General features: G+C 67.1%; 52 protein-coding genes and 2 pseudogenes (2 of these 54 running past the window's edge). 23 read left to right on the top strand and 31 right to left on the bottom strand.

Features of this window, described 5'->3' with window-relative positions:
* A protein-coding gene (locus tag R0D99_RS10215) for an FAD-dependent oxidoreductase (RefSeq protein ID WP_317748147.1) crosses the window boundary here: on the bottom strand, positions 1-847 show its 5' end (the start). 983 nt of this gene lie to the left of the window's left edge; the window shows 847 of its 1,830 coding nt (coding positions 1-847); it begins with the start codon at positions 845-847; the stop codon falls past the left edge of the window.
* A gap of 243 nt (positions 848-1,090) precedes the next feature.
* Here R0D99_RS10215 and cls point away from each other — a divergent pair, with 243 nt between their 5' ends.
* A complete protein-coding gene (gene cls, locus R0D99_RS10220) occupies positions 1,091-2,380 on the top strand; it encodes a cardiolipin synthase (RefSeq protein WP_317748148.1) in 1,290 nt (429 codons plus the stop codon).
* A gap of 35 nt (positions 2,381-2,415) precedes the next feature.
* Here cls and R0D99_RS10225 read toward each other — a convergent pair whose 3' ends face one another.
* The 12 genes from R0D99_RS10225 to scpA form a co-directional block, all read right to left on the bottom strand.
* Complete coding sequence (locus R0D99_RS10225; RefSeq protein WP_317748149.1) at positions 2,416-2,889, bottom strand: VOC family protein; 474 nt, start codon at positions 2,887-2,889, stop codon at positions 2,416-2,418.
* A 132-nt stretch (positions 2,890-3,021) separates the two neighbouring features.
* Positions 3,022-3,657 carry a bifunctional nicotinamidase/pyrazinamidase gene (pncA, locus tag R0D99_RS10230; protein WP_317748150.1) on the bottom strand — a complete coding sequence of 212 codons (636 nt, stop codon included), beginning with the start codon at positions 3,655-3,657 and terminating at the stop codon, positions 3,022-3,024.
* 102 nt (positions 3,658-3,759) lie between these two features.
* Positions 3,760-4,869: a serine hydrolase gene (locus R0D99_RS10235; protein ID WP_317748151.1), complete on the bottom strand. Its 1,110-nt coding sequence runs from the start codon at positions 4,867-4,869 to the stop codon at positions 3,760-3,762.
* Positions 4,870-4,973: 104 nt separating this feature from the next.
* Positions 4,974-5,276: a DUF167 domain-containing protein gene (locus R0D99_RS10240; RefSeq protein ID WP_317748152.1), complete on the bottom strand. Its 303-nt coding sequence runs from the start codon at positions 5,274-5,276 to the stop codon at positions 4,974-4,976.
* A 5-nt stretch (positions 5,277-5,281) separates the two neighbouring features.
* Positions 5,282-5,680 (bottom strand): type II toxin-antitoxin system death-on-curing family toxin, encoded by a 399-nt coding sequence (locus R0D99_RS10245; RefSeq protein WP_317751067.1) that lies wholly within the window; start codon positions 5,678-5,680, stop codon positions 5,282-5,284.
* The gene (locus tag R0D99_RS10250; RefSeq protein WP_317748153.1) at positions 5,680-5,913 is read right to left on the bottom strand and encodes an AbrB/MazE/SpoVT family DNA-binding domain-containing protein; all 234 of its coding nucleotides are present in this window, start codon (positions 5,911-5,913) and stop codon (positions 5,680-5,682) included. The genes R0D99_RS10245 and R0D99_RS10250 overlap by 1 nt, the downstream gene beginning before the upstream one ends.
* 88 nt (positions 5,914-6,001) lie before the next feature.
* Complete coding sequence (locus R0D99_RS10255) at positions 6,002-8,062, bottom strand: acetyl/propionyl/methylcrotonyl-CoA carboxylase subunit alpha (protein WP_317748154.1); 2,061 nt, start codon at positions 8,060-8,062, stop codon at positions 6,002-6,004.
* A gap of 66 nt (positions 8,063-8,128) precedes the next feature.
* Positions 8,129-9,661 carry an acyl-CoA carboxylase subunit beta gene (locus R0D99_RS10260; protein WP_317748155.1) on the bottom strand — a complete coding sequence of 511 codons (1,533 nt, stop codon included), beginning with the start codon at positions 9,659-9,661 and terminating at the stop codon, positions 8,129-8,131.
* 83 nt (positions 9,662-9,744) lie between these two features.
* Positions 9,745-10,752 carry a methylmalonyl Co-A mutase-associated GTPase MeaB gene (meaB, locus tag R0D99_RS10265; protein ID WP_416365866.1) on the bottom strand — a complete coding sequence of 336 codons (1,008 nt, stop codon included), beginning with the start codon at positions 10,750-10,752 and terminating at the stop codon, positions 9,745-9,747.
* A gap of 13 nt (positions 10,753-10,765) precedes the next feature.
* Positions 10,766-11,185 carry a PIN domain-containing protein gene (locus R0D99_RS10270; protein ID WP_317748157.1) on the bottom strand — a complete coding sequence of 140 codons (420 nt, stop codon included), beginning with the start codon at positions 11,183-11,185 and terminating at the stop codon, positions 10,766-10,768.
* Positions 11,166-11,459 (bottom strand): toxin-antitoxin system HicB family antitoxin, encoded by a 294-nt coding sequence (locus R0D99_RS10275; RefSeq protein ID WP_317748158.1) that lies wholly within the window; start codon positions 11,457-11,459, stop codon positions 11,166-11,168. Before R0D99_RS10275 ends, R0D99_RS10270 begins: the two co-directional genes overlap by 20 nt.
* Positions 11,460-11,500: 41 nt before the next feature.
* Positions 11,501-13,657, bottom strand: a complete 2,157-nt coding sequence (scpA, locus tag R0D99_RS10280) for a methylmalonyl-CoA mutase (RefSeq protein ID WP_317748159.1) — start codon at positions 13,655-13,657, stop codon at positions 11,501-11,503.
* A 203-nt stretch (positions 13,658-13,860) separates the two neighbouring features.
* On the opposite strand from scpA, the gene R0D99_RS10285 reads away from it, so the two are divergent.
* The 4 genes and pseudogenes from R0D99_RS10285 (at position 13,861) to rpsT (ending at position 17,200) form a co-directional block, all read left to right on the top strand.
* The gene (locus R0D99_RS10285; RefSeq protein ID WP_317748160.1) at positions 13,861-14,496 is read left to right on the top strand and encodes a GntR family transcriptional regulator; all 636 of its coding nucleotides are present in this window, start codon (positions 13,861-13,863) and stop codon (positions 14,494-14,496) included.
* A gap of 117 nt (positions 14,497-14,613) precedes the next feature.
* Entirely contained in the window at positions 14,614-15,471 is an 858-nt protein-coding gene (locus tag R0D99_RS10290; protein WP_416365867.1) for a peptidoglycan DD-metalloendopeptidase family protein, read from the top strand.
* 90 nt (positions 15,472-15,561) lie between these two features.
* A pseudogene (locus R0D99_RS10295) lies at positions 15,562-16,620 on the top strand (SUMF1/EgtB/PvdO family nonheme iron enzyme).
* 271 nt (positions 16,621-16,891) lie between these two features.
* Complete coding sequence (rpsT, locus tag R0D99_RS10300; RefSeq protein WP_317748161.1) at positions 16,892-17,200, top strand: 30S ribosomal protein S20; 309 nt, start codon at positions 16,892-16,894, stop codon at positions 17,198-17,200.
* A gap of 149 nt (positions 17,201-17,349) precedes the next feature.
* Here the strand turns inward: rpsT and R0D99_RS10305 are convergent, their stop codons facing one another.
* Positions 17,350-17,667 (bottom strand): DUF3579 domain-containing protein, encoded by a 318-nt coding sequence (locus tag R0D99_RS10305; RefSeq protein ID WP_317748162.1) that lies wholly within the window; start codon positions 17,665-17,667, stop codon positions 17,350-17,352.
* A gap of 204 nt (positions 17,668-17,871) precedes the next feature.
* Here R0D99_RS10305 and R0D99_RS10310 point away from each other — a divergent pair, with 204 nt between their 5' ends.
* From R0D99_RS10310 to R0D99_RS10320, 3 genes are read left to right on the top strand one after another with little or no spacing between them, the layout of a single operon-like run.
* Positions 17,872-19,068 (top strand): aspartate aminotransferase family protein, encoded by a 1,197-nt coding sequence (locus tag R0D99_RS10310; RefSeq protein WP_317748163.1) that lies wholly within the window; start codon positions 17,872-17,874, stop codon positions 19,066-19,068.
* Position 19,069: 1 nt separating this feature from the next.
* Positions 19,070-20,002, top strand: coding sequence for an ornithine carbamoyltransferase (argF, locus tag R0D99_RS10315; RefSeq protein ID WP_317748164.1), 933 nt, complete (start codon positions 19,070-19,072; stop codon positions 20,000-20,002).
* A gap of 37 nt (positions 20,003-20,039) precedes the next feature.
* Positions 20,040-20,357: a YkgJ family cysteine cluster protein gene (locus tag R0D99_RS10320; protein ID WP_317748165.1), complete on the top strand. Its 318-nt coding sequence runs from the start codon at positions 20,040-20,042 to the stop codon at positions 20,355-20,357.
* Between the two features lie 148 nt (positions 20,358-20,505).
* On the opposite strand, the gene R0D99_RS10325 is transcribed toward R0D99_RS10320, so the two are convergent.
* The 3 genes and pseudogenes from R0D99_RS10325 to R0D99_RS10335 form a co-directional block, all read right to left on the bottom strand.
* Complete coding sequence (locus R0D99_RS10325) at positions 20,506-20,694, bottom strand: hypothetical protein (RefSeq protein ID WP_317748166.1); 189 nt, start codon at positions 20,692-20,694, stop codon at positions 20,506-20,508.
* Positions 20,694-22,644, bottom strand: a pseudogene (feoB, locus tag R0D99_RS10330) (ferrous iron transporter B). Before feoB ends, R0D99_RS10325 begins: the two are co-directional and overlap by 1 nt.
* Positions 22,641-22,949, bottom strand: coding sequence for a FeoA family protein (locus R0D99_RS10335; RefSeq protein WP_317748167.1), 309 nt, complete (start codon positions 22,947-22,949; stop codon positions 22,641-22,643). The pseudogene feoB and the gene R0D99_RS10335 overlap by 4 nt, the downstream one beginning before the upstream one ends.
* 175 nt (positions 22,950-23,124) lie before the next feature.
* Here R0D99_RS10335 and kynB point away from each other — a divergent pair, with 175 nt between their 5' ends.
* From kynB to kynA, 3 genes are all read left to right on the top strand, one after another.
* Complete coding sequence (kynB, locus tag R0D99_RS10340; protein WP_317748168.1) at positions 23,125-23,754, top strand: arylformamidase; 630 nt, start codon at positions 23,125-23,127, stop codon at positions 23,752-23,754.
* Positions 23,755-23,874: 120 nt separating this feature from the next.
* Positions 23,875-25,158: a kynureninase gene (kynU, locus tag R0D99_RS10345; protein ID WP_317748169.1), complete on the top strand. Its 1,284-nt coding sequence runs from the start codon at positions 23,875-23,877 to the stop codon at positions 25,156-25,158.
* Positions 25,159-25,297: 139 nt separating this feature from the next.
* The gene (kynA, locus tag R0D99_RS10350; protein WP_317748170.1) at positions 25,298-26,137 is read left to right on the top strand and encodes a tryptophan 2,3-dioxygenase; all 840 of its coding nucleotides are present in this window, start codon (positions 25,298-25,300) and stop codon (positions 26,135-26,137) included.
* 140 nt (positions 26,138-26,277) lie between these two features.
* Here kynA and R0D99_RS10355 read toward each other — a convergent pair whose 3' ends face one another.
* From R0D99_RS10355 to R0D99_RS10375, 5 genes are all read right to left on the bottom strand, one after another.
* Positions 26,278-27,720: a sodium:proton antiporter gene (locus R0D99_RS10355; RefSeq protein ID WP_317748171.1), complete on the bottom strand. Its 1,443-nt coding sequence runs from the start codon at positions 27,718-27,720 to the stop codon at positions 26,278-26,280.
* A gap of 94 nt (positions 27,721-27,814) precedes the next feature.
* Complete coding sequence (pncB, locus tag R0D99_RS10360; RefSeq protein WP_317748172.1) at positions 27,815-29,038, bottom strand: nicotinate phosphoribosyltransferase; 1,224 nt, start codon at positions 29,036-29,038, stop codon at positions 27,815-27,817.
* Between the two features lie 403 nt (positions 29,039-29,441).
* Positions 29,442-30,161 carry a nitroreductase gene (locus tag R0D99_RS10365; protein ID WP_317748173.1) on the bottom strand — a complete coding sequence of 240 codons (720 nt, stop codon included), beginning with the start codon at positions 30,159-30,161 and terminating at the stop codon, positions 29,442-29,444.
* Positions 30,149-30,598 carry a thioesterase family protein gene (locus R0D99_RS10370; protein WP_317748174.1) on the bottom strand — a complete coding sequence of 150 codons (450 nt, stop codon included), beginning with the start codon at positions 30,596-30,598 and terminating at the stop codon, positions 30,149-30,151. Before R0D99_RS10370 ends, R0D99_RS10365 begins: the two co-directional genes overlap by 13 nt.
* Positions 30,595-31,530 (bottom strand): histone deacetylase, encoded by a 936-nt coding sequence (locus R0D99_RS10375; protein ID WP_317748175.1) that lies wholly within the window; start codon positions 31,528-31,530, stop codon positions 30,595-30,597. The genes R0D99_RS10370 and R0D99_RS10375 overlap by 4 nt, the downstream gene beginning before the upstream one ends.
* Before the next feature lie 194 nt (positions 31,531-31,724).
* Here R0D99_RS10375 and phaP point away from each other — a divergent pair, with 194 nt between their 5' ends.
* Positions 31,725-32,282: a TIGR01841 family phasin gene (phaP, locus tag R0D99_RS10380; protein ID WP_317748176.1), complete on the top strand. Its 558-nt coding sequence runs from the start codon at positions 31,725-31,727 to the stop codon at positions 32,280-32,282.
* 377 nt (positions 32,283-32,659) lie between these two features.
* Positions 32,660-33,712 carry an extracellular solute-binding protein gene (locus tag R0D99_RS10385; RefSeq protein ID WP_317748177.1) on the top strand — a complete coding sequence of 351 codons (1,053 nt, stop codon included), beginning with the start codon at positions 32,660-32,662 and terminating at the stop codon, positions 33,710-33,712.
* A 103-nt stretch (positions 33,713-33,815) separates the two neighbouring features.
* On the opposite strand, the gene R0D99_RS10390 is transcribed toward R0D99_RS10385, so the two are convergent.
* Positions 33,816-34,895 carry a PQQ-dependent sugar dehydrogenase gene (locus R0D99_RS10390; protein WP_317748178.1) on the bottom strand — a complete coding sequence of 360 codons (1,080 nt, stop codon included), beginning with the start codon at positions 34,893-34,895 and terminating at the stop codon, positions 33,816-33,818.
* A 410-nt stretch (positions 34,896-35,305) separates the two neighbouring features.
* On the opposite strand from R0D99_RS10390, the gene R0D99_RS10395 reads away from it, so the two are divergent.
* Positions 35,306-36,001 (top strand): C40 family peptidase, encoded by a 696-nt coding sequence (locus R0D99_RS10395; RefSeq protein WP_317748179.1) that lies wholly within the window; start codon positions 35,306-35,308, stop codon positions 35,999-36,001.
* Between the two features lie 78 nt (positions 36,002-36,079).
* On the opposite strand, the gene def is transcribed toward R0D99_RS10395, so the two are convergent.
* From def to R0D99_RS10430, 7 genes are all read right to left on the bottom strand, one after another.
* A complete protein-coding gene (gene def, locus R0D99_RS10400) occupies positions 36,080-36,616 on the bottom strand; it encodes a peptide deformylase (RefSeq protein ID WP_317748180.1) in 537 nt (178 codons plus the stop codon).
* 36 nt (positions 36,617-36,652) lie between these two features.
* The gene (locus R0D99_RS10405) at positions 36,653-36,997 is read right to left on the bottom strand and encodes a hypothetical protein (protein WP_317748181.1); all 345 of its coding nucleotides are present in this window, start codon (positions 36,995-36,997) and stop codon (positions 36,653-36,655) included.
* Between the two features lie 117 nt (positions 36,998-37,114).
* Positions 37,115-38,023, bottom strand: coding sequence for an ROK family protein (locus tag R0D99_RS10410; protein WP_317748182.1), 909 nt, complete (start codon positions 38,021-38,023; stop codon positions 37,115-37,117).
* A complete protein-coding gene (gene ligA / locus R0D99_RS10415) occupies positions 38,020-40,164 on the bottom strand; it encodes an NAD-dependent DNA ligase LigA (RefSeq protein ID WP_317748183.1) in 2,145 nt (714 codons plus the stop codon). Before ligA ends, R0D99_RS10410 begins: the two co-directional genes overlap by 4 nt.
* Positions 40,165-40,389: 225 nt before the next feature.
* Positions 40,390-41,466, bottom strand: coding sequence for a cell division protein FtsZ (locus R0D99_RS10420; protein ID WP_317748184.1), 1,077 nt, complete (start codon positions 41,464-41,466; stop codon positions 40,390-40,392).
* Between the two features lie 212 nt (positions 41,467-41,678).
* Positions 41,679-45,194 carry a chromosome segregation protein SMC gene (smc, locus tag R0D99_RS10425; RefSeq protein WP_317748185.1) on the bottom strand — a complete coding sequence of 1,172 codons (3,516 nt, stop codon included), beginning with the start codon at positions 45,192-45,194 and terminating at the stop codon, positions 41,679-41,681.
* A gap of 203 nt (positions 45,195-45,397) precedes the next feature.
* Positions 45,398-45,580, bottom strand: coding sequence for a hypothetical protein (locus R0D99_RS10430; protein WP_317748186.1), 183 nt, complete (start codon positions 45,578-45,580; stop codon positions 45,398-45,400).
* 142 nt (positions 45,581-45,722) lie between these two features.
* Between R0D99_RS10430 and dapC the strand changes: the two genes are divergently transcribed.
* The 9 genes from dapC (at position 45,723) to R0D99_RS10475 (ending at position 55,257) form a co-directional block, all read left to right on the top strand.
* Positions 45,723-46,922, top strand: a complete 1,200-nt coding sequence (dapC, locus tag R0D99_RS10435) for a succinyldiaminopimelate transaminase (RefSeq protein ID WP_317748187.1) — start codon at positions 45,723-45,725, stop codon at positions 46,920-46,922.
* Between the two features lie 74 nt (positions 46,923-46,996).
* Entirely contained in the window at positions 46,997-47,620 is a 624-nt protein-coding gene (locus tag R0D99_RS10440) for a hypothetical protein (protein WP_317748188.1), read from the top strand.
* Between the two features lie 39 nt (positions 47,621-47,659).
* Entirely contained in the window at positions 47,660-48,493 is an 834-nt protein-coding gene (dapD, locus tag R0D99_RS10445; protein ID WP_317748189.1) for a 2,3,4,5-tetrahydropyridine-2,6-dicarboxylate N-succinyltransferase, read from the top strand.
* Positions 48,494-48,568: 75 nt separating this feature from the next.
* A complete protein-coding gene (locus tag R0D99_RS10450; protein WP_317748190.1) occupies positions 48,569-49,825 on the top strand; it encodes a PilT/PilU family type 4a pilus ATPase in 1,257 nt (418 codons plus the stop codon).
* A gap of 210 nt (positions 49,826-50,035) precedes the next feature.
* A complete protein-coding gene (gene dapE / locus R0D99_RS10455; protein ID WP_317748191.1) occupies positions 50,036-51,211 on the top strand; it encodes a succinyl-diaminopimelate desuccinylase in 1,176 nt (391 codons plus the stop codon).
* Positions 51,212-51,289: 78 nt separating this feature from the next.
* On the top strand, positions 51,290-52,159 hold the full coding sequence (prmB, locus tag R0D99_RS10460) for a 50S ribosomal protein L3 N(5)-glutamine methyltransferase (protein WP_317748192.1): 870 nt from the start codon (positions 51,290-51,292) through the stop codon (positions 52,157-52,159).
* Positions 52,156-54,297, top strand: a complete 2,142-nt coding sequence (locus R0D99_RS10465) for an ABC-F family ATP-binding cassette domain-containing protein (RefSeq protein WP_317748193.1) — start codon at positions 52,156-52,158, stop codon at positions 54,295-54,297. The genes prmB and R0D99_RS10465 overlap by 4 nt, the downstream gene beginning before the upstream one ends.
* Positions 54,298-54,404: 107 nt before the next feature.
* Positions 54,405-54,644, top strand: a complete 240-nt coding sequence (locus tag R0D99_RS10470; protein ID WP_317748194.1) for a GlsB/YeaQ/YmgE family stress response membrane protein — start codon at positions 54,405-54,407, stop codon at positions 54,642-54,644.
* A gap of 28 nt (positions 54,645-54,672) precedes the next feature.
* Positions 54,673-55,257 (top strand): hypothetical protein, encoded by a 585-nt coding sequence (locus tag R0D99_RS10475; protein WP_317748195.1) that lies wholly within the window; start codon positions 54,673-54,675, stop codon positions 55,255-55,257.
* Positions 55,258-55,304: 47 nt separating this feature from the next.
* On the opposite strand, the gene R0D99_RS10480 is transcribed toward R0D99_RS10475, so the two are convergent.
* Positions 55,305-55,956: the 3' portion of a urate hydroxylase PuuD gene (locus R0D99_RS10480; protein ID WP_317748196.1), read on the bottom strand. The gene runs 557 nt beyond the window's last position; the window shows 652 of its 1,209 coding nt (coding positions 558-1,209); its start codon lies off the right edge, out of view; its stop codon occupies positions 55,305-55,307.

Below are 55,956 nucleotides of genomic sequence, written 5' to 3' on the forward strand. Positions count from 1 at the left end.
CCTTCATCTCGTCAAAGCCTGAGCGCACGATGACCTTGACGTCTTCGCCGCCCATGCGCCGGGCCGAGCGGCAGCAGTCCATCGCGGTGTTGCCGCCGCCCAGCACGATGACGCGCTTGCCGACTTGGGTGACGTGCCCGAACGACACCGAGGCCAGCCAGTCGATGCCGATGTGGATGTGCTTGGCCGCTTCCTGCCGGCCCGGAATGTCCAGGTCGCGCCCGCGCGGCGCGCCGCTGCCCACGAAGATGGCGTCGTAGCCTTCGGCCATCAGCGCCTTCATCGAATCGATGCGCTGGCCGCTTTTGAACTCAACGCCCAGCGCAAAGACGTAGCCGGTTTCCTCGTCGATCACGCTTTCGGGCAGGCGAAAGCGCGGAATCTGCTGGTGCATGAAGCCACCCGCCTTGCGCTCGCCGTCGAACACCGTCACCTGGTAACCCAGCGGCGCCAGGTCGCGCGCCACCGTCAAGGATGCCGGCCCCGCGCCCACGCAAGCAATGCGCTTGCCGTTCGACGGCAGCGGGCGCGGCATGCGCGCCACCACGTCGTCCTTCAGGTCGGCCGCCACGCGCTTCAGGCGACAGATGGCGACGGGTTCGGGCTTTTCGGCGTTGGCCTCTTCCACCCGGCCGCGCCGGCAGGCCGGCTCGCACGGGCGGTCGCAGGTGCGCCCCAAGATGCCGGGAAACACGTTGGACACCCAATTGACCATGTACGCATCGCCGTATCGGCCCTGCGCAATCATGCGGATGTATTCGGGGACGGGCGTGTGCGCGGGGCACGCCCACTGGCAATCGACGACCTTGTGGAAGTAGGCCGGATCCTGGGTATCTGTGGCTTGCACGGAATATCTCCTCACCCGGTGCAAAGGCTTCTTCATGGCCTTGGCGCTGGCCGGATACCCCACAGTCTACGACGACACCGGCCCCGCCCGGCTGATCCAGCGCATTTGTGCGCGCTGTCAGCGGCTGGCGACGCCGTCCTACGGGCGCACGCTGGTGGGCGCGGATAGAGTCGTCTCGCCGCTTAACCCTCGCAAGACAAGGCGGCGCACCTTTATCCACCACCAGCCCGAATGGGGTGGCCCATGCCTACCCGCCGCAAGAAGAAGATGCTCTGGACCATCGCCATCACCGCGCTCGTGACTGTGCTGGCCGTGGTCCTGGCGATGAACTTCGCCACGCCCGAGAAGAAGCTCGAGCGCAAGATCGACCACCGCTACGCCATCAGCGCCCCGCAATACCGGCGCGAGATGAGCGTGATGCTCGGCCCCGCCATCGTCGGCGGCAACCGCGTCGAAGAATTGCAGAACGGGGACGAGATCTTTCCCGCCATGCTCAAGGCCATTCGCGCGGCCAGCAAGACCATCACCTTCGAGACCTACATCTACTGGTCGGGCGACATCGGCAAGGAGCTGGCCGAAGCGCTGGCCGAGCGCGCCAAGGCGGGCGTGAAGGTGTCGGTGCTGCTCGACTGGGTGGGCAGCATCAAGATGGACGAGGCGCTGATCCAGACGATGAAGGATGCCGGCGTGCAGGTGGAGCGCTACCGCCCGCTGCACTGGTACAACCTGGGCCGCATGAACAACCGCACCCACCGCAAGCTGCTGGTGGTGGATGGGCGGATCGCCTTCACCGGCGGCGTGGGCGTGGCCGAGCAATGGACGGGCCACGCGCAAGACCCGGACCACTGGCGCGACATGCACTTCCGGGTGGAAGGCCCGGTGGTGGCGCAGTTCCAGGCTGCCTTCAACGACAACTGGATCAAGACCACGGGCGAAGTGCTGAACGGCGCCGACCACTTTCCGCCGCCGCAAAAGGCGGGCGACATGGACGCGCACATGTTCATCTCGTCACCCGCCGGCGGCAGCGAGAGCATGCACCTGATGTACCTGATGGGCATTGCCGCGGCCGACCGGTCGATCGACCTGCAGGCGTCGTACTTCGTGCCCGACGAGTTGATCCACAAGGCGCTGATCGCGGCGCGCCAGCGCGGCGTGAAGGTGCGCATTTTGGTGCCGGGCGAGCACATCGATTCGGACACCGTGCGGCTGGCCTCCAAGGCCGAATGGGGGCCGTTGCTGCAGGCGGGCGTGGAGATCCACGAATACCTGCCGACGATGATGCACAACAAGCTGCTCATCATCGACCAGGAAATGACGTCGGTCGGATCGACCAACTTCGACGTGCGCTCGTTCCGCCTCAACGACGAGGCGAGCCTGAACGTGTACGACCGTGGCTTCGCGCAGAAGATGACGCACGTGTTCGAGGAAGACCTGAAGCACACCAAGCGCTACACCTTCGAGGTGTGGGAAAAGCGCCCGGTGAAGGACAAGCTCATCGAGCGCTTCGTACTGCCAATCAAGTCGCAGCTCTGATTGCTATCTTTTAAATAGCTTCTCGCGCCTTTCCATCAAGCGCTGAGGGCTGAAAAGGCCTGAATGACTTCGGGCGGCGCCTGCACCAGCTCGATCAACACGCCCTCGCCCGCAATCGGAAATTCGTCGTTCGCCTTGGGGTGCAGGAAGGTGATGTCGTAACCCGCGGCCCCCTTGCGGATGCCGCCCGGCGCAAAGCGCACGCCTTGCGCCGTCAGCCATTCGACGGCCTTGGGCAAATCATCAATCCACAGGCCGATGTGGTTGAGCGGTGTGGTGTGCACCGCCGGCTTCTTCTCGGGGTCGAGCGGCTGCATCAGGTCGACCTCGACCTTGAACGGGCCTGAACCGATGGCGCAGATGTCCTCGTCGACGTTCTCGCGCTCGCTCTTGAACGTGCCGGTTTTTTCCAGACCGAACATATCGACCCACAGCGTCTGCAGCCGTTGCTTGTCGGGGCCGCCGATGGCGATCTGCTGTATGCCGAGGACTTTGAAGGGACGTGTCATGGGTTAGCTCCAGGTGGTGATGTTGATTTTTTGAACGCAAAGGACGCAAAGACTTCGCAAAAGCGCAAAGAAAATTTCAGTGCTGTTCGGCGTCTTTTTGCGCCACTTTCGCGTTCTTTGCGTTCAAAGGTTTCAGCTGTTTAAAAAGCCGGCTGAGTCGACACGCCCCACGCCGGCCGCCGCCATGTCGGCCCAGGCGGTGGCCAGCGAGCCGTTCAGGTCGATGGCGCGGCAGGCGTCCTCGATCACCGTGGCTTCAAAGCCGGCGGCGCGGGCGTCCAGCGCGCTCCAGGCGACGCAATAGTCGGTGGCCAGGCCGCACAGGTACAGCGCCGTGATGCCGCGCGCCTTGAGGTACGCGGCCAGGCCCGTGCTGGTGCGGCGGTCGGCTTCGACGAAGGCCGAGTAGCTGTCGACGTGGCGGTGGAAGCCCTTGCGGATGATGAGCTGTGCCTGCGGAGCGTGCAGAGCGTCGTGCAATGCGGCATCGCGCGTGCCCTGCACGCAGTGCGTGGGCCACAGCACCTGTTCGCCATAAGGCAAGGTGATGGTTTCGAACGGTGCGCGGCCCGGGTGGTTGGCGGCAAACGAGATGTGGTCGACCGGGTGCCAGTCCTGCGTCAGCACCACATTGGCGAAACGCGGCGCGATGCGGTTGATGACGGGCACGATGGCATCGCCGTCGGCGACCGGCAAACCGCCGCCGGGCATGAAGCCGTACTGCACATCCACGATGAGCAAGGCCTCAGAATCTTTGAACGTCGTCATGGTGGTGTGCAGAAGCGGTCAGCGGTCTCAAATATCAATGAAATCGGGCGTTGGCGCCGGTGGACAGGGCTATTTTAGCTATCAAAATAAAAGCATACCCGGTCAACGCACGCGCTGGATGGCGGGCAGCACCTGGCCGCGGATCAGCATCAGCGCCTGGCCGCGCGACATGCTTTCGGCGTGGCGGCGCGACGTCACGGCCACCACCAGATCGAGCGGCGGGTACACGTAAATCCACTGCCCGCCATACCCGTTGGCCATGGCGGTGCGGCGCTCGGCCTTGCGGCTGGGCGCGGTGGGCGACACCCACCACAGGTAGCCGTAGGCAGAAAACAGCGGTGCGCCGCCGGCGTTCTGCCGCTCGGTGGCCGCGCGCACGTACGCGGCCGGCACCAGCGCCCGGCCCTGCCAGCGGCCTTCGTTCAGCACCAGTTCACCCAACCGCGCCATGCCGCGCGTGGTGAGCGACAGACCCAGCGCCCCCAGGTCATGCCCTGCAGCGCCCTGGCGCCAGTCGAAAGCATGAATGCCCAGCGGCTCGAACAGGCGCTGGCGCGCGTAGGTCGACAGCGGCTGCTGCAGCGCGTTGGCCAACGCCATGGCCAGCAAGTTGGCCGCGCCGTTGTCGTAGGTGAACTTCTTGCCGGGATCGTCCAGAAAGGGACGGCGCACGATCCAGCCCAGGTCGTCGTCGCGGTCGCGCTGCGCGGTCTGCTCTCCTGGCCAACCGGCCGTCATGGTCAGCAGATGTTCAAAGCGCAGGCGCTGCACGCGCGCATCGGCGCCCATGCGCAGCAGCTGCGGCAGCCGCAGGGCAACCAGCTCCTGCGGGCCGCGCACATGCCCATCGGCCTGCGCCTGGCCAAACAGCAAGGCCAGCACGCTCTTGGTCACCGACTGCGTGTCCTGCAGGGTATCGGCGGTGAGGCCGGTGCGATAGAACTCGAAGGCCAGGTGCCCGCGATGCACCACCGCCACGCTTTGCACATCGGGCAACTGCGACTGGATGTGGGCAGGCAGGCCGCTGAAGGCGCGCTGGTGCTGCGCGGCCAGCACGGCGGGCGCTGGCGGCCATGTGACCGGTGCGGCATCGGCCACGCGCTGCGCATAGGCTGGCAACGCCGGCCCGAAGGCGCCCGCCATCGCCAGCAGCGCGGCCGCCAGCACGCGCCGGCGGCCTACCTTGCCCTGCCGAAGGATCGACCTGCGCATGGGTTCAACCATAAAACGGGCGCGAGCGCTGTTCATGCAAAGGCGCGGAGCTATATTTTTCATAGCTTTCAGCCAATCCAGCCTGGTCAACCCATCTGCCACGCTCAGCCCTCGCCCACCGCCAGCCATTGCGCCAGCAAGGCCTGCCCGGCCGCCAGTTCACTGGCCGACGCAAAGCGAATGCCCAACACCTTTTGCCGCCCTGCCGCACCGTGCAGCAACTCGACCTGCTTTTTGGGCACGCCGAAAGCCGACGCCGCCCAGTCGATCAGCGCCGTGTTCGCCTTGCCGTCGACCGGCGGCGCGCCCAGCCGCACGCGCAACGCACCCCCGTGCGAACCCGCCGCCTCGGTTCGCTTGGCGCCCGGGGTGGCGTGGATCGGCAGCTTGAGCAGGTGCGCGGCCACGGCGGTCAGCGCGGTTGCAAATGGCGGCGCAGCCACGCGGCGAAGGCGGCTTCGTCGATATCGCTGGCGGCGAGGGCCAGGGTGGTCAGGACACAGTCGACGTGCGGCGCCTGAATACGATGGCCATTGAGCCGCAGGAACAGCTGAGCAGCCACGAAGCCCGTGCGTTTATTGCCATCAATGAATGGATGATTTCGCACCAAGCCAAAGGCGTAGGCAGCCGCCAGATCCGCGATATCGGGCTCCCCGTAGTTGGCCAGTTGCCGCGGACGTGCCAGTGAGGAATCGAACAAACCCTCGTCGCGCACACCGGTGGCGCCGCCATGCTCGGCCAGCTGCTCTTCATGCACGGCCAGAAGCACCTCACGCGACAACCAACGCCAAGCCTGGTTGGCAGCGGCAATCACTTGGCCAACTCGCGCAACACGTCGCGGTATTCCTTCATGATCTCGCGCGCCACCTCCATCTGCTCGGCAAACTCGGCGTCATAAGGCCGCAGGGTCACGCCGTCGGGAACCTCGGTGACGTACAACGAGTCACCCTTGCCGACCTTCAGTCGGGCCAGCATCTCCTTCGGGAGGATGACCCCCACCGAGTTACCAATCTGCGTGACTTTGAGGGCGACAGCGGTGGACATGGCGGGGCTCCGATCGATGCGGCAAGTTATAACAATCGTTATATCTTAATCCCGCCTTGCCTCATCCGCAAGCAAGGCCCTCGCTCGCCTATTCAAACTCCACAATGGGCTGATCGACCGCCAGGCTGTCGCCCTTCTTCGCGCGCACTTCCTTCACCACGCCGTCGGCGCTGGCGAACAGCACGTTCTCCATCTTCATGGCTTCGATCACGGCCACGCGCTCGCCGGCCTTGACTTCCTGACCCGGCTGCACGGCCACCTGCACCAGCAGGCCCGGCATGGGCGACAGCACGAACTTGCTCATGTCGGGCGGCGCCTTGTAGGGCATCAGCTTGTGCAGTTCCGCAGTGCGCGGGTGCATGACGATGGCGTCCATCTGCGTGCCGTTGTGCACCACGCGGATCGCCAGCGGGTTCTTGCCGGCGCCACGCTGCATCTGCGCCGTGAACGGCTTTCCGTTGACGCTGCCGGTGATCCGCGCGTCGCCGATCTCGTTGTCAATGCTGATGTGATAGGGCTTGTCGCCCTCGGGCAGATGCAGCGTCAGCGGGGTCGGCTGGCCGGGCAGGGTTTCGCCGGCCGACACGTCGGTGTAGCGGTTGTTGCCGCCCTCGCCCAGCACGCACACCGTGAACTGGCGTGCCGGCAGGCGCTTGAAGCCTTCCCAGAACTGGCCCTGCAGCCCGCTGGCGCGGTTGCGGTAGAACATGTGCAGGTGCGCCGCCAGCGCCTGCAGAAAGTGCGGGTCGTCGTGCGGCACGTCCTCGGCGCGGAAGCCGTGGGCGTAGTGCTCGGCGATGAAGCCGGTGTTGAAATCGCCGCTCACGAACTTGGGATGCGCCAGCAGCGCGGCCTGGAACGGGATGTTGCTCTGCACGCCCTTGATGACGAAGGCATTCAGCGCCTCGCGCATGCGGGCAATCGCGTCGTTGCGATCCGTGCCGTGCACGATGAGCTTGGCGATCATGGAGTCGTAGTACATCGGAATCTCGCCACCGTCGATCACGCCCGTGTCCACGCGCACGCCCACGTCGGTCGTCGCCTGGCCCTGGAACAGGTTCTGCTCCGGCGGCTCAAAGCGCACCAGGCGCCCGGTGGACGGCAGGAAGTTGCGGAACGGGTCTTCGGCGTTGATGCGGCATTCCATCGCCCAGCCAACCTTCTTCACGTCGGCCTGCGTGAAGGCCAGCTTCTCGCCCGCCGCCACGCGGATCATCTGCTCGACCAGATCAAGCCCCGTGATCAGCTCCGTCACCGGGTGCTCCACCTGCAGGCGCGTGTTCATCTCCAGAAAGTAGAAGTCCTGGTTCTTGCCGACCACGAATTCGACCGTGCCCGCGCTCTGGTACTTCACCGCCTTGGCCAGCGCCACCGCCTGCTCGCCCATCGCCTTGCGCGTGGCGTCGCTGATGAAGGGCGACGGCGCTTCCTCGATCACCTTCTGGTGCCGGCGCTGGATGGAGCATTCGCGCTCGTTCAGATAGACCACGTTGCCGTGGCTATCGCCCAGCACCTGGATCTCGATGTGGCGCGGCTGCTCGACAAACTTCTCGATGAACACGCGGTCGTCGCCAAAACTGTTGCGCGCCTCGTTCTGGCACGCGGCAAAGCCGTCGAACGCTTCCTGATCGTTGAAGGCCACGCGCAGCCCTTTGCCGCCGCCACCGGCCGAGGCCTTGATCATGACGGGGTAGCCGATGCCCTTGGCAATCTCCACCGCCTTTTCGGGCGTTTCAATCGCGTCGTTGTAGCCGGGGATGGTGCTGACCTTGGCCTCATTGGCGAGCTTCTTCGATGCGATCTTGTCGCCCATGGCCGCAATCGAATGCGCCTTGGGGCCGATGAAGGCGATGCCCTCATCCTCGCAGCGCTTGGCAAAGGCTTCGTTCTCGCTCAGGAAACCGTAGCCGGGGTGGATCGCCTGTGCGCCCGTCTGCTTGGCGGCTTCGATGATCTTGTCGGCCAGCAGATACGACTCACGCGACGGCGGCGGGCCCAGGCGCACCGACTCGTCGGCCATCTGGACAAAGCGCGCGTATTTGTCCGCGTCGGAATACACCGCCACGGTGGCGATGCCCATTTTCTTGGCTGTCGCTATGACGCGGCAAGCAATTTCGCCACGGTTCGCGATAAGGATCTTGGTGAACATGATGCTGATATTCCTAATGATTCTGGCCTGCAGCGCCCATTTAGCAAGCGCAAGCAGCTATTGATTTCAGAGCGGAATGTTCCCGTGCTTGCGCCACGGGTTCTCCAGCTTCTTGTCCTTCAGCATCGCCAGGCTGCGGCAGATGCGCTTGCGCGTTTCGTGCGGCTGGATCACGTCGTCGATGAAGCCACGGCTGCCGGCGACGAAGGGGTTGGCGAAGCGGGCCTTGTATTCGGCCTCGCGCTTGGCCAGCTTTTCGGGGTCGTTCTTGTCTTCCCGGAAGATGATCTCGACCGCGCCCTTGGCGCCCATCACCGCGATCTCGGCGTTGGGCCAGGCCAGGTTGACGTCGCCACGCAAGTGCTTGGAGGCCATCACGTCGTACGCGCCGCCGTAGGCCTTGCGCGTGATGACGGTGATCTTCGGCACCGTGCATTCGGCATACGCGTACAGCAATTTGGCCCCGTGCTTGATGATGCCGCCGTATTCCTGCGCTGTGCCGGGCATGAAGCCGGGCACATCGACAAAGGTGATGACGGGGATGTTGAAGGCATCGCAAAAGCGCACGAAGCGCGCGGCCTTGATGCTGCTCTTGATGTCGAGGCAGCCCGCCAGCACCAGCGGCTGGTTGGCCACGATGCCAACCACGTTGCCATCCATGCGCGCCATGCCGATGACGATGTTGGCGGCGTAGTCGGGCTGCAGTTCGAAGAACTCGCCATCGTCCACCGTCTTGGTGATGGCTTCCTTGATGTCGTAGGGCAGGTTGGGGTTGTCCGGGACCAGCGTGTCGAGGCTCTTGTCGGCGCGGTCGACCTTGTCCAGCGTGGGCCGGTACGGCGCTTTCTCGCGGTTGCTGGCGGGGATGTAGTTGAAGAAGCGCCGCAGCATCAGCAGCGCCTCGACGTCGTTCTCGAACGCCAGGTCGGCCACGCCGCTCTTGGTGTTGTGCGTCAGCGCGCCACCCAGTTCCTCGGCCGTCACGCTCTCGTGCGTCACGGTCTTGACCACCTCGGGGCCGGTGACGAACATGTAGCTGGTGTCCTTCACCATGAAGATGAAGTCGGTCATGGCAGGGCTGTACACCGCGCCGCCCGCGCACGGGCCCATGATCATGCTGATCTGCGGGATGACGCCCGAGGCCATCACGTTGCGCTGGAACACTTCGGCATAGCCGCCGAGCGAGGCCACGCCTTCCTGGATGCGCGCGCCGCCTGAATCGTTGAGGCCGATGACGGGCGCGCCCACCTTTATGGCCTGGTCCATCAGCTTGCAGATCTTCTCGGCGTGCGCCTCGCTCAGGGCACCGCCGAACACGGTGAAGTCCTGGCTGAACACGAAGACCAAGCGGCCATTGATGGTGCCGTAGCCGATCACCACGCCGTCGCCCGGGATGTGCGTGGCGTCCATGCCGAAGTCGGCGCAGCGGTGCTCGACGAACATGTCCCACTCTTCGAAGCTGCCAGCGTCCAGCAGCACCTCGATGCGCTCACGCGCGGTGAGCTTGCCTTTGCCGTGCTGCGCGTCAATGCGCTTTTGCCCGCCGCCCAGGCGGGCGGCGGCGCGCTTTTGTTCGAGTTGTTCAAGAATCAGCTTCATGGGGTTCCTTCGCTTTGGATTCGCTCGTTCTATGAATTAAATGGGCCTCTGGCGCTTGCCAGATCAAGATGTATTGCTATCTTTTATGACGTATTGGACAGCTGCGCTGCCAGCAGCGTGCGCGCCGCCGTCGATGGCGCCACGCGCCCGGCGGATACGGCCTCCAGCATCGCCGGCAACTCCGCCCTGACGCCCAGATGCGCGCGAAAGGCGCTTTTCAGGCCCGCGTCGATGCGTTCCCACATCCACGCCAGGTTCTGCTGCTGGCGCCGTGCGGCCAGGCGCCCGTTGGCAGTTTGCAGATCCCGGAACTGCGTGACGGCTTGCCAGAAATCGTCCAGCCCCTCGCCCTTCAAGCCACTGATCTGGATCACGCGCGGGTGCCACTGGGCCTCGTCGTGGTGGGCATGTTCAGGATTGCCATGCAGGCCGAACAGGCGCAGCGCCGACTGGATCTGCGCCCGCGCGCGCGTGGCGGCGGCCGGGTCGATGTCGGACTTGTTGATGACCACTAGGTCGGCCAGTTCCATCACGCCCTTCTTGATGGCTTGCAAATCGTCGCCCGCGTTGGGCAATTGCAGCAGCACGAACATGTCGGTCATGCCGCTCACCGCCGTTTCGGACTGGCCGACGCCCACAGTCTCGACCAGCACCACGTCGTAGCCCGCCGCTTCACACACCAGCATGGCTTCGCGTGTCTTCTCGGCCACGCCGCCCAGCGTGCCGCTGCTGGGGCTGGGGCGGATGTAGGCAGCTTCCAGTGTCGAGAGCCGATCCATGCGCGTCTTGTCGCCCAGGATGGAGCCGCCCGATACGGTGGATGAGGGGTCAATGGCCAGCACGGCAACGCGATGGCCTTGCTCGATCAGGTACACGCCGAGCGATTCGATGAAGGTGCTTTTGCCCACGCCGGGTACGCCGCTGATGCCGATGCGCAAAGACTTGCCCGTGTGCGGCAGCAGCGCCGTCAGCAATTCGTCGCCCTGCGCGCGATGATCGGCGCGCGTCGATTCAAGCAGCGTGATGGCCTTGGCGATGGCGCGGCGCTGGGCGGGGCCAGGGGCGGCGGTGATGGCGTGCACGGTGGGCATTGCAGGCAGCCGCTTACAGGATCTCGAATGCCTGGCCATCGGGCAGGCGGTAGCGCGAAAAGTCCCGCCGATCCATCGTCATGATGCGCGTGACGCCGGTGTCCGCCGCCAACTGGTACAGCGAGGCATCGGCCAGGTCCATCTCAGTGCGCGGGCGCTCGGTGTAGCGCTGCATGACGGGCACGAAGTCCAGCAAGGCGGCCTGGTCGAACGGAAACACCGACACGGCGCCGCGACCCAGCCAGTTGAGCAAGGCAAAGCGGTTGGGCGGCGGCACCAGATAAGTCGCCTCCGCCACGCAGGCCCAGGTGGTCCACAGCGTCCAGTTCTCCAGCGCGGCCAGCGCCAGCAGATCCTGATAACGCGAACCTTCGGGCTCATTCGTGCCGAAGGCTGCCACCATGGCGCTGGCATCAATCAGCGCGGAGGCCATGCTTGGCTCTGAGCTTGGCGATCAGGTCGGCGCGCGATCGTTCGGTGTCGTAGGCTATCTGATGCTCGGCGACAAAGGCCTCGGACAGCGCCGCGCTGTGTGGGTCTTGCGCCATTTCGGCTTTGGCCTGCAGCATCAGTTCATACGGATTCCTGCGTCCCAGCGCGCGCTCCACCGCTTCAATGATGAATTGCGATTTGGTCACGCCCTTTCGCTGGGCGGCCAACTCCAGCTCCTTCTCCAGCAAAGGGCTCATGCGAACAGAAACAGCCATGGCACACTCCAATTGAAATACCGTATTACTGTATCACAATCTCAGCTTTTTGCCTTCCTGATCTGCTCCAGCACATCCTTCGCGCTGGCCGGAATCGGCGTGCCCGGCCCGTAAATGCCCTTGACGCCTGCCTCGTACAGAAAGTCGTAGTCCTGGCGCGGGATGACGCCGCCGACGAATACGATGATGTCGTCGGCGCCCTGCTCTTTCAGCGCTTTCAGAATGGCCGGCACCAGCGTCTTGTGGCCGGCAGCCAGCGTGCTGACGCCGACCGCGTGCACGTCGTTCTCGACGGCCTGGCGCGCGCATTCTTCGGGCGTCTGGAACAGGCTGCCGATGTCCACGTCAAACCCCAGGTCGGCAAACGCCGTGGCCACCACCTTGGCGCCGCGGTCGTGGCCGTCCTGGCCCAGCTTGGCGATCATCACGCGCGGGCGGCGGCCTTCTTCGTCGGCGAAGTCGGCGATTTCTTTCTTGAGCTTGTCCCAGCCTTCGGCCGAGTCGTAGGCGGCTGCGTACACACCGGTCACCTTTTGCGTGTCGGCGCGGTGGCGCCCAAAGACTTTTTCCATCGCATCGCTGATTTCGCCCACCGTGGCGCGGGCGCGAATCGCCTTCACGGCGGCGTCGAGCAGGTTGCCTTGCCCGCTATCCGCTATCTTTGTAATAGCTTCAAGCGCTCGCTGCACCTGCGCTGCGTCCCGTTTTTTCTTGATATCGTTCAGGCGCGCGATCTGCGATTCGCGCACCTTCACGTTGTCCACCTCCAGAATTTCGATGGCGTCTTCTTTCGCTAGCTTGTACTTGTTGACGCCGACGATCACGTCCTTGCCGCTGTCAATGCGCGCCTGCTTTTCGGCAGCCGCGGCTTCGATCTTGAGCTTGGCCCAGCCCGAATCCACCGCCTTGGTCATGCCGCCCATGGCATCGACTTCTTCGATGATGGCCCACGCAGCATCGGCCATGTCCTGCGTCAGCTTTTCCATCATGTAGCTGCCGGCCCACGGGTCGACCACGTTGGTGATGTGCGTCTCTTCCTGGATGATGAGCTGCGTGTTGCGCGCGATGCGGGCGCTGAATTCGGTGGGCAGCGCAATGGCCTCGTCAAAGCTGTTGGTGTGCAGGCTTTGCGTGCCGCCGAATACGGCCGCCATCGCTTCGATGGTGGTGCGCACCACGTTGTTGTAGGGGTCCTGCTCGGTCAGCGACCAGCCGCTGGTCTGCGAATGCGTGCGCAGCATCAGGGACTTCGGGTTCTTCGGGTTGAATTCCTTCATGATCCGGCACCACAAGAGGCGCGCGGCGCGCATCTTGGCGATTTCCAGATAGAAGTTCATGCCCACGGCCCAGAAGAAGGACAGGCGCCCTGCGAACTCGTCCACGTCCATGCCCTTGGCCAGGGCCGTCTTCACGTACTCCTTGCCGTCGGCCAGCGTGAACGCCATCTCCAGCGCCTGGTTGGCGCCGGCTTCCTGCATGTGGTAGCCGCTGATGCTGATCGAGTTGAACTTCGGCATGTTCTTGGCCGTGTACTCGATGATGTCGCCAATGATCTTCATCGACGGCTCGGGCGGGTAGATGTAGGTGTTGCGAACCATGAACTCCTTGAGGATGTCGTTCTGGATCGTGCCCGCCAGCTTGTCCTGGCTCACGCCCTGCTCCTCCGCCGCCACGATGTAGCCAGCCAGGATGGGCAGTACCGCGCCGTTCATCGTCATCGACACGCTCACCTTGTCGAGCGGAATGCCGTCGAACAGGATCTTCATGTCCTCCACGCTGTCGATGGCCACCCCGGCCTTGCCCACGTCGCCCGTCACGCGCGGGTGGTCGCTGTCGTAGCCCCGGTGCGTGGCCAGGTCGAACGCCACGGACACGCCCTGCCCACCGGCAGCCAGCGCCTTGCGGTAGAAGGCGTTGGATTCCTCCGCAGTGGAAAAGCCGGCGTATTGGCGGATCGTCCACGGCCGCACCGCGTACATCGTCGCCTGTGGGCCGCGCAAAAAGGGCTCAAAGCCCGGCAGCGTGTTGGCGTAGGGCAGGTTCGCCGTGTCTTCCGCCGTGTACAGCGGCTTGACGGTGATACCGTCGGGCGTCAGCCAGCCCAGTGCGTCCACGTTGCCGCCGGGGGCGGATTTCTGCGCCGCCTTTTGCCAGTCGGCCAGCGTGGCGGGTTTGAATTCGGACGACGAATGGCTCATGGTGTTCGACTCTCGATGACGATCGGCAGAAAAAATCGGCTTGAACAGGGCGCCTGCGCCCGGCAGGCCACCGCAGCAGGGCGGGTGCGGGCCGCGCGTGGCTGCTGACCCACGCCAGCGTTGGCCACCCGCCCTTGTTTTCCGTAATTATTAATTCAAAATCCCCGGCCAAGCTTACAATGCGCCAGAAATTTTTGACCCGCATGACCACGGCCCGACTTGCCCCTCGCGCACTTTACGAAGAAGTGGCTGAGCGCTTGCGCCAGCGCATCTTCGCCGGTGAACTGGCGGCGGGCGACTGGATCGACGAGTTGCGCATTGCCGAGCAGATGGGCATCAGCCGCACGCCGCTGCGCGAAGCGCTGAAAGTGCTGGCTGCCGAAGGGCTGGTGACCATGAAGGTGCGGCGCGGCGCCTACGTGACCCAGACATCGCCCAAGGACCTGGCCGACGTGTACCACCTGCTGGCCCTGCTCGAAACCGATGCCGCCAGCGCCGTCGCCGGCCGCGCCAGCGATGCCGAACTGGCCGAACTGGCGGCGCTGCATCAAGACCTGGAAACCGCCCTGCCCGACACGGCGCGCTTCTTTGCGCTCAACGAAGCCTTCCATCTGCGCCTGCTGGAACTGGCCGACAACCACTGGCGCCTGCAGATGGTGCAGGACCTGCGCAAGGTGATGAAGCTGCATCGCCAGCATTCGCTGCAGAAGGCCGGGCGCCCCGCGCAATCGCTGGCCGAACACCGCGCGCTGATGGCGGCACTGACCGCGCGCGACGCCGTCGGCGCGGCGGCCTGCATGCGCGTGCACATGCAGGGCGGCCTGGACGCGGCCAGCTGACCCCCCGCGGCGGCGCACCACACGCCGCATCGACCGGCCCGCGCCCGCCAGCGCGTGGCGCAATGGCTATAGTATTGGTAGCTTGCCTCGCAGTCCCCACGTGCGCTCGCTGACCTTATGACTCCTATTTCACGTTCTTCGCCCACCCGTCGCTGCGTGCTGATCGCCGGCGGCGCGCTGGCCGGCCTGAGCGCGCCCTGGGCCGCACGGGCCGCCACCGACGCCGCCTGGCCGCGCCACGCCGTGGTGCCGGGCGGCGTGGCCCGCATCGACCTGGGCCCCGCCGCCACGCGGCCACGGGCTTTCGCCGACGACGCGCCGCTGCTGGTGGTGGGCGACCCCATCGTCTGGACGGCGCTGGTCGGCATTCCGCTGTCGGCCACGCCGGGCACGGCGCACATCCGCGTGGCCGCGCCCGATGGTGAGCGCCTGCTGGACTACACCGTGACGCCCAAGCGCTACACCGAGCAGCACCTGAAGGTGTCGCCCCGCACCGTCGACCTGTCGCCCGAGGACCTGGCGCGGCACGAGCGCGAGCGCGTGCACCAGCAAGGCGTCATTGCCACCTTCAGCGCGCCGCCCGCGGGTGACCTGAAGATGCGCGTGCCCTGCCCCGGGCGGCGCTCCAGTTCGTTCGGGCTGCGGCGCTTCTTCAACGGACAGCCGCGCAACCCGCACAGCGGCATGGACATTGCCGCGCCCACGGGCACGCCGGTGGTCGCGCCGCTGGCCGCCACCGTCATCGACACGGGCGACTACTTCTTCAACGGCCAGACGGTGTGGCTGGACCATGGCGGCGGCCTGCTGTCGATGATGTGCCACCTGAGCCGCATCGACGTGAAGGCTGGCGACCGCCTAGCCGCCGGGCAGCGGCTGGGCGCCGTGGGCGCCACGGGCCGCGTGACCGGCCCGCACCTGCACTGGACGGTCAGCCTCAACCGCGCCTCGGTCGATCCGGCGCTGTTCATCGATTAGGGCCGGTGCTGGCCCACCTTGCCGGATCGCCGCCACCCCGTGCTTGTCCGCGTTGACATCGCCCGGCGCCGCTGCGAGCATCGCCCCGTCATGCCTCAATCCACTACCTCGCTGTCGCCGCTGCGGCGCGCCCTTTCCGTCTCGTCGCTGCTGCTGGCCGCCACACTGGCCGGTTGCGCATCGCCACCGCCCGTGCTGGCCCCGCCGGTGCGCGCCAGCGTCCGCCCCGACCAGCCCTTTACCGACAGCGTTGGCATCCGCTTTGTGCGCATCCCGGCCGGTGAATTCATGATGGGCAGCGACGAGTCGCCGCAAGCGCTGGCCAAGTCCTTTCCGCATGCCGACCCCAAGCGCCTGACCGACCTGGCCGACGAGCGTCCGGTGCACCGCGTGCGCATCACGCGCGACTTCTGGATGGGCGCGCACGAGGTCACGGTGGGGCAGTTCCGCCAGTTCGTGCAGGCCTCGGGCTACGTACCCGAATCGATCCGCGACGGCACCGGCGCCTACGGCTTCAACGCCAACTACGACCCCTCGCGGACCGAACGCGGCGACCTGTTCGAAGGGCGCGATGTGCGCTATTCGTGGCTGAACACCGGCTTTGCGCAGACCGACCGCCACCCGGTGGTCAACGTCACCTGGAACGACGCCGTGGCCATGGCGGCCTGGCTGAGCCAGAAGGAAGGCGCGGTCTACCGCCTGCCCACCGAGGCCGAGTGGGAATACGCCGCGCGTGGCGGCTCGCGCACGCGCTACCCGGCAGGCGATCACCCCGACGTGCTGCTCAAGACCGCCAACACCTTCGACCGCGAAACCGCACTGCGCTGGCCGCGCTGGCGCGAGCAGGCCGGCCACGGCACCGACGGCTACCCCTTCACCGCGCCGGTGGGCAGCTACCAGCCCAATGCGTTCGGCCTGTACGACATGATCGGCAACGCCTGGGAATGGTGCGCCGACTGGTATGGCGAGGACTACTACGCCCGCTCACCCATCGATGACCCGCGTGGCCCCGCCGACGGCAACGCGCGCGTGCGCCGTGGCGGCTCCTGACACAGCTGGCCGCTGTATTCGCGCGTGGCCTTCCGCAACTGGAACACGCCGGAGACACGCTACGTGCTGGTGGGCTTCCGTCTGGTGCGCGAAAAATGACGCTCCCTGAGGCGCTGCGCGGCTGCCCTTGTGGAGGACAGCACTGGTAGCCCAACCACGGCGTTCTCGCAGGAACTGGTTCGCGGCCAATTGGCTTGACTGTGGGCTATGGCACCCCGTTACCACCAAGCGGGTCACTCATCGCAGGCGCACCGCCCCTGGTGCGGCGGAGGGCCGTCATCCGCCACCTGCCGCGCTTCATATCAACCGGATCAATATATAATCGAAGGTTTTGCCGACAACATCCACAAACCATTAAAGGAATACTTCCATGGCCGCTGGTAAGCCCAAGAAGAAGAACCCCCGCCTGGCATCGGGCCGCAAACGCGCCCGCCAGAACGTCAAACTCAACGCTGCGAACACCTCGCTGCGCTCCAAATACCGCACGTCGGTGAAGAACGTCGAAAAAGCCGTTCTGGCCGGCGACGTCGAGAAGGCCAAGAGCGCCTTCGCGGTGATGCAGTCGGTGGTCGACTCGGTCGCCGACAAGGGCATCTTCCACAAAAACAAGGCCGCTCGCGACAAGAGCCGCCTGTCGGCCAAGGTCAAGACCCTGGCCACCCAGCCCGCCGCCGCCTGACGGATTTCAGGCAAACAGCCCGGTCGGGGCATGCAGCCATGCAATGCCCCACCGCCGTTTGAATCGGGTGCGCTGTCGGCAAAAAGCAAAAACCGCCTTCGGGCGGTTTTTTGTTGGCGTTGTTCCGTGGGCGAGGCGCCGCCGGCGACTCAGGGGCGGTCTGGTATCAGGCAGGCCTCGATGACCTGCAGTTCGTTGTCGGCCGCAAAACCCATCACGAAGTCCCAGGCCATGGGTTCGTGGTCCTTCAGGGCGCGGTGCACCACCACGGCCTTGACGCCGTCCAGCGTGGTTGGCACGCACCAGGGTGAATAGCTGATGTGCCCACCCGGCCCCTTGGCGCCGCCGGGGCGGAACTGCGCCATCACCCCCGCCAGGCGCTCGGCCCAGTCGCTGGGGCGGAAGGTGCGGCCGTCGCGCGTGATGCCGCGGATGAAGATCTCGTTACTGGTGGGTGTGGGCGTCATCGTTTCCTGACACCGCCGGGCACGCTTGTGGCATGTTGCGGTGCAACGAAAATTGTATCTTATATAAGACTGAATCCAGCCCCGCAGCGCACGCATTGCAGTGATGCGAAGCTGGCAACAAAGCCGCCGGAGCGGCGACCTAGAATGCGGCTTCAGCGGGCCTGTGGGCCCGATTCTTATTGTTCACGCATCAAGGAGCCGCCCGTGACCGCGCACATCGAAGCCGCCTCGCCCCACACCATGAACACCTACGCCCGCCTGCCGATGGCGGTCGATCATGGCCAGGGCTGCCGCGTGTTCGACGTCAACGGCAAGAGCTACCTGGACGGCCTGGGCGGCATTGCCGTGAACACGCTGGGCCACAACCACCCGAAGCTGGTGCCGGCGCTGCAGGACCAGATCGGCAAGATCATCCACAGCAGCAACTACTACCACGTGCCCAACGCCGAGGTGCTGGCCAAGAAGCTGACCGAGCTCTCGGGCCTGACCAACGTGTTCTTCTGCTGCACCGGGCTGGAGGCCAACGAGGCGGCGCTCAAGCTGGCGCGCAAGTTCGGCCACGACAAGGGCATCGCCAACCCGCAGATCGTGGTGTACGAAAAGGCCTTCCACGGCCGCAGCATCGCCACGCTCAGCGCTACCGGCAACCCCAAGATCCAGAAAGGCTTCGAGCCGCTGGTCGAAGGCTTCATCCGCGTGCCGATGAACGACATCGAGGCGCTGAAGAAGGCCACCGAGGGCAACCCCAACGTGGTGGCCGTGTTCTTCGAAACCATCCAGGGCGAAGGCGGCATCAACCCCATGCGCATCGACTACCTGCAGCAGCTGCGCCAGCTGTGCGACGAACGCGACTGGCTGATGATGATCGACGAGGTGCAGTGCGGCATGGGCCGCACCGGCAAGTGGTTTGCGCACCAGTGGGCGGGCATCAAGCCGGACGTGATGCCGCTGGCCAAGGGCCTGGGTTCGGGCATGCCGATCGGCGCCGTGGTGGCGGGGCCGAAGGCGGCCAACATCTTCCAGCCCGGCAACCACGGCACCACCTTTGGCGGCAACCCGCTGGCCATGCGCGCGGGGGTCGAGACCATCCGCATCATGGAAGAAGAAGGCCTGCTGGACAACGCCGCCAAGGTGGGCGCGCACCTGAAGACCGCGCTGCAGAAGGCGCTGGCCGGCAACCCCGGCGTGAAGGAAGTGCGCGGCCAGGGCCTGATGATTGGCATCGAGCTGACCAAGCCGTGCGGCGTGCTGGCGCAGCGTGCGCTGGACGCCGGCCTGCTGCTGAGCGTGACCGCCGACAGCGTGGTCCGCCTGGTGCCGCCGCTGATCCTGACCGAGGCCGAGGCGGACGAGATGGTGGGCATCCTGGTGCCGCTGATCGAGGCCTTCCTGAAAGAATGAAATGAGCGCGCCCATCAAGCATTACCTGCAGTTTGCCGATTTCACGGCGGATGACTACGCCTACCTGTTCGCGCGCTCGGCCCTCATCAAGCGCAAGTTCAAGGCGTACGAGAAGCACCACACGCTGGGCGACCGCACGCTGGCCATGATCTTCGAGAAGGCCAGCACGCGCACGCGCGTGAGCTTCGAGGCGGGCATGTACCAGCTGGGCGGCAGCGTGGTCAACCTGACCAGCGGCGACAGCCAGCTGGGGCGCAGCGAGCCGATCGAGGACACGGCGCGCGTCATCAGCCGCATGGTCGACATCGTGATGATCCGCACCTTCGAGCAGGGCCGCATCGACCAGTTCGCCGCCCATTCGCGCGTGCCGGTCATCAACGGGCTGACGAACGAATACCACCCCTGCCAGATCCTGGCCGACATCTTCACCTTCATCGAGCACCGCGGCCCGATCCAGGGCAAGACCGTGGCCTGGATCGGCGACGGCAACAACATGGCCAACACCTGGGCGCAGGCCGCCTCCTTGCTCGGCTTCACGCTGCGCGTGTCCACGCCGCGCGGCTACGAGGTCGACACGCAACTGGCCGCGCTGGACGGCAACGGCAGCGGCAAGGGCTGGCAGAACTTTGCCGACCCGCGCAAGGCCTGCGAAGGCGCCGATCTGGTGACCACCGACGTCTGGACGTCGATGGGCTACGAGGCCGAGAACGACGCCCGCCGCAAGGCCTTTGCCGACTGGTGCGTCGACGCCGACATGATGCGCGCCGCGCGGCCTGACGCCCTGTTCATGCACTGCCTGCCCGCGCACCGCGGCGAGGAAGTCACCGCCGACGTCATCGACGGCCCGCAGTCGGTGGTGTGGGACGAGGCCGAGAACCGCATGCACGTGCAGAAGGCGCTGATGGAATACCTGCTGCTGGGCCGGCTGGACTGAGCGCCGCTGCACGCACGTCCCACAACGTCTCCGCGCCATGCGCCCGCGCCAAGAAGACTGCCTGTCCTGCGGGGCGTGCTGTGCCAGCTTTCGAGTCGATTTTGCTGCCATTGAATTGCAGTCCGAAGGCGGCCCGGTGCCCGACGGCCTGGCCGCACGCCTGACGACCAGCCTGTGCCGCCTGCGCGGTACCGACCACCTGCGGCCGCGCTGCGCGGCGCTGGGCGGGCAGGTGGGCCAGCGCGTGCGCTGCGGCATCTATGAATGGCGCCCCTCGCCCTGCCGCGAGTTCGATGCCGGCTCGGACGCCTGCCTGCATGCGCGCCGCCAGCATGGCATGGAGCACGCCGCTTGAGGCGTGGTCAGGACTCTCTGGAGCTGACCCATGTGCGGCTGTTGGCTCCTTCCCCCGCTGGGGGAAGGGAGCCAGAAACCGCTGATTACCATGCCCAGGTCACTATCAATAAACTAGCTACCAGCGCTTGACTGACAAGCGCTGGCGCCTATTTTTTCTTGACGCCAGGCGGCGGGCAGGCAGTGCAGTCGCCACAATCGTGACACCCCCCTTGCCCCGCGCCCGCGCCCAGCCCCAGGCGCGCCGCCACCGACTTGCGCCAGCGCGCGGGCATGAAGTGCCACAGCGCATACAGCGCCGCCACCGCCACGATCAGCGCCACCACCACCTGCTGCATCACCCGGCTCCCCAGGCCAGCGCCACGCGGTAGGTGACGAACGCCGCCACATAGGCCAGCCCGAACAGCTGCACCAGCATGATCAGCGGCCAGCGCCAGCCATTGGTTTCGCGCCGCACCGCCACCAGCGTCGACACGCACTGCGGTGCATACACGTACCACGCCAGCAACGCCAGCGCGGTAGCCAGGCTCCAGCCGTGCGCCAGCAGGCCCTGCAATTGGGCCGCCACGTCGTCACCGCTGGCCGACAGCGCATACACCGTGCCCAGCGCGCCCACCGCCACTTCGCGCGCCGCCATGCCGGGCACCAGCGCAATGGCAATCTGCCAGTTGAAGCCGACCGGCGCCAGCAGCTTCTGCAGCTGCAGGCCGATGCGGCCGGCGTAGCTGTGCAGAATCGCCGGCCCTTCGGCGCCTGCAGGTGCGGCCGGATAGCTGGACAAAAACCACAGCAGCACCATCACCGCCAGGATGATGCCGCCCACGCGCTGCAGGAAGATGCGTGCCCGGTCCCACAGCCCGAAGGCCAGCTGGCGCGGGCTGGGCCAGCGGTAGGCGGGCAGTTCCATGATCAGCGGCGTGGGCCGGGCGTTGCCACCGCGCGCCGACAGGCGGTACACCCAGGCGATGCACAGCGCGCTGACGATGCCCGCCACGTACAGCGCAAACAGCACCAGCCCCTGCAGGTTGAACAGCCCCGCCACCCGGCGTTGCGGAATGAACGCGGCGATCAGCAGCGCATACACCGGCAGCCGCGCCGAGCAGGTCATCAGCGGCGCGATGAGGATGGTGACCACCCGGTCGCGCCAGTGCGTGATGGTGCGCGTGGCCATGATGCCGGGCACGGCGCAGGCAAAGCTGGACAGCAGCGGAATGAACGAGCGCCCCGACAGCCCCACGCGCCCCATGACGCGGTCCAGCAAAAAAGCCGCGCGCGGCAGGTAGCCCGAATCCTCCAGCGCCAGGATGAAGGCGAACAGGATCAGGATCTGCGGCAGGAACACCAGCACGCTGCCCACGCCGGCGATCACGCCATCGGCCAACAGGCTGCGCAGCGGCCCGTCGGCCATGTGGGCGCGCACCCAGGACGCTGCGGCGTCCATGCCGGACTTGATGCCCTCCATGGGCCATTGCGCCCAGCTGAACACGGCCTGAAACATCAGCAGCAGCACCGCGCCCAGGATCAGCATGCCCCACACCGGGTGCAGCAGCACGCGGTCGACGGCGTCGTCGCGCGCCAGCGGCCGGGCTGGCGAGCGCACGCAATCCGCCACCAGTTGCTGCACGGCGCGCTGCGTCAGCATCACGTCTTCGATGCCGGGGGGGGTCTGCCGCCACCCGCGGTGCGCGGCCGATCAGCGGCGGCCGGTAGGCGTCCAGCGCCGCCACCAGCGCATCGGCCCCGCCGCCGCGCACGCCCACCGTGGGCAGCACCGGCACGCCCAGTTCCTTTGACAGTCGCTCGGCATCGACCTGGATGCCCAGGCGCTCGGCCATGTCGGTCATGTTCAGCGCCACCAGCAGCGGCAGGCCCAGGCGCTGCGCCTCCAGCACCAGGCGCAGGTTCAGCCGCAGCTTGGTGGCGTCGACCACGCACACCAGCAGGTCGGGCAGCGGCTCGCCCGCGCGGCGGCCGGTGACGATGTCGCGTGTGATCTCCTCGTCCAGGCTCAGCGCGTTCAGGCTGTACGCGCCGGGCAGGTCCAGCACCCGCACCTCGCGCCCGGTGGGTGACAGCAGGCGGCCTTCCTTGCGCTCGACCGTCACGCCGGCGTAGTTGGCCACCTTCTGGCGGCTGCCCGTCAGCAGGTTGAACAGCGCCGTCTTGCCGCAGTTGGGGTTGCCCAGCAGCGCCACGCGCAAGGGGCGCGCGCTGCTGGCCAGCACGCGCGGTTCGGCAACGTGCCCGGCGCTCAAGGCCGGGGCGGCCGCGTCCTGCGGACGGTTCATGCGCCCGGCCCCTCGACGTGCCGCACGCCGATCAGCGCGGCTTCGCGCGCGCGCAGCGCAAAGGTCGACTGACCGCCCAGCCGCAGCGCCACCGGCCCCTGCCCGCCATGCGCCTTGGCCACGATGCGCACCGTTTCGCCGGGCAGAAAGCCCAGCTCGATCAGGCGCAGCAGCACTTCGCGGTCGTCCGCGTCGGCAGGTCGCTGCAGGCGTTCGATCACGGCGCGCGCGCCCACGGGCAGCGCCAGCAGCGACACCGGCAGGGTCGCCGCGTCGTCAGCGACGGCAGATCGCGCGCTTTCCATCCACAAACCTATTGAATGACAATGATTCTCATTTTAAAACCGGCCGATGACGCCCCACGTTGACTCAGGTCAGCGCCGGTGCACGCCGCCCCGCGGGAAATTCCGGAGCGCAAAAGCCGCCGCCAGTTGGAATAAACCGACACCACGCCGCCGCCAAAGCACTAAGGTGCGCAGCATGCGCCATCTCTGGGACATCTCACCCCCCGTGCACGCCGGCTCGCCGGTGTTTCCGGGCGACACCCCCTACGCCCAGCAATGGGGCGCGCAGATCGGCCCCGGCTGCCCGGTCAACGTCAGCGCGCTCACGCTGTCGCCGCACGTCGGCGCGCATGCCGACGCGCCGCTGCACTACGACCCGGCCGGCGCGGCGATTGGCGCGGTCGACCTGGCGCCCTACCTGGGGCCGTGCCGCGTGATCGACGCCATCGGCGTGCGGCCGCTCATTCTTTGGGAGCACCTCGCGCACGCCACACAAGGGCTGCCGCCGCGTGTGCTGGTCAGAACCTACGCGCGCATGCCGGTCGATGCGTGGGACGCCGGGCTGGCCGCCTTCGCGCCCGAGACGGTGGAGCGCCTGGCCGATGCCGGCGTGCGCCTGATCGGCATCGACACCGCCAGCATCGACCCGGCGGACAGCAAGACGCTGGACGCGCACCAGGTCATTCGCCGGCGCGACGTGCGCGTGCTGGAAAACCTGGTGCTCGACGACGTGCCCGAAGGCGACTACGAACTGATCGCCCTGCCCCTGAAGCTGATGACGGCGGACGCGTCGCCGGTGCGGGCGGTGTTGCGGGGGTTGGGTTGACAGTTTTTTGAACGCAAAGGGCGCAGAGGTTGCGCGAAAGCCGCAGAAGGTTTTTTTGAATGAAATCGGGCGCTTGCGCTTATACAGCAAGCGCCGAAAGCTATTTATTTGAGAGCAGACATGACGACATTGCTTGATTGCCAGCAGTGGGATGCACAAGACCCGTTGCGCGCCTTGCGCGACTTGTTCGACCTGCCCCAAGGCGTGATTTACCTCGACGGCAACTCGCTCGGCGCCCTGCCGCGCGCGGTGCCGGCGCGCGTGGCGCAGGTGGTGGCCGAGGAATGGGGGCGCGACCTGATCCAGAGCTGGAACAGCGCCGGCTGGTTCGACCTGCCGCGCCGCGTGGGCGACAAGATCGCGCCGCTGATCGGCGCGGGTGCAGGCGAAGTGGTGGCCACCGACACCACGTCGACCAACCTCTACAAGGTGCTGTCCGCCGCGCTGCACGTGGCCGCGCAAGACGCGCCCGGGCGCCGCACCATCGTCAGCGAACGCAGCAACTTCCCGACCGACCTGTACATCGCCGAGGCGCTGTGCAAGGAGCGCGGCTGCACGCTGAAGCTGGTGGAGCCGCACGAGATCGCAGCCAGCCTGGGCGCGGATGTCGCCGTGCTGATGCTCACCCACGTCAACTACCGCACCGGCGCCATGCACGACATGGCCGCCGTCACCGCCGCCGCGCACGCCGCGGGCGCACTGATGGTGTGGGACCTGGCGCACAGCGCGGGGGCGGTGCCGGTCGACCTGACGGGCGCAGACGCCGACTACGCCGTGGGCTGCGGCTACAAATATTTGAACGGCGGCCCCGGCGCGCCGGCCTTTGTGTGGGCGCACCCGCGCCACGTCGACCGCTTCTGGCAGCCGCTGGCCGGCTGGTGGGGGCACGCCGCGCCGTTCGCGTTCATACCCGGCTACCAGCCCGCGGCAGGCATCGCGCGCTTTCAGTGCGGCACGCAGCCCATCGTCAGCCTGTCGGCGCTGGACTGCGCGCTGGACGTGTTTGCCGAAGCCGAGCGATTCGGCGGCATGGCCGCGCTGCGCGCCAAGTCGCTGGCGCTGACGGATGTGTTCATCGAATGGGTTGGGCAGCTGTGCCCCGGCGCCTTCACCCTGGTCACCCCGCGCGAACACGCCCAGCGCGGCTCGCAGGTGTGCCTGACGCCGACCGAACAACTGCCCGCTGGCAGCGCCTACGCCATCGTGCAGGCGCTGATTGCGCGCGGCGTGGTGGGCGACTTCCGCGCGGGCGACGCCGCGCAGCCCGACATCCTGCGCTTTGGCTTCACGCCGCTCTATCTTTCGCATGAAAACGTGTGGCAGGCGGTGCAGGCACTGCGCGAGGTGCTATTGAACCAGGAGTACGCGCTGCCCCAGTTCAACCGCAAGCTGGCGGTGACTTGAAACCCGTCCTTGAACGCAAAAGACGCAGAGATGCTGCAAAAGTTGCAAAAGAAGCTGCATTTTTTGATATCTGATTTTTGCGTTCTTTTGCGAAACCTTCGCGCCCTTTGCGTTCAAAAAAACTTTAAACCCACCCGCCATGACCACCCCCGAGTCCATCGTCCACACCGAACGCGCCCAGCTCGACTTCAGCGGCAGCATGAGCTATGGCGACTACCTGCACATCGACCAGATCCTGAGCGCGCAGCACCCGCTGTCGCCTGCGCACGACGAGATGCTGTTCATCATCCAGCACCAGACCAGCGAGCTGTGGATGAAGCTGCTGCTGACCGAGCTGGGCTCTGCCATTGGCGATGTGCGGGCCGACCGGCTGCCGCCCGCCTTCAAGAAACTGGCGCGTGCCAGCCGCGTGATGGAACAGCTGGTGCACGCGTGGGACGTGCTGGGCACCATGACGCCGCCGGAATACAGCGCCATCCGCCCCTACCTGGGGCCGTCCAGCGGCTTCCAGAGCTTTCAGTACCGCTGCATCGAATTCGCGCTGGGCAACAAGAACGCCGCCATGCTGAAGCCCCATGCACACCACCCCGAGCGGCTGGCGCTGGTGCAGTCGTTCTATGAAGCGCCGTCGCTCTACGACGAAACGCTGCGCCTGATGGCGCGCAGCGGCCTTGCCGTGCCGGCCGACCACCTGCAACGCGACTGGACCCAGCCCTACCCCGAAAGCGACGCCGTCGAGGCCGCGTGGCTGCAGGTCTACCGCGCGCCCGAGCAGCACTGGGACCTGTACCAGCTGGGCGAAAAACTCACCGACCTGGAAGACGCCTTCCGCCTCTGGCGCTTTCGGCACGTCACAACGGTGGAACGCATCATCGGCTTCAAGCGCGGAACGGGCGGGACCGGCGGCGTGAGCTACCTGCGCAAGATGCTGGACGTGGTGCTGTTTCCCGAGTTGTGGCGCTTAAGAACGGATCTGTAATTCAGCGCTCGATCAGAACGCCACATTCGGACGCGAAGGACGCGAAAACCCGCGAAGGTCGCAAAGAAAACCTTCATGGATTTCGTTCGCGTCCTTCGCGGAACCTTGGCGCCCTTCGCGTCCGGCTGTTCAGGCGGCGGTCAACGGAAAAACAGGAGGGTAACGATCACGAACAGCGGCACCAGGATGCCGAAGCTCCAGGCCATGTAGCCGAAGAAGCTGGGCATCTTCACGCCGCGGTCTTCGGCAATCGCCTTGACCATCAGGTTGGGCGCGTTGCCGATGTAGGTCAGCGCACCCATGAAGACCGACCCCGCGCTGACGGCCGCCAGCGTGGTGGCCAGCGGGCCCATCAGCTGCGCCGCATCGCCGCCGGCGGTGTTGAAGAACACCAGGTAGGTCGGCGCGTTGTCCAGGAAGGCGCTGAGCATGCCGGTGGCCCAGAAGTACATCGCCGGGTTGGGCGTGCCGTCGGCATGGGTCACGGCGCGCACCACGGCGCCGAACGGGCCGTTCACGCCCGCCTGCAGCATGGCGATGACGGGGATGATGGTCAGGAAGATGCCGGCGAACAGCTTGGCCACTTCCTGCATCGGCCCCCAGCCGAACTGGTTGCTGGCGTGCACCGCCTTCGGCGTGATGGCCAGCGAGACCAGGGTGACCGCCACCATGCCGATGTCGCGCACCAGGCCGGGCAGGCCCACTTCGGTGCCGAACACGTTGAACACCACGCCCGGCTTCCAGATGCCGCTCATCAGCACCAGCGCGACCACGCAGCCCAGCAGGAGGAAGTTGGCCGCGCCGTCGAAGCCAAAGCGCTCGTCGTCGGGCGTCGGGTCGTGGCGCTGCACGCCTTCGCGCTTGTAGAGCCAGCTGTCGAGCAGGAAGAACATCACCAGCAGCGTGACGACCAGGAACAGCGTGTCGGGGAAGATGTGGCTCACCGTCCAGAAGAAGCTCACGCCCTTCAGAAAGCCCAGGAACAGCGGCGGATCGCCCAGCGGCGTGAGCGAGCCGCCGATGTTGCTGACCACGAAGATGAAGAAGATGACGACGTGCGCGTTGTGGCGCCGGTTGTCGTTGGCGCGGATCAGCGGGCGAATCAGCAGCATCGACGCGCCCGTGGTGCCCATGAAGCTGGCCAGCACGCCGCCCACCAGCAGGATGGCCGTGTTGAGCAGCGGCGTGCCGCGCAAGTTGCCGCGGATGTAGATGCCGCCGGACACGGTGAACAGCGCCGTCAGCAGCACGATGAAGGGCAGGTATTCGGCCAGCAGCGCGTGCACCAGGCCAGCCCAGGCCGTGCCGGGGCCGAACATCAGCGCAAAGGGCAGCAGAAAGGCCAGCGCCCAGGCCGCCGCGATCTTGCCGAAGTGGTGGTGCCAGAAGTTTGGCCCGGCCAGCGGCCAGATGGCAATCGACAGCAGGATGCCCACGAACGGCACGGCCCACAGCACCGACAACTGGCTGCCGTCCAGCGTGGCGGCTTGCGCGGGGCCGGCCAGCAGGGCGATCAGCGGCAAGGCGCCCCAGCGCACAAAGCGCCTTGAAAGACGCGTGGAAATGTCGGTGATGGGTGTCATGGGCAATGGGGTCGGAAAATCCAGTTCATCAAATAAATGAAGCCCCAGGGCTTGTCCATCAAGCGCATGAAGCTATGCTAAAGATAGCAACCGCCTAGCGGATGATAGGCAGCGGGCGGTTGATGGGCACCGCCGGCGGTGGCGCGGGCAGGTCGAACACCTGGCGCAGGTAGCTCAGGTAGCCTTCGTCCTCCACCATGGTCTTGCCCGGTGTATCAGAAATCTTGGCCACCGGCTGGCCGTTGCATTCGATCATCTTCAGCACCAGCTGCAGCGCCGCGGGGCCCACATCGTTGGTCAGGTTGGTGCCCACGCCGAAAGCCACCTGGATGCGGCCATCGAAGCGCTCAAACAGCTCGATGCAGCGCTGAATCGTCAGCCCGTCGCTGAAGATGATGGTCTTGGTGCGCGGGTCGCAGCGGTTGGTCTTGTAGTGCTCGATCATGCGCTCGCCCCACTGGAAAGGGTCGCCCGAGTCGTGCCGCGCGCCGTCGAACAGCTTGCAGAAGTACATGTCGAAGTCGCGCAGGAAGGCGTTCATGCCGTACACGTCGGACAGCGCGATGCCCAGGTCGCCGCGGTATTCCTGCGCCCATTTCTCGAAGCCGAACACCTGGCTGTCGCGCAGGCGTGGCCCCAGCGCCTGGCAGGCCTGCAGGTATTCGTGCGCCATGGTCCCCATGGGCCGCAGGTCCAGTTCCATGGCGAACAGCACGTTGCTGGTGCCGGTGAGCTGGCCGGTGCTGCCCAGGCGCTGCTTCAGCGTCTGCACCACCTCGCGCTGCCAGTCGCGCGAAAAGCGGCGGCGCGTGCCGTAGTCGGCAATGCGGATGCCGTGCAGCGCGGGCGTTTCGACCAGGCGCAGCTTTTCGTCCAGCCGGCGCCGGCCCTCGGCCAGGTCCAGGCCCGGCTGCGTGTTGCGGTAGTACACCTCGCTGACGATGGCCAGCACCGGAATTTCGAACATGATGGTGTGCAGCCAGGGGCCGCGCACGCGAATGTCGACCTCGCCGTTGTCCAGCGGCGTGAGGTGGATGTACTTCTGGTTGAGCTTGAACAGGCCCAGGAAGTCGACGAAGTCGCTCTTGACGAAGCGCATCGAGCGCATGTAGTCCAGCTCGGCTTCGGTAAAGCGCAGTTCGCACAGCTGGCGGATCTCGTCGCGGATCTCGTCGACGTACGGCGCCAATTGCACGCCGGGCGACCGGCACTTGAACTTGTATTCGACCTGCGCGCCCGGAAACTGGTGCAGCACCGCCTGCATCATGGTGAACTTGTACAGGTCGGTGTCGAGCAGGCTTTGAATGATGCCGGGCATGTTTGTCTCAATCGTTATTCCGCGCGGTCCTCGCGCCGCGCGTTGTCGGGGCAGTGTAACGATATCGTCATCGCGCAGGGCGGGGGGCTGGCGAGCGCCCTGTGTCGCCGTTTGCATCGCCTGTGGCGTGGCGCCTACGCCGTCAGCGCGCACGCATGGCGCGTCCGCTATCTGCTATTCAATCGAAAGCTTTATACGCTGGCAGGACAAGCGCAGGAGGCCAGTGCGTGCTTGAACCGTGCCGCAGTTTGGCCAGCGAAAATCCAACAGCCGGACGCAAAGTACGCAGAGATTGTGCAGAGGACGCAGAAAAAAACAGATCAATCTGCCTTTTGGCTGTTTCTTTCGCGTCCTTCGCGTCCGGTACCCTGTATCGAGCATCCAACCCAGAAGGCGGCGCCCCCTACTCCACCCAATGCGTGAAGCTGTCCACTTCCTCGCGCGGCGTGTGGAAGGTGTTGACCAGCGCCGCCTCGTCGGCCCAGCCCAGCGACATGCCGCACACCAGCATCTCCTCGGCCGTGGCGCCGATGTGGGGCAGCACGATGGAGGCGTAGTCGTTCCACGCCGCCTGAGGGCAGGTGTGCAGGCCGCGCGCGCGGGCCGCCAGCATGATGTTCTGCAGGAACATGCCGTAGTCGACCAGGCTGCCCTGCCCCATCACGCGGTCGAGCGTGAACATCAGCCCGACCGGCGCGTCGAAGAACCGGAAGTTGCGCTGGTGCTGCGCGTGCATCTTGTCCTTGTCGCCTTTTTCGATGCCCAGCAGGCCGTACAGGCTCCAGCCGTTCTGGCGGCGGCGCGCCAGGTAGGGGTCGACCCAGTGGCGCGGGTAATAGTCGTAGTCGGCGCGGAACTTGGTTTCCAGCTCGGGGTGCTGGCGCAGCTCGTCGTGCGCGGCGCACACCTTCTGCACCAGTTCGTCCTTAGGGGCGCCCTGCAGCACGTACACCTTCCAGGGCTGGGCGTTGGTGCCGCTGGCCGCGCGGCGGGCGACGTCGAGGATGTCGTGCAGCGTCTCGCGCGGCACTGGCGTGGGCAGGAAGGCACGGGCCGAAAAGCGGTTTTCGATGGCCGCGTCGACGCTGGCGGGGTCGTGGATCTTGGCGCTTACTTGGGACATTGGAGTTGCTCCAGAACGGATTTGAGGGCGGCCGGCAGCGGCACGGGCCGCTGCGTGGCGCGATCGACATAGACGTGGATGAAATGGCCCTTGGCCGCGGTCTCGGGCGCGCCTTCGGCAAACAGGCCGACTTCGTAGCGCACGCTGGACGAGCCGATGTGCGCCACGCGGATGCCCGCCTCGACGTTCTGCGGAAACGCCAGCGGCGCGAAGTACTGGCATTGGGTCTCGATGACAAAGCCGATCACGTTGCCGTTTTCGGTGTCCAGCACGCCCTGCTCGATCAGGTGGGCGTTGACGGCGGTGTCGAACCAGCTGTAGTAGACAACGTTGTTGACGTGGCCGTACTGGTCGTTGTCCATCCAGCGGGTGGTGATGGTGCGAAAGGCGCGGTAGCCGGCTCGCGGCTCGGGTCGGGGGCGGGCGGGGGCGTTCATCGCGCGACATTCTGCCAGCGGCGCCAGTATTCCAGCGCGATGGCGAAGGTGTTCATCTGCACCTGCACCGTGGTGCCGATGTCGTGCCCGTAGCCGCCGCCCATGCTGAGCGCCAGCGGCAGCCGGCGCCGCCACGCCCAGTCGAACACGCGGCGGTCGCGCGCCATCAGGCCGTCGTAGGTGAGCTTCAGGCGGCCCAGGCGATCGCCTTCGTGCGGGTCGGCGCCGGCCAGGTAGAACACGGCGTCGGGGCGGAATCGGCTGTCCAGCTCAACCAGTGCCAGGTCCAGCGCGTCCAGGTAATCGGCGTCGCCTGCGCCGTCGGGCAGGCCGACGTCCAGGTCGCCCGCCACCTTGCGGAACGGGAAGTTCTTTTCGCCGTGCAGCGACAGCGTGAACACCGACGCATCGCCCGCGAAGATGGCCGCGGTGCCGTTGCCCTGGTGCACGTCCAGGTCGATCACGGCCACGCGCGGCGGGCGCGCCAGCCCGCGGGCCGCCTGCTGCTCGCGCTGCAGCACGCGGGCCGCGACGGCGATGTCGTTGAACACGCAGTAGCCGCCGCCCGCGTCGGCGCTGGCGTGGTGCGTGCCGCCCGCCAGGTTGGCGGCCACGCCCTCGGCCTGCGCCACGCGCGCGGCCAGCACCGACGCGCCCACCGAACGGCGTGAGCGCTCGACCATCGCCTCGCTCCACGGAAAGCCGATCTCGCGCTGCGCCGTAGCGCTAAGCGTGCCCTGCGCCACCTCGGCGATGTAGCGCGGCGCGTGCGCCAGCGCCAGTTCGGCGTCGCTGGCCGGCTCGGCCTGAGCCAGGGTGACGCCCGGCTGCTCGGCCACCAGCCGGTCGCGCAGACGCTGGTACTTGCCCATGGGAAAGCGGTGGCCCGGCGGCAGCGGCAGCACGAAGCGGGTGGAGTAGAAGGCTTTCATCACGGAACGGCGGGCCGGCGCGCGCAGCGGCCTTTAGAACACCACATCTAAAAATGCTGCAGCGCACCAAATTGGCTTGCAATCGCTGACAGAGACCTTAAAATTCGATCCATGCTGCGCTGCAACATCAAACCATGACCCAGCAGCGGCAACCCGAGCGAGTTTTCCAATCCACTATTCTCTAGGAGAGACGTATGCTGACCCCCGAACAAATGGTTGCTTCCCAGAAAGCCAACATGGAAACCCTGTACGGCCTGACCGCCAAAGCCTTTGAAGGCATGGAAAAGCTGGTTGAGCTGAACCTGCAAGCCACCAAGGCCGCGCTGACCGAGTCGGCCCAGCACACGCAAGCCGTGCTGTCCGTCAAGGACGCCCAAGAGCTGATCGCCCTGCAAGCCAGCCTGTTCCAGCCGATGGCCGAGAAAGCCGCTGCCTACAGCCGTCACCTGTACGACATCGCTTCGGGCACGACCGCTGAATTCAGCAAGGCCTTCGAAGGCAAGGTCGCCGAAGGCCAGGCCCAGTTCGCCGCCCTGGTGGACAACGCCGCCAAGAACGCCCCCGCCGGCTCCGAGACCGCCGTCGCCATGATGAAGAGCGCCGTGGCTGCCGCCAGCAACGCGTTTGAGTCGGTGCAGAAGGCTGTCAAGCAGGCTTCCGACGTCGCTGAAGCCAACTTCAACGCCGTGGCCACCAGCGCCACCAACGCTGCCAAGAACGCCGGCGCCGCTGCCAAGAAAGCCGCCCGCTGATCGTCCCCGGCGCGGCCTGCTCACCCCGTGAGCGCTGCGCCGCCGATCCAGCTCTGCGCTTGGCCGGGTTCGTCCCGGCCAAGTCGCCAGAGCAAAGCCCATGAAACAAAGGCTTTGCTCTGGCGAGCGAACCGCGATGCCACCTGGTTGTCTCCTCGGGTCCTTTCGACACCCTCCGGGGGTGCAGGGATCCCTTCAAGGGCTGATTGCGAGATCAGCCCTTTTTTTGCGTCCGCGCCGGCGCGAAGCGCCCCCCGGCCTCACGCCACGTCAACCGCGCACCTCCTGCTGGCGTTGGATTCACATTGATAACTGAGAACCATTCTCGTTTGCGTTATCATCCACCCCCCTTCGGAAAATTCACCAGAAAGCACAGCATGAAGAAGCAATGGGTCGCGGCCGCCGCCGCGCTGGCGTTGGCATGGGGCGCTGCCGCGCAGGCGCAGTCGCAGGAGCTGAACCTCTACTCCGCCCGCCACTACGCGACGGACGAAGCGCTCTACAACGACTTCACCAAGGCCACCGGCATCAAGATCAACCGCGTGGACGCCGACGACGCGGGCATCATCGCGCGCCTGAAGGCCGAGGGCAGCGCCTCGCCGGCCGATGTGATCCTGCTGGTGGACGCCGCCCGCCTGTGGCGCGGCGAACAGGACGGGCTGTTCCTGCCCGTCAAGTCCAGGCTGCTCGACGACGCGATTCCGGCCACCCTGCGCGCCAGGCCGGCGGCCGATGGCGGCACGCCGTGGTTTGGCTTTTCGACCCGCGCGCGGCTGGTGGTGTACGACAAGCTCAAGGTCAAGCCCGCCGACGTCGACACCTACGAGGAACTGGGCGACCCCAAGAACAAGGGCAAGCTGTGCATCCGCAGCGGCTCGCACCCCTACAACCTGAGCCTGTTCAGCGCCGTGACCGAGCACCTGGGCGAGCAGAAGGCCGAGGCCTGGCTCAAGGGCATGGTCGACAACATGGCGCGCGCGCCCAAGGGCGGCGACACCGACCAGATCAAGGCCGTCGCCAGCGGCGAATGCCAGATCGCTGTCACCAACAGCTATTACCTGGCGCGCCTGATGCGCTCCGGCAAGCCCGAGGACCGCGCCGTGGTCGAGCGCGTGGGCGTGGCTTTCCCCAACCAGTCCAGCTGGGGCACGCACGTCAACATCGCCGGCGCCGCGGTGACGCGCCACGCCAAGAACCCGGCCAACGCGGTCAAGTTCCTCGAATACCTGGCCAGCCCGTCGGCGCAGAACTACTTTGCCAACGGCAACAACGAATGGCCGGTGGCCAAGGGCGTGGTGACAGACAACCCGGCGCTCAAGTCGATGACCGGCGGCAGCGGCCAGTTCAAGAGCGAAACCATCCCGGTCAGCGCCGTGGGCGCGCACCAGCTCAAGGTGCAGCAGATGCTGGACCGCGTGGGCTTCAAGTAAGTCGCGCGGCAGCCGGGCCGGCCCGCCTGTGCGATGGCGCCTTTCGAGGCGCCATTTTCATGATGAAATCCGGCCCCAACGCTTGCCAGATAAGCGCCGGATGCTATGAATTTGGAAGCACCCTGACCAGCCGCCCCTGCGGATCGTCGGTCACCACGTACAGCAGCCCGTCCGGCCCCTGCCGCACGTCGCGGATGCGCTGGCCCAGGCCCTGCAGCAGCTTGTGTTCGGCCACCACCTTGCCGCCCTTCAGTTCGATGCGGTTCAGGTACTGCATCTTCAGCGAGCCGACGAACAGGTTGCCCTTCCACGCCGCGCCATAGCGGTCGCTGGTCAGAAAGGCCATGCCCGACGGCGCGATGGACGGCGTCCAGTGGTGCAGCGGCGGCGCCAGGCCCGGCGCGCTGGCCTTGCCGCTGCCGATGGGGCTGCCGTCGTAGTTGACGCCAAAGCTGACCTGCGGCCAGCCGTAATGGCGGCCGGGTTCGGGCAGGTTGATCTCGTCGCCGCCCTGCGCGCCGTGCTCGTGCATCCACAGGCGCCCGTCCGGCCCCATGGTGGCGCCCTGGCCGTTGCGGTGGCCGTAGCTCCAGATCTCGGGCAGCGCGCCGGCCTTGCCGACGAAGGGGTTGTCCCTGGGCACGCTGCCGTCCTTGCCCACGCGCACGATCTTGCCCAGGTGGCTGCTCAGCAAGGGCGCGTCGTCGCGGCGCGAAAAGCGGTCGCCCAGCGTCAGGAACAGCGTGCCGTCCGGCTTGCCGTCCACCATGCGCTCGACGATGCGGCAGCCGAAGTGCGCCGTGCTGCTGACCTTGGGCTGCTGGCTGAAGATCACCCGCACGTCCTCCAGCCGCGTGGCGTCGTCCGACAGCCGGGCACGCGCCAGCGCGGTGCTGTTGGTGTTGCCCGGCCCCGGCTCGGCGTAGCAGAAGTAGATCGTGCGATGGCGCGCGAATTCGCTGTCGGTCACCACATCCAGCAGACCGCCCTGCCCGCGCGCGGCCACGTCGGGCAGGCCTTTCACCGGTGGCTGGATGCGGCCGTCTGCCTCGACCACGCGCAGGCGGCCGGGCCGCTCGGTGACGAGGAACCGCCCGTCCGGCAGAAACGCCACCGCCCACGGGTGCTGCAGCCCGCTGGCCACCGTCTCGTATTCGCCCGCTTCGGCGGCGCGCTGGGCCATGGCAGGGGCCAGCGCCGCCAGCGCGAGTGCGCCGATCCGCACGCCGGGCGACCTGAGCAGACGACCTGACAAAGCCATATCAACCCCCTTGCATGAACCACTTGGCCCATTGTGGGCCATTGGCGGCCCGCGCGGCACGGCAATGACAGGTGTTCCCAAACGGCGTTTGCGGGCCTTCCACAGGCTGATTTGCATCAAAACGTCTGCTTCGAGCCCGCGGATTTCGGGTAAACCCTGAGCAATTGCAGGGCATCGGTGGACGACGGCATGGGCAGTTGTCCTACACTACGCCCCGGCATCCACGGGCCTGGGCCCTGATACCACCTCATTTTCGTCGGCAGCCGATGGCTTGGCTGCCAGCCTGACAGACCCGTGTACCGCCGACTGCGGTGCCGTGACAGAACGGATTCATGCTCAAGCCCGTCATCGCCACGATCCTGCTCGCCGCCAGCGTCCATTCCGCCCACGCGGCCCCCGGCCAGGATGATCTCGACAAGTTGCTCCTTCAGAAGGGGCTGGTTTCCCGCCTCAGCGACACCCTCCAGCAAGCCACCGACCGCGCCGGCGACCTGATCAAGAACGCCATGGGCTCGCTGGGCGTGCCCTACCGCCTGGGCGGAACGTCGGCCGACACCGGCTTCGACTGCAGCGGCTTCGTGCGCGCCATGTTCCAGCAGACCGTGGGCCTGGTGCTGCCGCGCACCGCCGCCGACCAGGCCGCGACCACCGCCCGCATCGAAAAGGCCGACCTCAAGCCCGGCGACCTGGTGTTCTTCAACACCATGCGCCGCAGCTACAGCCACGTGGGCATCTACATGGGCGAAGGCAAGTTCATCCATTCGCCCCGCACCGGCTCGCACGTGCGGGTCGAGAACATGAACATCAGCTACTGGCAGAGCCGTTTCGACGGCGCTCGCCGCGTGCTGGCCAGCGATTCGCCCAGCCGGGCCGGGTCGGGCATCACCTCCACCTCGCGTGTAATCGACCGCGATTCGCCCGCGCCGACCACGGTGCGGCTGGGCGCCAACCTGAACCTGTTCGGCAGCTCGGCCAGCGCCAACAACGCACCGGTGGCCGATGTGGCGGCCGGCGGCGACAGCATCTGAAGGCGCCCGCGCCCTTCCCCTGAAAGGCCCATCCGGGCCTTTTTTCTTGGGCGCGGCAGCGCCTGTGCCAGAGAAGCGTCAGTCGTCCGCGTCGCGCAGCCCAGGGAACAGCACTTCAGTGAAGCCAAAGCGCGTGAAGTCGCGCATCCGCATCGGGTACAGCGTGCCGATGAGGTGGTCGCACTCGTGCTGCACCACGCGGGCGTGAAAACCCTCGGCTTCGCGCTCGATGCGGTCGCCATACGGGTCGAACCCGCTGTAGCGGATGCGCCGCCAGCGCGGCACCACGCCACGCAGGCCGGGCACCGACAGGCAGCCTTCCCAGCCCTCTTCTTCCTCGTCACCCAGCGGCGTGATGACCGGGTTGCACAGCACGGTGCGCGGCACCGGCGGCGCGTCGGGGTAGCGCGGGTTGACGGCGTCGGTGCCGAAGATCACCAGTTGCAGGTCGACGCCGATCTGCGGCGCCGCCAGCCCCGCGCCGTCGGCGGCTCGCATGGTTTCGAACATGTCGCGCACCAGCAGGTGCAGCGCGTCGGTGTCGAAAGCCTCGACCGGGCGCGCGTGCCGCAGCAGGCGCGCGTCGCCCATTTTCAGAATCTCGTGGATGGCCATGGCCCGATCATCGGGCATTTTGGCGCCGCGCCAAGGTCAGCGCCTGCCAAAGCCTCCGCGGCCGCCGCGGCCGTGCGCCCCGTGCCCGTGATGGCCCCGGTGCCCGTAGGAACGGCCGCCGCCCCAGCCACCCCAGATGCCGAGCGACACCGTCGGCCCCCAGTAGGCCCGGTAATACGGCGCGCTGTAGTAAGCGGCGGGCGCCCCGTAGTAGGCGTTGCCGTAGTACGGCGCGTAGCCGGGGTTGGAATAGACCACCGGCGCGCCGACTTCATACGGCCCCACCGGCGCCACCACGCAGCCGCCCAGCAATGCCGCCAGCGCCACGCCTGCGCCGGCCGCCAGCCGCCGCGCCAGAGAAGATGAACACTTGACCACCATGTCCGCTGCTCCTGAAAAAACCCTGATCGGGCGGCAGGCCGCGGCCGGTCGCCCCCGTGCACGCACTGTAGTACGGCCATGTAAAGCGCGCCTGACCGCCCCCGCGCCGGCGCTGGCTCAGGTCGTCGCCAGCCAGGCCGCGCCGCGCACGCCCGACGAATCGCCATGCCGGGCCGGCGCCAGCACGGTGCGCACGCTGTCGCTGAACACATGCGGCGTCCAGAGGCGGGGCACCTCGTCGTACAGCTCGGCCACGTTGCTCATGCCGCCGCCCAGCACGATCACGTCGGGATCGAGCACGTTGATGATCTGCGCAAGCGCCCGCGCCAGCCGCGCGGCGTAGCGGTCCAGGCTGTCGCGCGCAGCGGCGTCGCCCTCGCGCAGACGGGCCACGATCTGCTCGGCGCGCAGCGCCTGGCCAGTGGCGGCCAGGTGGTCGGCCGCCAGCGCGGGGCCGGACAGCCAGCTCTCGAGGCAGGCCCGCCGCCCGCACCAGCAGGCCGGGCGCGCCAACTCGTCGGCCGACGCCAACGGCAGCGGGTTGTGGCCCCACTCGCCCGCCACGCCGTTGCGCCCGTGCAGCAACTGGCCACGCACCACGATGCCCGCACCGACGCCGGTGCCGAGAATGGCGGCGAACACCACCTCGGCGCCCGCGCCCGCGCCATCGGCGGCCTCGCTCAGCGCCAGGCAGTTGGCGTCGTTCTCGAACCGGATCAGACGCTGCAGCAGCGCCTGCAGGTCTTCGCGCAGCGGCTGACCGTTCAGCACCGTGGAATTGGCGTTGCGCACCCGCCCCGTCAGCGGCGACAGGCTGCCGGGTATGCCCATGCCCAGCGGCACGCCCGACACCCCCAGCTGCGCCTCGACCCGGGCCACCAGCGCGGCGACGGCGCGCAAGGTGCCCGCGTAGTCGCCCTGCGGCGTGGCGCAGCGCTCGCGCAGCAGCAACGCGCCCTGCGCGTCCATGGCGACGATCTCGATCTTGGTGCCGCCCAGGTCGATGCCCAGGCGCAGGGGCGTCACACGCCGCTCCCGCCCAGCAGCGCGCGCATGCCGTCCTCGTCGATCACCGGCACGCCCAGCTCGCGCGCCTTGTCCAGCTTGCTGCCGGCCTCTTCGCCGGCCACGACGTAGTGCGTCTTCTTGCTGACGCTGCCGGACACCTTGGCGCCCTGCGCTTCGAGCAGCGCCTTGGCGTCGTCGCGGCTCAACGTGGGCAGCGTGCCAGTCAGCACGAAGGTCTTGCCGGCCAGCGGCAGCAGCGCGGCGGGCGCGGGTTCGCCTTCGGGCCAGTGGATGCCCACGGCGCGCAGTTGCTCGACCACTTCGCGGTTGTGCGGCTGGGCGAAGAAGGTGTGGATGCTTTCGGCCACCACCGGGCCCACGTCGGGTGTCTGCAGCAACTGGTCGGTACCGGCGGCCATGATGGCGTCGAGCGTGCCGAAGTGGCGGGCCAGGTCCTTGGCCGTGGTTTCGCCCACGTGGCGGATACCCAGCGCGAACAGAAAGCGCGCCAGCGTGGTCTGCTTCGATTTTTCGAGCGCGTCGAGCAGGTTCTGCGCCGACTTGGCCGCCATCCGGTCGAGCGCCGCCAGGCTGACGAAGCCCATGCGGTACACGTCGGGCAGCGTCCTGACCACGTTGCCGTCGACCAACTGGTCAACCAGCTTCTCGCCCAACCCCTCGATGTCCAGCGCGCGGCGGCTGGCAAAGTGCAGCAGCGCCTGCTTGCGCTGCGCCGGGCAGAAGATGCCGCCGGTGCAGCGGTGGTCGGCCTCGCCCTCTTCGCGCACCACGTCGCTGCCGCACACCGGGCAGTGCGTGGGCATGCTGAATTCGGACGCGCCGGCTGCGCGCTTGTCGGGCAGCACCGACACGACTTCGGGAATCACGTCGCCCGCACGGCGCACCACCACCGTGTCGCCCACGCGCACGTCCTTGCGGCGCGCTTCCAGCTCGTTGTGCAGCGTGGCGTTGGTCACCGTCACGCCGCCGACGAACACCGGCGCCAACTTGGCCACGGGCGTCAGCTTGCCGGTGCGGCCGACCTGCACGTCAATGGCCTGCACGGTGGTCAATTGCTCTTGCGCCGGGTATTTGTGGGCCACGGCCCAGCGCGGCTCGCGGCTGACAAAACCCAGTTCGCGCTGCAATTCCAGCGCGTCGACCTTGTAGACCACGCCGTCGATGTCGAACGGCAGCTGGTCGCGCTCGGCCGCCACGTCGGCGTGGAAAGCTATCAATTCAGAAGCGCCCTGCGCTTGTCTGGCCAGCGCCGAGACCGGAAAACCCCATGATTTGAGCGCCTGCAGCACCTGCCAATGGCTTTGGAAATCGGGGCCGCCATCGGCGGGCGGCGTGACTTCGCCCAGGCCATAGGCGAAGAAGCTCAAGGGCCGTTCGGCGGCCATGGCGGGGTCGAGCTGGCGCACCGCGCCGGCAGCGGCGTTGCGCGGGTTGACGAAGGTCTTGGCCGCCTTGTCGCCAGCGGCCATGCGCGCGCGCATGCGCTCGTTCAGCGCCTCGAAATCGTCGCGGCGCATGTAGACCTCGCCGCGCACCTCCAGCACAGGCGGCGCATCGCCCGCAAGGCGCAGCGGGATCTGGCGCAGGGTGCGGATGTTCTGCGTCACGTCCTCGCCCGTTTCGCCATCACCGCGCGTGGCGGCCTGCACCAGCACGCCGTTTTCGTAGCGCAGGCTGATGGCCAGGCCGTCGAACTTGGGCTCGGCCACGTAGCCGATGGGCTGGCCGGCCAGCACGGCCTGCGCGACGGGGCCGAGCGGCTCGGCGCGGTGGCGCGCATCGCCCGCTTTCAGCGCGGTGCGGCGCTGCTCGCTGGCCAGGTAGTTGCGCACCTGCTCGTCGAACTTTTCGGCGCCGGCGGGCGAGGTGTCGGTTTCGGTGCGGATGCTGAGCATGGGCACCGCATGGCGCACCGGCGTGAAGCCGGGCAGCACGGCGCCGCCCACGCGCTGGGTGGGCGAATCGGGCGTGCGCAGTTCGGGGTGCGCGGCCTCGATGGCCTGCAGCTCGCTAAACAGCCGGTCGTATTCGGCGTCGGGGATTTCGGGCGCGTCGAGCGTGTAGTACTGGTACGCCGCGCGGTTCAGGGCAGCGCGCAGTGCGGTCGCACGGGTGGCGATGGATGCTTCACTATTCATAGCTGCCCGCGCTTTCTGGACAAGCGCCAGCCCCTAAACAGACGATGAATGTTCACGTTCAGCCCGAGTCATTGCCTGGCCATCGTCCGGTGGCTGCGAAGCAAGCCCGAAGAGGCCGCGGAGCAGGCCATGCCGGAACGCCGTGGCGCGGGCTTCGCCCGGCCACTGGCGTTGTCCCCCTTGGGGGGGAAGGCGCCGCAAGCGACTCAGGGGGGGGTGTCATGTTCAGCTGAAGAGGCGCCGCGCCTGCGCCGAGCCCGCGGCCAGGTCGTGCGCCTCCAGCGTGTCGTACAGGCGCTCCAGATCGGCGCCGATGGTGTCGATCATGGCCGGCTGCAGCGCGTGGCCGGCATCGTCGGTGATGACGCCATTCATCGCCTCGGCCAGCGCAAACGCGGCGTCGCGCAGTTGCGCAAACGGCTGCTCCTGGCGCAGCACCTGCGGCACGTCGAGGTTGAGCGTGACTTCCTTGATGGCCGAGTGCGCGGGGTCTTCGGACAGCGCGGCGCGCGGGTCAAAGCTCAGGTCCAGCACCGGCGGCAAACCAGGCTCGCGCGAAGGCAGCACCATGCGGCCGGGAATGACCCCCGCCACAAAGCCCAGCCGGGCCGCCTGCTGCTGGATGAAGCCGGGGCTCCACGCCGTGGCGCGCGCGCGCAGCGTAAAGCCCAGTTGCGCGTCGTGCTGGCCGGCAAACTGGTCCAGCTCGCGCGCGCGGGCGACTTCGTGCAGCATCTCGGTGAATTCGGGCGCGCCGCCGACGGTATCGGCGTATTGCTGCGTCTTCATCACGAATTCGGAATACTCGATTTCGTTGAGCGCGCCGGTGCGGTTGGCGAGCTGCACGCCCGCCTGCAGCGCCGTGTAGCGCTGGCCCGCGACGGGGTATTCCCACTCGCCGCTCTGTTCGTTCTGCCCTTCGACCGCGAACGGCTTGCTGCCCACACGCCGCGTCACCGGCAGCGCCGCCAGCAGCGCGTCGCCCGACACCACGCGCCCGTCCAGCGCAATCGGGGCGATGACGTCGATCAGCGCGTCCAGCCGCGGGCGCTTTTCGGGCGTCGGCAAGGGCCCGAGCGGCTGCAGGCTGGCCGCCGCGTCGAACGACGGCTCGATCCGCTCGGCCGTGGCCATGGCCCCTTCGATGGCCGGCTCGATGCGCGTTTCGCCCGCGGCCACCGGCGCCTCATCCGGCTGCGCCTGCCGCGGCTCGTTGCGCCGCGCGTTCCAGGTGTTGTAGGCGATCACGCCCCCCAGGATCAGGCCGCCTGCGACGGCCAGGCCGACTTGAAGAGAACTCATGCACGCGCTCCCTGCACAGAAGCATTTCCGATGGCCGCGGAGCAGGCCACACCAGTGGACGCCATGGAGCGGGCTTGGCCCGGCCATTGGCGTCGTCCCCCTGGGGGGCTGAGGCTTGCGGCTCCAGACCTGCTAGTGCAGGTCTGGACAGGCCGAAGAGCCGCTGCCTCTGGCAGCGAGCACGTGGCTCGACCCGACTCAGGGGGGGTGCGTCATGCCTCGGCCATCCCCACGGCACTTTCCATGTCGACGGCCACGATGCGCGACACGCCCTGCTCCTGCATGGTCACGCCAATCAGTTGTTCGGCCATTTCCATCGCGATCTTGTTGTGGCTGATAAACAGGAACTGCGTGCCCTGCCCGCTCATCTTGGTGACCAGCTTGGCATAGCGCTCGGTATTGGCGTCGTCCAGCGGCGCATCGACCTCGTCCAGCAAGCAGAACGGCGCGGGGTTCAACTGGAAGATGGCAAACACCAGCGCGATGGCCGTCAGCGCCTTTTCGCCGCCGGAGAGCAGGTGGATGGTCTGGTTCTTCTTGCCGGGCGGCTGGGCCATGACCTGCACGCCGCTGTCCAGAATTTCTTCGCCCGTCATCACCAGCCGCGCGTGCCCGCCGCCAAACAGCTCGGGGAACATGCGGCCGAAGTGTTCGTTGACGGTGTTGAAGGTGCCGCCCAGCAGCTCGCGCGTTTCGGCGTCGATCTTCTTGATGGCGTCTTCCAGCGTGGTCATGGCCTCGGTCAGGTCGGCGTTCTGCGCGTCGAGAAACTGCTTGCGCTCGCGCGCCGTGGTCAACTCATCCAGCGCGGCCAGGTTGACGGCGCCCAGCGCCTGAATCTCGCGGTGCAGGCGGTCGATGTCGCCTTGCAGGCCTTGCAGGCGCACGTTGCTCTCAAGGATGGATTGCTCCACCGCCGCCAGGTCGGCCTGGGCGTCGGCCAGCAGTTGCGTGTACTGCTCGGTGCCTAATCGCGCGGCCTGCTCCTTGAGTTGCAGGTCGGTGATGCGCTGGCGCAGCGGATCGAGTTCGCGCTCGAACTGCAGGCGGCGCTCGTCGGACGCGCGCAGCTTGGTCGTCAAATCGTCGTAGGTGCTGCGCTGCGCGCCCAGGGCCTGCTCGCGCTCCAGCTTCAAGGCCAGCGCGGTTTGCAGGCCGGCTTGCGCGGCGGCGTCGGTCAGGCGCGTGAGTTCGTCTTGCGCGCGCTGCTGCTCGGCGTCGATGCTAGACGCCTGTTGCGTGGCGGTGTCGATGGTGCGTGCCAGTTCGCCCCGGCGCGCTTCCAGGCTGCGCTGGGCAAACGTCGCTTCCTGCGCCTGCCGCTCTAGCGTGCGCTGCTGCTCACGCGCCTCGGCCAGCTTGCGCTCGGCCTCGATCACGCGCTCGTCCAGTTGCGCATGGCGCTCCTGCGTGTCGGCGAGCTGCATGTCGAGCTCTTCAAAGCGCGCTTCCGATGTGACGCGGCGCTCTTGCAGATCGCCCAGCGACGCATCCACTTCCGACAAGTCACCCGCAATCTGCTCGCTGCGCGCGCGGGTCTGCTCGGCCAGTTGTGTCAGCCGCAGCGTTTCCACCTGCAACTCGTGCGCGCGCTGCTGCGCCTCGGCGGCCTCGCGCCGCGTGCTCACCAGGCGCTGGCTGGCGTCGCTGTAGGCGGCTTCGGCCTTGATGAGGGCGTTGCGCGCTTCTTCGCTGATGAAGGACTGCGCGCGCTGCTGCTTTTCGAGGTTTTCGATTTCCTGCGCGCGCGCCAAGAGGCCCGCCTGCTCGGAATCGGGCGCGTAGAAGCTGACGCTGTGGGCGGTGATGCAATGGCCGCTCTTCACGTAAATGGCTTCACCCATTTTCAGCCGCTCGCGCGCAGCCAGCGCCGACTCGATGCTATCGCTGGTATAGCAGCCGGCCAGCCAGTCGGCCAGCAGCGCCTTCTGCCCCGGGTCATTCAGGCGCAGCAGATCGGCCAGTCGCGGCAGCGCGCCAGGCGCTTCGGGCAGCGCGGCGCTGGGCGGGCTGTAGAAGGCCAGCTTGGCCGGCGGCGCATCGGCCGCGAAGGCGCGCACCATGTCGAGCCGGCTGACTTCCAACGCGGCCATGCGCTCGCGCAGAGCGGCTTCCAGCGCGTTTTCCCAGCCGGCCTCCACGTGGATGCGGCTCCACAGGCCGGCCAGCCCGTCCAGCCCGTGCTTGTGTAGCCAGGGCTTGAGCTTGCCGTCGGTCTTGACCTTTTCCTGCAGGGCTTTGAGCGCCTCCAGCCGCGCCGACAGGTCGGCGTGCTTGGCGGACTCCTGGTTGACGGCCTGCTGCGCCGCTCGGCGGGCGTCGTCAAGCTGGGGCACGCTGTCTTGCAACTCTTGCAGGCGCGCGTCGGTGACTTCGTGGCTCTCTTGCGCGGCGCCCAGTTGCGATTGCAGGTTGAGCAGGCGCTGCTGGTCGGGCGCGGCCAGTGCGTTCTTGTCGGCACTGAGTTTTTCGCGCCGCGCGTTCAACTGGCGCGTCTGCTCTTCGATGCCGCGCTGCTCTGCGGCCAGCACCTGGATCTGCTGCTGCACCTGGCCCACGGCCGTGCGCTGCTCGGCGGACTTGGCTTGCGCCTGGCGCAGCGCGTCTTCCAGGTCGGGCAGCGCGCCCTGCTGCTCTTCCAGTTGCGCGGCCAGGGTGATGGATTGCTCCTCGGCCTCGGCACCCCGGGCGGCCAGGTTCTCGATTTCTTCTTCGGCCTCGGACTTGCGCGCCGCCCATTGGCCGATCTGCTCTTTCAGCTGCAACAGGCGGCTTTCGGCGCGCTGGCGGCCTTCGACGACGAAGCGAATCTCGGCCTCCAGCCGGCCGACTTCGGCGCTGGCCTCGTACAGCAGGCCCTGGGCCTGGTTCACCTGATCGCCCGCGGCGTAGTGCGCCTGGCGAATGGTTTCCAGATCGGCCTCGACATGGCGCAGATCGGCCACGCGCGATTCGAGGTCGTTGACGGCCTTTTCAGCGTCGGCCTTGAGCTTGACCTGGCCCTCTTCGGCCTCGGCGCGCTTCAAGAACCAGAGCTGGTTCTGCTTGAGCGACGCCGACGCCTGCAGGTTTTGGTACTGCTGCGCGACCTCGGCCTGCTTTTCCAGCTTTTCCAGGTTGGCGTTCAGCTCGCGCAGGATGTCCTCGACGCGCGTGAGGTTCTCGCGCGTGTCGGACAGGCGGTTTTCGGTTTCGCGCCGGCGCTCCTTGTACTTGCTGACCCCGGCCGCTTCTTCCAGAAACAGGCGCAGCTCCTCCGGGCGCGATTCGATGATGCGGCTGATCGTGCCCTGGCCGATGATGGCGTAGGCGCGCGGTCCGAGGCCGGTGCCCAGAAACACGTCCTGCACGTCGCGCCGGCGCACCGGCTGGTTGTTGATGTAGTAGCTGCTGGTGCCGTCGCGCGTGAGCACGCGCTTGACCGAAATCTCGGCAAACTGTGCCCATTGCCCGCCGGCGCGGTGGTCGGCGTTGTCAAACACCAGTTCAACGGACGAGCGCGACGCCGGTTTGCGCGTGGTGGTGCCGTTGAAGATGACGTCCTGCATCGACTCGCCGCGCAGCTCGGATGCCTTGGATTCACCCAAGACCCAGCGCACGGCGTCCATGATGTTGGACTTGCCGCAGCCGTTGGGCCCCACCACGCCCACCAGTTGGCCCGGCAGCATGAAATTGGTGGGTTCGGCGAAGGACTTGAAGCCCGAAAGCTTGATGGAGTTGAGACGCACTGGCGAAGGCGCGGCCGCAGCGGGCCGGTGTCAGGGTACGGGCAAAACGGCAATGATACCGTGCGGGGCTCCGGGCAATGGGCCTCGGGCTGCCAGCCAGTGGCTGTGTTTCAGCCCGAAATTGCTATCCTTATGAGAGCATCTGGCGCAGACTGAACCAGCGCGGGAGCCCGTTTTCAAGCCCAACGAACCGGGCCGCCCTGTCAGACGCGGTCTCTCAGCCCTTTCACCCCGGCTTTTTCGGCGCAGTGGTCGCAGCAGAAGAAGCGCCCATCGCCGGCCTCCAGCCCGTGGCCCAGGATGCGCACCTTGCAGTGCTCGCAGCTGGGGGCCAGCTTGTGCGCGGCGCACTCAAAGCTGTCGAAGGTGTAGGTTTCGCCGGCCATGGCGGTCTCCTTGTCGGATGGTTGGTCAGCCCACTGTAGAAGCCGCGCAGCGCCGCCGCCGTAGGACGGCAACGCGTGGCGGGCGTCGGCCGCGCCGCAAGCGTGGCGGCGGACGGCCTGGGCCCCGCGGATAATCGCCGCCATGAACCCCCTTCTAGCGCGACTGCAGCCCTACCCTTTCGAGCGGCTGCGCCAGTTGTTCGCGGGCGTGACGCCCGACGCCGCCCACCGCCCGCTCAGCCTGGGCATTGGCGAGCCCAAGCACCCCACGCCCGCCTTCATCCAGCAGGCGCTGGCCGACGATTTGCCGACCGGACTGTCGGGCTACCCGCCCACGGCCGGCTCGCCCGAGTTGCGCGCCGCCTGCGCGGGCTGGCTGCAGCGGCGCTACGGCGTCGCGGTGGATGCCGCCACTCAGGTGCTGCCCGTGCTGGGCTCGCGCGAAGCGCTGTTCGCGCTGGCGCAGGTGGTGGTCGACCCGACGCGGCCGCAGGCCACCGTGGTCTGCCCGAATCCGTTCTACCAAATCTACGAGGGCGCAGCGCTGCTGGCGGGCGCCACGCCCTATTACGTGGCCAGCGATGCGGCGCGCAACTTTGCGCCGCGCTGGGACCAGGTGCCGGCCGAGGTGTGGGCGCGCACGCAACTGGTCTACGTCTGTTCGCCCGGCAACCCCACGGGCGCCGTGATGCCGCTGGACGAATGGCGCATGCTGTTCGAACTGAGCGACCGGCACGGCTTCGTCATCGCGTCGGACGAGTGCTACAGCGAGATCTACTTCCAGGGCGAGCCGCCGCTGGGCGGGCTGGAAGCGGCGGCAAAGCTGGGCCGCACCGACTTCAGGAACCTGGTGATGCTGACCAGCCTGTCCAAGCGCAGCAACGTGCCGGGCATGCGCTCGGGCTTCGTGGCGGGCGACGCGGCGATCATGAAGCAGTTTTTGCTCTACCGCACCTACCACGGCAGCGCCATGAGCCCCGTGGTGCAGACCGCCAGCATCGCCGCCTGGGGCGACGAAGCGCACGTCGAGGACAACCGCCGCCAGTACCGCGAGAAGTTCGCCGCCGTCACGCCGCTGCTGGCCCAGGTGATGGACGTGCGCCTGCCGGACGCGTCTTTCTACCTCTGGGCCGGCGTGCCGGCGGCCTGGAACTGCGACGACGCGGCGTTCGCGCGCGCCCTGTACGCTCAATACAATGTGACCGTTTTGCCGGGCAGCTACCTGGCCCGCGAAACCGAAGGCGTCAATCCGGGTCGGGGCCGCGTTCGCATGGCCTTGGTGGCTGAAACGTCCGAGTGCGTCGAGGCGGCCGAGCGCATCGCGGCGTTGTGCCGGGCTTGATCGGCGCTGGCTTTGCGGGCCAGCCACCCGCTGTAGTCCGTCACACCACACTTTTGCCAACCCGGGGAAATGTCATGAACAAACAATCGGTGCTCTTGGCCGCGCTGTCGCTTGCAGCCCTCGTGCCATCCCACGCCCAGACGATGGATCGGCCCACTTACAAGGTGGGCGATGCCTGGGTGTACATCAATGAAAATGCCCTGACGCACCTGCGGAGCGCCGATTCCAGGTTCAGGATCGCCGAAGCCCGCCCCGACGGCTACCGCGTGATCGGCGGCACGCAGACTGCACCCAACATCACATGGGACATCGATGGCGCCACCCTGGCGGTGGACAAAGGCAACGTGATTGCCTACGAGAAGCCCGAGATGCAGTGGCCGCTGGCGGTCGGCCGGAAGTGGCAAACCGTCAGTACGGTCAAGCGCGTGGATGGCATCACGGCATCGAGAAAATACGATGTGCAAGTCGAGACCTACGAGGACGTTCAAACGCCCGCGGGCACCTTCAAGGCGTTCAAGGTCAAGACCACCGGCTGGCATCAGTTCGACAAGAGCGATGCCAATGGCAACAACCGCGGCTACACGGATCGCACCGATTGGTGGTCACCCGAGGTGGGCCGGCCCGTCAAGACCGAATTGCGCGACGGGGGCCCTCAGGACCGGACGATCCGCACGCTGCAAAGCTTCACGCGCAACTGATTTCCCTCGCTCTTTTTTCGCTCTCTCTAAACAACACCGATGACCCAAACACTGCAATCCATCATCGACACCGCCTGGGACAACCGCGCCAGCCTGTCGCCCGCCAGTGCCCCGAAAGAAGTGGCCGACGCCGTCGAGCACGTCATCAGCGACCTGAACGCCGGCCGCCTGCGCGTGGCCACGCGTGAATCGGTGGGCCAGTGGACGGTGCACCAGTGGATCAAGAAGGCCGTGCTGCTGTCGTTCCGCCTGAAGGACAACGAACGCATCAGCGCCGGCGACCTGGGCTTTTTCGACAAGGTGCAGACCAAGTTTGCCCATCTCGACGACGCCGCGCTGCGCGAAGCCGGCGTGCGCGTGGTGCCGCCGGCCGTGGCGCGGCGCGGCAGCTTCATTGGCAAGGGCGCGGTGCTGATGCCCAGCTACGTCAACATCGGTGCGTATGTAGACGAGGGCACCATGGTCGACACCTGGGCCACCGTGGGCAGCTGCGCGCAGATCGGCAAGAACGTGCACCTGTCGGGCGGCGTGGGCATTGGCGGCGTGCTGGAACCGCTGCAGGCCGGCCCCACCATCATCGAGGACAACTGCTTCATCGGCGCGCGCTCCGAGGTGGTCGAAGGCGTGGTGATCGAGGAAAACTCGGTGCTCGGCATGGGCGTCTACATCGGCCAGAGCACGCCCATCTTCAACCGCGACACGGGCGAAATCAGCTACGGCCGCGTGCCCAGCGGCAGTGTGGTGGTCAGCGGCAACCTGCCCAAGAAGACCGCGGCCGGCCAGGACTACAGCATGTACGCGGCCATCATCGTCAAGCGGGTCGACGCGCAGACGCGCTCCAAGACCAGCATCAACGACCTGCTGCGGCCCTGATTGCGTTTCATAATAAAAAACGCGCCAACCGCTTACCGCACAAGCGCCGACAGCTACTTTTTATATAGCAACCTCATGACCCGTCCAGACCCGGCCGCTGCCAGCACCATGGAGCGCATCCTGCACCTGATGGCCGAAATGAAGGCGTCGGACGTGTACCTGTCGGCCCATGCGCCGGCCACCATCAAGATCAACGGGCAGTACATGCCGCTGAACCCGCAGGTGCTGCCGTCCGACACGGTGCTGAACCTGCTGACCGAAGTGGTGTCGCCCCACCGCATCGAGGAGCTGAAGGAAACCGGCGAGCTGAACATGGCCATCCCCATGTACGGCGTGGGCAACTTCCGCCTGTCGGCCATGCGCCAGCGCGGCACGTATGCGGCGGTGATCCGCTTCATCAGCCCCGACATTCCCGAACTGGATTCGCTCAACCTGCCCAACGTGCTGAAGCACCTGGTGATGGAAAAGCGCGGCCTGATCCTGATGGTGGGCGCCACCGGCGCGGGCAAGTCGACCACGCTGGCGTCGATGCTGGACCACCGCAACAAGCACATGGCGGGCCACATCCTGACCATCGAGGATCCGATCGAATTTGTCTTCACCAACCGCAAGTCGCTCATCAACCAGCGCGAGGTCGGCTCCGACACGGCGTCGCTGCACGTGGGCCTGAAGAACGCGCTGCGGCAGGCACCCGACGTCATCATGATCGGCGAGATCCGCGACCGCGAGACCATGAGCGCCGCCATCGCCTACGCGCAGTCGGGCCACCTGTGCCTGGCCACGCTGCACGCCAACAACAGCTACCAGGCGCTCAACCGCGTGCTGTCGTTCTACCCCGCCGAAGTGCGGCCCACGCTGCTGGGCGACCTGGCGGCGTCGCTCAAATCCATCGTGTCGCAGCGCCTGCTGCGCACGGTGGACGGCGGGCGCATTCCCGCGGTCGAAGTGCTGCTCAACACCAAGCTGATCGCCGACCTGATCGAGAAAAGCGACTTCTCCGGCGTCAAGGAGGCCATGGACAACTCCATCGCCGAAGGCTCGCAGACCTTTGAGGAAGACCTGGCGCGCCTGATCAGCGAAGGCAAGATCGACCGCAAGGAAGGCCTGGTCAACGCCGATTCGCCCACCAACCTGATGTGGCGCCTGCAAAACGACACCGGCCGCCGCTCGGCCAACCAGCCGGCCGAAGTAGAGTTGCCCAGCGACGAGCCGTCGTTCACTGAGATTTCGCTGGACGTGCGGCCCGGCCAGGCGGGCGCCCTCGAAGACCGCGTGCCGCCGATGGGCGCTGCCGCGGGCGGTCTGGCGGATTCGCGCATTGGCGGGGCGTGATGGTCAGGTGGGGCTTGATCGCTTAGGCATCGCGCCACCTCCACAGCCGTCATTCCCGCGCAGAGCCTGCCCTCGCGAAGTCGGGGCGAGAATGACGAAGCAAGAGGGCCGAGTCAATTGGATATGCAGCCGACCCATCCGCTTTGAGCGTGCGGCGTGACGATCGGCGATAACCCAACCCCAACGCTCAACCCCCAACACCGAACCCCCATGTCCCCCACCCGCCTGCTCGCCGAACAACTCATCGCCCGCCCCTCGGTCACGCCGCAGGACGCCGGCTGCATTGACCTGATTGCCGCGCGCCTGGCGCCGCTGGGCTTCGTGTGCGAAGTCATCGACAGCGGCCCGGCCGATTTCCGCGTTCGCAACCTGTGGGCAAAAAGGCCTGCAGCGCTGACCGATCCAGCGCAGGAAGCTATCAAAACGATAGTTTTTGCCGGCCACACCGACGTCGTGCCCACCGGTCCGCTCGATCAGTGGACCAGCGACCCCTTCACCCCCACCGAGCGCGACGGCAAGCTGTACGGCCGCGGCGCCAGCGACATGAAGACGTCGATTGCCGCCTTCGTGGTGGCGGTCGAGCAATTCCTGGCCGCGCGGCCCGACGCGCCGCTGAACATCGCCCTGCTGCTGACCAGCGACGAGGAAGGCCCGGCGGTCGACGGCACGGTGGTCGTGTGCAACCAGTTGAAGGCGCGCGGCGAGCGGCTCGACTACTGCATCGTCGGCGAGCCGACCTCGGTCGACCGCACTGGCGACATGATCAAGAATGGCCGGCGCGGCACGCTGTCGGGGCGGCTGGTCGTCAAGGGCATCCAGGGGCACATCGCCTACCCGCACCTGGCGCGCAACCCCATCCACCAACTGGCGCCCGCCCTGGCCCAGCTGGTGGCCATCGAATGGGACCGCGGCAACGCCTTCTTCCCGCCCACCAGCTGGCAGGTCAGCAACATCCACGGCGGCACCGGCGCCGGCAACATCATTCCCGGCCAGGTGGTGGTCGACTTCAATTTCCGCTTCTGCACCGAATCGACGCCCGAATCGCTGCAATCGCGCCTGGAGGCCGTGCTGCGCGACCACGGGCTGGACTACGAACTGACATGGGTGCTGGGCGGCCTGCCCTTCCTCACCACGCCGGGCAGCCTGGTGGATGCCGTGCAGGCCGCGATCCGCGACGTCACGGGCATCGAAACCGAGCTGTCCACCACCGGCGGCACCAGCGACGGCCGCTTCATCGCGCGAATCTGCCCGCAGGTGGTCGAACTCGGTCCGCCCAACGCCAGCATCCACAAGATCGACGAACACATCGCCCTGGCCGATATTGCGCCGCTGACCGCAATCTACCAGCGCGTGCTGGACAACCTGGCCGCCACCGCAGCGCCCTGACTTGCTCCCTCGCCCTCGGGTAGAGGGCGGGGGTGAGGGCCGCGCCGCATCGCGGACACTCGATCACCACACACCGCCATGACCCTGACCGACCTCGTGACCGACACCGAACGCCAGCTGACCGAAGCCGGCGTCAGCTTCGGCCACGGCACCACCAACGCGCGTGACGAAGCGGCGTGGCTGGTGCTGCACGCGCTGGGCCTGCCGCTCGATGTCGACCTTGAAAATCCTGAGTTCCATCGGCCGCTGACGCTGGACCAGCAAGCGCAGGTTGCTACGCTTTTAAAAGCACGCATCGAATCGCGGCGGCCGCTGGCCTACCTGACGCGCGAAGCCTGGCTGCAGGGCGTGCCCTTCTACGTGGATGAGCGCGCCATCGTGCCGCGCAGCCTGATCGCCGAATGCATCGCCGACGGCAGCGTCGACCCCTGGCTGTCCGACCAGACCCGGCGCGTGCTCGACCTGTGCACCGGCAACGGCAGCCTGGCCGTGCTGGCCGCCCTGGCCTGGCCCGACGTGCAGGTCGACGCCGCCGATCTGAGCGCCGACGCCCTGGCCGTGGCGCGCATCAACGTCGACCAGCACAACCTGCAGGGCCGCATCGCGCTGATCGAAAGCGACGGCCTGGCGGCCTGCGCCGGCCCGTACGACCTGATGCTGTGCAACCCGCCCTACGTCAACGCCGCCAGCATGGCCGCGCTGCCCGCCGAATACCGCGCCGAACCCGACATGGCGCTGGCCGGCGGCGCCGACGGCATGGACTTTGTGCGCACCCTGCTGCGCGACGCGCCGTCCCGCATGGCAGACGACGCGGTGATGGTGCTCGAAATCGGCCACGAGCGCGCGCATTTCGAAGCCGCCTTCCCGCACCTCAGCCCGGTCTGGCTGGACACCAGCGCGGGCGGCGATCAGGTGCTGCTGCTGACGCGTGAGGCTTTGACGCCATGATCCAACTGCAGAACATCACCCTGCGTCGCGGCGCCAAAGTGCTGCTGGACGGCGCCAGCGTCACCCTTCAGCCGGGCGAAAAGGTCGGTCTGGTGGGCCGCAACGGGGCGGGCAAGTCGACGCTGTTCGGGTTGTTCAACGGCACCTTGCATGAGGACGGGGGCGATTTCTCGATGCCGGCGCACTGGCGCCTGGCGCAGGTCGAGCAGCACATGCCGGAATCGTCCGAAAGCGCCACCGATTTCGTGCTTTCGGGCGACCAGCGCTTGTCCACATTGCGCGATCAGCTCTCAAAAGCAGAGCAAGCGGGTGACGGCATGGCGATTGCGCAGGCGCACAGCGATCTGCACGATGCGGGCGCGCACGACGCCACAGCGCGCGCGCAGGCGCTGATCCTGGGGCTGGGCTTCAAGGTGGGCGAGCTGCGTTCGCCGGTCAACAGCTTTTCGGGTGGCTGGCGCATGCGGTTGCAGCTGGCGCGCGCGCTGATGGCGCCGAGCGACCTGCTGCTGCTGGACGAGCCGACCAACCACCTGGACCTGGACGCGCTGGTGTGGCTGGAAGGTTGGCTGTCGCGCTACGACGGCACGCTGATCGTCATCAGCCACGACCGCGAATTCCTGGACGCGGTGACGCGGGTGACGCTGCACATCGAGCACGCGCGGCTGACGCGCTATGGCGGCAATTACAGCGCCTTCGAAGAACTGCGCGCGCAGCAACTGTCGCTGCAGCAGGCGGCGTTTGCGCGGCAGCAGGACAAGATCGCCCATCTGCAGAAGTTCATCGACCGCTTCAAGGCCAAGGCGACCAAGGCGCGGCAGGCGCAAAGCCGCGTCAAGGCGCTGGAGCGCATGGAAAAGATCGCGCCGGTGCTGGCCGACGCCGAGTTCCAGTTCGAGTTCCGCGAGCCGGCCAACCTGCCCAACCCGATGCTGGCGATTCGCGACGCGACGTTCGGCTACCGCGCTGCCGACGCTACAAAAACAGAAGCTGCCGCCGCAGATACAGCAAGCGCCGGGCAGGAAAAAGACGGCTCAGCCCCGCTGCCCGAATACGCCACGTCCAACGCCCTGCGCGCCGCGCTGATGGCGCGCGGCGAATGGCCGCCCGAGCTGCAGCCGGGGGACCGCGTCATCCTGACCGACGTCACGCGCAGCGTGCTGGCGGGCCAGCGCATCGGCATCCTGGGCGCCAACGGCCAGGGCAAGTCCACCTTTGTCAAGACGGTGGCGCGTACCCTGCCGCTGCTGACCGGCCAGCTGACCGAGGGCAAGGGCCTCCGCATCGGCTACTTCGCCCAGCAGGAACTGGACGTGCTGCACCCCGGCAGCACGCCGCTGGAACACATGGTGCGGCTGGCGCGCGACACCGGCCAGGAAAACACCGAGGCCGCGCGCGAGCAGCAGTTGCGCAACTTCCTGGGCACCTTCAATTTCCCGGGTGAGATGGTGCTGCAGCCGGTGGGCCAGTTCAGCGGCGGCGAAAAGGCGCGGTTGGTGCTGGCCATGATCGTCTGGCAGCGCCCCAACCTGCTGCTGCTGGACGAGCCCACCAACCACCTGGACCTGGCCACGCGCGAGGCGCTGGCGGTGGCGCTGAACGAGTTCGAAGGCACCGTCATGCTGGTCAGCCACGACCGCGCGCTGCTGCGCAGCGTGTGCGACGAATTCTGGCTGGTGGCGCGCGGCGGCGTGGCGCCGTTCGACGGCGATCTGGAGGACTACCAGCGCTACCTGATCGATCAGGCACGCCAGGCGCGCGAGGCCCACAGTGCCCAGCTTGCTTCCAATACCATAGCTGCCAGCGCAGATCCGGACAGCGCCAGCGGCCTGAATGATGCAAAACCCGCGGTGCCCGCGCTCAACCCCGCCGAACAGCGCCGGCTGGAAGCGCAGCGCCGCCAGCAGCTGGCCGACCGCACGAAGCCGCTGAAGCGCGCGCTGCAGCAGGCCGAGCAGCGCATGCAGGCCCTGGCCGCCGAGCAGGCGGGGCTGGAAGAGCGCCTGTCCACGCCACTGGCGCCCGCCGACATCGCCGAGGCCGCCCGCCGGCTGAAGGCCGTGGCGGCCGACATCGCCGCGCTGGAAGACGAGTGGCTGAGCCTGACGAGCCAGATCGAGGCCATCGAAGCCGCCTGAGCCGCCATGTAGGCCAACGCCGCAATTTGCGCGCCGGGCTTGGGCCGGCGGCCCGATCGGCGTTACAGTGCCCCGGTCATCAACACCACCGGGAAGGGGTACACACCATGGGCATCATCGTCACCATCATCGTCGGGTTCGTCGTCGGCCTGCTGGCCCGCGCCATCATGCCGGGCAACCAGAGCATGGGCATGATCATGACGACCATTCTGGGCATCGTGGGCGCCATCGTCGGCCAGTTTGGCGCCAACGCGCTGGGCATGACCGGCCCCGTGGGCTGGATCGGCTCGATCGTCGGCGCGATCATCGTGCTGCTGATATACGGTATGGTCACCAAGCGCGGCTGATCCGCACCACCGACAGCACCGCATCGCCATGGCATCACGCAGCAAACCCGACGCGCTGGAACTGGCCCGCGGCAACACGCAGCTGGAAGCAGCCGTGCTGCGCAGCCGCAAGCTGCTGGGCCGCCGCGCGCTGGCGGCCGGCGTGGCCGGCGCGGTGCCCTTGCCGGGGCTGGACTGGGCGGTCGACGCGGCCATGCTGACGCAGCTGCTGCCCAAGATCAACGCCGAGTTCGGCCTGGCGCCGCACCAGATCGCGCAGCTGGACGCGGGCGAAAAAGAGCGCGTGCAGAAGGCCGCGGCGGTCGTCGGTTCGATCGTCGTCGGCCGGCTGGTCACGCGCGACCTGGTGATGCGCTTTGCGCGGCTGCTGGGCAAGCGGCTGACGGTGGCGCAGGCCACGCGCTACGTGCCGATTGCCGGGCAGCTGGTGTCGGGCGCGCTGGGCTATGCCGCGCTGCGCTACCTGGGCGAGCAGCACATCCGCGACTGTGTGCGCGTGGCGCAAAGCGCGCAACTGCTGCTGCCGGCGCCCGCCGCGACCGAGCCGAAGAAGGGCTGGCTGAAAACCAGCCTGGGCCGCAAGGCCTCGCCCGACGGCACGGCGTCGGCCTGACGCCGCCCTGCCCTCGCCCCACCGCCGGCCCTGTGCCGGCTTTGTTGTCAGCGCCGAGCCTGCGCCTCAAACCAGCGGGCCACCATGGCGCGCTCGCCGTCGGTCATCTGCGTGGCGTTGGACAACGGCATGGCGCGCGTGACCACCACCTGCTGGTAGATCTGCTGCGCGTGCTGCTCGACGGCGGCCTGCGAATCGAAGCGCAGGTTCTTCATCTGCACCGCTTCACCGTGGCACGACTGGCAACGCTGCTCGATCATGGGCCGCAGTTGCGCGTAATCGACGGTGGCGGGCACCGCGGCCACCGCCGCCGGCGCCGGACGCAGCCAGGCCATGACGCCCAGCAGCACCAGCACGCCGGCCGCCGCGTACGGCCACGGATTGGCGGCGCGCCCGTGGTGCCAGCCGTGGCGCTGCACGAAGAACTGGCGGATCAGCGCGCCGGCCAGCATCATCAGACACAGCACCAGCCAGCGCTGCGGGTGGCTGTAGAGAAAGCTGTAGTGGTTGCTGAGCATGGCAAACACCACGGGCAGCGTGAAATAGGTGTTGTGCACGCTGCGCTGCTTGCCGCGTTGGCCGTGAATGGCCAGTGCGCTGGCGTCGTAGGGCTGCCCCGACGTCATGGCGGACACCACCTTGCGCTGGCCGGGGATGATCCAGAAGAACACGTTGGCGCTCATGGCCGTGGCCAGCATG

Origin of the sequence: Ottowia sp. SB7-C50, assembly GCF_033110285.1 — a bacterium.
Lineage (GTDB): Bacteria > Pseudomonadota > Gammaproteobacteria > Burkholderiales > Burkholderiaceae_C > Ottowia.

What these genes read in the sequence shown, in the direction of transcription:
- R0D99_RS10325 (WP_317748166.1), bottom strand. Translation starts at nt 20,694, where the DNA reads ATGCAGCAGGTGGTGGTGGCGCTGATCGTGGCGGTGGCGGCGCTGTAT.
- kynA (WP_317748170.1), top strand. Translation starts at nt 25,298, where the DNA reads ATGACCACCCCCGAGTCCATCGTCCACACCGAACGCGCCCAGCTCGAC.
- R0D99_RS10465 (WP_317748193.1), top strand. Translation starts at nt 52,156, where the DNA reads ATGATCCAACTGCAGAACATCACCCTGCGTCGCGGCGCCAAAGTGCTG.
- dapE (WP_317748191.1), top strand. Translation starts at nt 50,036, where the DNA reads ATGTCCCCCACCCGCCTGCTCGCCGAACAACTCATCGCCCGCCCCTCG.
- R0D99_RS10405 (WP_317748181.1), bottom strand. Translation starts at nt 36,997, where the DNA reads ATGGTGGTCAAGTGTTCATCTTCTCTGGCGCGGCGGCTGGCGGCCGGC.
- kynU (WP_317748169.1), top strand. Translation starts at nt 23,875, where the DNA reads ATGACGACATTGCTTGATTGCCAGCAGTGGGATGCACAAGACCCGTTG.
- R0D99_RS10285 (WP_317748160.1), top strand. Translation starts at nt 13,861, where the DNA reads ATGACCACGGCCCGACTTGCCCCTCGCGCACTTTACGAAGAAGTGGCT.
- R0D99_RS10420 (WP_317748184.1), bottom strand. Translation starts at nt 41,466, where the DNA reads ATGAGTTCTCTTCAAGTCGGCCTGGCCGTCGCAGGCGGCCTGATCCTG.
- prmB (WP_317748192.1), top strand. Translation starts at nt 51,290, where the DNA reads ATGACCCTGACCGACCTCGTGACCGACACCGAACGCCAGCTGACCGAA.
- R0D99_RS10470 (WP_317748194.1), top strand. Translation starts at nt 54,405, where the DNA reads ATGGGCATCATCGTCACCATCATCGTCGGGTTCGTCGTCGGCCTGCTG.
- phaP (WP_317748176.1), top strand. Translation starts at nt 31,725, where the DNA reads ATGCTGACCCCCGAACAAATGGTTGCTTCCCAGAAAGCCAACATGGAA.
- kynB (WP_317748168.1), top strand. Translation starts at nt 23,125, where the DNA reads ATGCGCCATCTCTGGGACATCTCACCCCCCGTGCACGCCGGCTCGCCG.
- R0D99_RS10335 (WP_317748167.1), bottom strand. Translation starts at nt 22,949, where the DNA reads ATGGAAAGCGCGCGATCTGCCGTCGCTGACGACGCGGCGACCCTGCCG.
- cls (WP_317748148.1), top strand. Translation starts at nt 1,091, where the DNA reads ATGCCTACCCGCCGCAAGAAGAAGATGCTCTGGACCATCGCCATCACC.
- R0D99_RS10275 (WP_317748158.1), bottom strand. Translation starts at nt 11,459, where the DNA reads ATGGCTGTTTCTGTTCGCATGAGCCCTTTGCTGGAGAAGGAGCTGGAG.
- R0D99_RS10375 (WP_317748175.1), bottom strand. Translation starts at nt 31,530, where the DNA reads ATGAAAGCCTTCTACTCCACCCGCTTCGTGCTGCCGCTGCCGCCGGGC.
- R0D99_RS10235 (WP_317748151.1), bottom strand. Translation starts at nt 4,869, where the DNA reads ATGCGCAGGTCGATCCTTCGGCAGGGCAAGGTAGGCCGCCGGCGCGTG.
- R0D99_RS10450 (WP_317748190.1), top strand. Translation starts at nt 48,569, where the DNA reads ATGACCCGTCCAGACCCGGCCGCTGCCAGCACCATGGAGCGCATCCTG.
- R0D99_RS10475 (WP_317748195.1), top strand. Translation starts at nt 54,673, where the DNA reads ATGGCATCACGCAGCAAACCCGACGCGCTGGAACTGGCCCGCGGCAAC.
- argF (WP_317748164.1), top strand. Translation starts at nt 19,070, where the DNA reads ATGAGCGCGCCCATCAAGCATTACCTGCAGTTTGCCGATTTCACGGCG.
- R0D99_RS10320 (WP_317748165.1), top strand. Translation starts at nt 20,040, where the DNA reads ATGCGCCCGCGCCAAGAAGACTGCCTGTCCTGCGGGGCGTGCTGTGCC.
- ligA (WP_317748183.1), bottom strand. Translation starts at nt 40,164, where the DNA reads ATGAATAGTGAAGCATCCATCGCCACCCGTGCGACCGCACTGCGCGCT.
- R0D99_RS10430 (WP_317748186.1), bottom strand. Translation starts at nt 45,580, where the DNA reads ATGGCCGGCGAAACCTACACCTTCGACAGCTTTGAGTGCGCCGCGCAC.
- rpsT (WP_317748161.1), top strand. Translation starts at nt 16,892, where the DNA reads ATGGCCGCTGGTAAGCCCAAGAAGAAGAACCCCCGCCTGGCATCGGGC.
- pncB (WP_317748172.1), bottom strand. Translation starts at nt 29,038, where the DNA reads ATGCCCGGCATCATTCAAAGCCTGCTCGACACCGACCTGTACAAGTTC.
- R0D99_RS10290 (WP_416365867.1), top strand. Translation starts at nt 14,614, where the DNA reads ATGACTCCTATTTCACGTTCTTCGCCCACCCGTCGCTGCGTGCTGATC.
- dapC (WP_317748187.1), top strand. Translation starts at nt 45,723, where the DNA reads ATGAACCCCCTTCTAGCGCGACTGCAGCCCTACCCTTTCGAGCGGCTG.
- R0D99_RS10250 (WP_317748153.1), bottom strand. Translation starts at nt 5,913, where the DNA reads ATGTCCACCGCTGTCGCCCTCAAAGTCACGCAGATTGGTAACTCGGTG.
- pncA (WP_317748150.1), bottom strand. Translation starts at nt 3,657, where the DNA reads ATGACGACGTTCAAAGATTCTGAGGCCTTGCTCATCGTGGATGTGCAG.
- R0D99_RS10355 (WP_317748171.1), bottom strand. Translation starts at nt 27,720, where the DNA reads ATGACACCCATCACCGACATTTCCACGCGTCTTTCAAGGCGCTTTGTG.
- R0D99_RS10270 (WP_317748157.1), bottom strand. Translation starts at nt 11,185, where the DNA reads ATGGCCTCCGCGCTGATTGATGCCAGCGCCATGGTGGCAGCCTTCGGC.
- meaB (WP_416365866.1), bottom strand. Translation starts at nt 10,752, where the DNA reads ATGCCCACCGTGCACGCCATCACCGCCGCCCCTGGCCCCGCCCAGCGC.
- R0D99_RS10260 (WP_317748155.1), bottom strand. Translation starts at nt 9,661, where the DNA reads ATGAAGCTGATTCTTGAACAACTCGAACAAAAGCGCGCCGCCGCCCGC.
- R0D99_RS10305 (WP_317748162.1), bottom strand. Translation starts at nt 17,667, where the DNA reads ATGACGCCCACACCCACCAGTAACGAGATCTTCATCCGCGGCATCACG.
- dapD (WP_317748189.1), top strand. Translation starts at nt 47,660, where the DNA reads ATGACCCAAACACTGCAATCCATCATCGACACCGCCTGGGACAACCGC.
- R0D99_RS10225 (WP_317748149.1), bottom strand. Translation starts at nt 2,889, where the DNA reads ATGACACGTCCCTTCAAAGTCCTCGGCATACAGCAGATCGCCATCGGC.
- R0D99_RS10370 (WP_317748174.1), bottom strand. Translation starts at nt 30,598, where the DNA reads ATGAACGCCCCCGCCCGCCCCCGACCCGAGCCGCGAGCCGGCTACCGC.
- R0D99_RS10255 (WP_317748154.1), bottom strand. Translation starts at nt 8,062, where the DNA reads ATGTTCACCAAGATCCTTATCGCGAACCGTGGCGAAATTGCTTGCCGC.
- R0D99_RS10385 (WP_317748177.1), top strand. Translation starts at nt 32,660, where the DNA reads ATGAAGAAGCAATGGGTCGCGGCCGCCGCCGCGCTGGCGTTGGCATGG.
- def (WP_317748180.1), bottom strand. Translation starts at nt 36,616, where the DNA reads ATGGCCATCCACGAGATTCTGAAAATGGGCGACGCGCGCCTGCTGCGG.
- scpA (WP_317748159.1), bottom strand. Translation starts at nt 13,657, where the DNA reads ATGAGCCATTCGTCGTCCGAATTCAAACCCGCCACGCTGGCCGACTGG.
- R0D99_RS10395 (WP_317748179.1), top strand. Translation starts at nt 35,306, where the DNA reads ATGCTCAAGCCCGTCATCGCCACGATCCTGCTCGCCGCCAGCGTCCAT.
- R0D99_RS10440 (WP_317748188.1), top strand. Translation starts at nt 46,997, where the DNA reads ATGAACAAACAATCGGTGCTCTTGGCCGCGCTGTCGCTTGCAGCCCTC.
- R0D99_RS10365 (WP_317748173.1), bottom strand. Translation starts at nt 30,161, where the DNA reads ATGTCCCAAGTAAGCGCCAAGATCCACGACCCCGCCAGCGTCGACGCG.
- R0D99_RS10390 (WP_317748178.1), bottom strand. Translation starts at nt 34,895, where the DNA reads ATGGCCCAGCGCGCCGCCGAAGCGGGCGAATACGAGACGGTGGCCAGC.